Source organism: Virgibacillus oceani (assembly GCF_041521345.1).
Classification (GTDB): Bacteria; Bacillota; Bacilli; order Bacillales; family Amphibacillaceae; genus Virgibacillus_N; species Virgibacillus_N oceani_A.
This window is the reverse complement of sequence record NZ_JBGOHB010000018.1, coordinates 1-57,671: the sequence shown is the minus strand read 5'-3', so window position 1 is coordinate 57,671 and position 57,671 is coordinate 1. Positions and strand designations below refer to the sequence as shown.

Below are 57,671 nucleotides of genomic sequence, written 5' to 3'. Positions count from 1 at the left end.
TCATTGAAAAAGATGGGAAAGACGCTGCCAATAAAGCACAGGATGAAGCAGAGAAAGCCGGTAAAATCATTGTGAAAGATGCCATTGCTGATATTTTCCTGCAGCAGATTTTAACCCGTCCGAAAGAATTTGATGTAGTTGCAACAATGAACTTAAATGGAGATTATGTTTCCGATGCCCTTGCAGCACAGGTTGGCGGAATCGGAATTGCACCTGGGGCGAATATTAACTATGATTCCGGACATGCGATTTTTGAAGCAACCCATGGAACTGCACCAAAATATGCAGGAATGGACAAAGTAAACCCATCTTCTGTTATTCTTTCCGGTGTCCTGATGCTTGAGCATCTAGGCTGGAGAGAAGCTGCGGACTTAATCACGAAATCTATGGATAAAACCATTGCATCAAAAGTGGTTACTTATGACTTTGCCCGTCTAATGGATGGTGCAACAGAAGTAAAATGTTCCGAGTTTGGATCAGAATTAATTAAAAACATGGATTAATACGTATTAGGAGGGTCGCCAAATGGCGATAAAGCGAAACAAAATTTCGGTAATCGGTTCAGGTTTTACCGGATCTACAACGGCACTGATGCTTGCGCAAAAAGAGCTGGGAGACATAGTCCTTGTAGACATTCCGGATAGGGAAGATCCAACAAAAGGAAAAGCTTTGGACATGATGGAAGCAAGCCCCGTAGAGGGTTTTGATGCAAATATTACCGGCACGGCTAATTACGAGGACACTAAAGGATCCGATTTGGTGATTATTACAGCCGGTATTGCCAGAAAGCCCGGAATGAGCCGGGATGACCTCGTCAATACCAATGCTAACATCATGAAATCAGTGACAAAGGATATTGTCAGGTATTCACCTGATACGTACATTATTGTACTGACCAATCCGGTTGATGCCATGACTTATTCCGTATTTAAAGAATCGGGTTTGCCAAAAGAGCGTGTCATCGGACAATCCGGCGTATTGGACACTGCCCGTTTTCGTACTTTTGTTGCACAAGAACTGAATCTATCTGTAAAAGATATTACCGGTTTTGTTCTCGGCGGCCATGGAGATGATATGGTACCATTGATCCGTTATTCCTATGCAGGCGGAATACCGCTGGAAAAATTAATGAGTAAGGACAGACTGGATGCCATTGTCGAACGTACCCGAAAAGGCGGCGGAGAAATTGTCGGATTGCTTGGTAACGGCAGTGCTTATTATGCACCGGCCGCATCCCTCGTGATAATGGCCGAATCAATTTTGAAAGATCAGCGTAGGGTTATTCCTTCTATCGCCTATTTAGAAGGGGAGTACGGTTATTCGGATATTTATCTCGGCGTCCCAACTATTCTTGGCGGCGAAGGAATTGAAGAAATCATCGAGCTTGATCTAACTGATCATGAAAAAGACGAACTCGATAAATCTGCTCAATCCGTAAAAGACGTTTTGAATATATTAAAATAATGAACTGCAGTCAGCACAAGGTTCTTCCTGTGCTGACTGCTGATAAATGGGGCTGTTTTGTAAAAAATGGCCTCTTTTTTAATGTAGAAGTTTAAACTATAGCGACTACCCAAATTATTTGTTATAATAGTAAACGCTTACATACGTGGAGGTGAGATTATGATTGGGAAAAAGAGAAAGCTTGGAAAGGAAATTCAGGATTTAAACATAGGAGACAAATATACTTCAGCCATAATAATTGAAGACAGGGATTTACTTTTGTATCTAGGATTGACAAATGATGCAAACCCATTATATATTCAGCATGATTATGCATCACAGACGCCTTACGAAAAACCTATTGTGCCGTCTGTAATGTTATTCGGCATTATTTCATCCATGATATCCATGCATTTGCCAGGACCAGGAAGTCATATTACCCAACATGAAATGACGTTCCCAAAACCTGTATTTCATCAATCCGAAGTAAAATTCACCATTGAAATTATTAATATTGATGAAAAGAATCATCAAATTGCAGTTGCTGTTCACGGGTTTGATATTGAAGGAGACAGCATCGTTCACGGGAAACTTCATGTTTGTCCGGCATACAAGCCGAATTCATTAAACGCCGCATCATTGGAAAACTTTTTTTAATAATTATACTGGTTTGTGAAAGAAAAAGAGGCTGGGACATAATAAAATAATCCATTTTAAATACAATTAATGAACTGATCTAGCGGAGGAAATACACGTAGATTCTTCAAAATCGCATGCCATTTTCTCACGAAGATGTAACGCTGTAGAAGCTTTACTTGTCCTGTGGGAAGTAGGAGATGGGTGAGGCCCACAGGCTTTAATAATGAAGGCCGACTAAAACCGTCCTTTGCGTGCAACGTCGCCATACCCCTCGTCGGGGCAAGAAGGCTCACCACTCTCCCACGGCAAAGAAGACACCGAGAAAACGGCAAAAGGAGTTTGATCGGATGTCGCACTTTTACCCGGAGGCGTGAAAGCGAAGATTATTTCCAGAGGGCTTATTCGCAAAACTTTAATAAAGTTCGGGTTTTCTTTTGGTTAAAATACTTTTGTCTTATTCTCTTCATTTGTTATAGTGTAAATTTTTCTTTACACTCGCTTATGTTCACATATTGTTTCATTCATTGTAGAATAGAAGGTAGTATATACTGTGTTTTAGAGCATGGAATGGAATGGGGTAAACAGATGTCTCAACATATTTTGATTGTAGATGATGAAAAATCTATTGTTACATTATTAAAGTACAATCTGGAAAATGCAAATTATATAACGGAAGTAGCATATGATGGCGAGGAAGCGGTTGAAAAAGCAATGGCACAAAACTATGATTTAATTATTCTTGATTTGATGCTGCCAAAATTGGATGGGCTGGAGGTATGTAAAGAATTAAGGAATAATAAAATTGATACAGCCATTTTAATGTTAACCGCCAAGGATGATGAATTAGATAAAATACTTGGACTTGAGCTTGGTGCAGATGATTATTTGACAAAGCCGTTCAGCCCCAAAGAAGTGGTTGCCCGGGTAAAAGCCATTCTCAGAAGAACAAATAAACAGGTGCCAGGAAATTTCTCATCAATAAAAGTTGGGGAATTGGTTATCTTCCCAGAACGTTATGAAGCAGAAATGCACGAAGAAGTCATCACTTTTACGAGAAAAGAATTTGAGCTGCTGTATTATCTTGCAAAACATAAGGGGAAAGTGATATCAAGAGATCAATTGCTGAGTAGCGTATGGGATTATGATTTTGTGGGGGATACACGGATTGTCGATGTGCATGTATCCCATGTCAGAGAAAAAATTGAACCAAATACGAAAAAGCCCGTTTATATTAAGACGGTGCGAGGTTTAGGCTATAAGTTAGAGGAGCCGACATTATGAAGACATTATTTAAGAAACCTGTATTTTTTTATGTTGTTTTAATTTTTATTTTACTTTCTGTTGCCGGACTTGTGTTGAGTCGGGCAGTGGATAATTATTTCATCCTTATTGCGGTTCTGTTAACGATCTTTATTATATTTCTAATTGTATTAATCCATTTGTATGACAAATATATTATACCGATTCAAAAGGCCACAAATACTGTGGATGAAATTGTAAAAGGGAATTACCGAGCCAGATTTCATCATCCGAAAGATGATAGCGTGGGAAACCTGAGCAATAGAATAAATGACCTTGGCCGAAGCCTTGGAGAGCTTTCCATTCAGGAACAGATGTACTCGGAACAATTATCTACCATTATTGATAACACGGAGAGTGGTCTCGTACTTGTGGACGCGAAAGGGTATATTCATTTCGTCAACCGCAAATTTATAATGATGTTCGGAAATACGCCGAAAGCATACAAAGGTTATTTGTATTATGATGTGCTGGATAGTGAAATCATTCATGAAACGATTCAAAATACGTTCCTGTACGAAAAAAACGTAAAGGATTCTTTTTCCCATTACCGTGGATTGGACCGAGTGTATATTGAAGTAGTAGGGGCGCCAATCTTTAACGAACGAAATATGTTAAAAGGCGCAGTTATTATGCTCTATGATATTACTGAAATGAAAAAAATAGAACTGATGAGAAAAGATTTTGTAGCGAATGTATCTCATGAACTGAAAACACCAATCACTTCGATCAAAGGGTTCGCTGAAACTATGCTGGATGACCCGAAGAACATTGGTGAACCGAATCATGAATTTCTCGAGATCATTTATAAAGAGAGTGACCGTATCCAGTTTTTAGTTGAAGATTTATTAAGACTATCCCGTTTGGAAAGGGAAGATTTTCGACTGGTTAAAACAGACATAGATATTAATAGCGTGACAGATGAAGTGAAACCGATTATACAGCAAAAAGCAAATGAAAAACGAATAGATTTTCATGTGGAAATTGGGGATGCAATCAGACTTTATGCCGACAGAGAACAAGTAAAACAGGTGATGATCAATCTGTTGGATAATGCAATAAATTACACGGCAGAAGAGGGGAGAATTGACCTGCGTGTAAATGAAACAGAGGAATATGTCAACATAGAAGTAGAAGATACTGGGATTGGAATAGAGCATGAAGCGATCCCGCGCATTTTCGAGCGATTTTATCGCGTGGATCAAGCCCGAAGCAGAAACACGGGTGGTACAGGGCTTGGCCTTGCGATTGTAAAGCATGTGGTGGAATTGCATGAAGGAAAAATAGATATTGTAAGTGAACCGAATAAAGGGACAACAATGGAAGTGCAGCTGCCAAAGAATCTTAAAGCTAAGCAATAGTTCTATGAATCCCGTTAAAAACCGATGAGGAATATATTTCTCATCGGTTTTTTCAAGTGATTCTATTTGATACATGATGGATGTGTATTGTGTGCTGTCATGTATTAGAGAAGCACTCTCTGGTATGTGATTAAAACTTTTTTCTTTAGCCGAGTAACAGAGTCCAGATGTTATTCCAGAAAAGTCGTGCTCCCTCATGTAAAGAAGTTTCACTTTGTCCATATACAATGATAAAATAAATATAAATGTCATTTAACGGAGGAAATTACATATGACGAATAAATTAGTTTTAATCGATGGAAACAGTATTATTTACCGCGCATTCTTTGCATTGCCGCTCTTAAATAATGATAAAGGCGTTTATACGAACGCAGTTTACGGGTTTACAACAATGTTACTCAGGATACTGGAAGAGGAAAAACCAACACATATGCTTGTCGCATTTGATGCAGGCAAAACAACATTCCGTCATGAAACGTATAAAGAATACAAAGGTGGAAGGCAAAAAACCCCTCCTGAATTATCCGAACAATTTCCTATTTTAAAAGAAGTGCTTGATGCCTTTCAAATCAAACATTATGATCTGGAAAACTTTGAAGCGGATGATATTATCGGGACCCTTTCAAAAAATGCAGAAGATAATAATTGGAATGTTACTGTGATATCTGGGGATAAAGATTTACTGCAACTTGTTTCTGACACTGTAACGGTCCATGTAACCAAAAAAGGCATCAGTGATGTGGAACGCTATACGCCTGAATACTTAAAGGGAAAAATGGAGATCAGCCAGGATCAAATTATCGATTTAAAGGCGCTTATGGGGGATTCCTCCGACAATATTCCAGGAGTCCCAGGAGTAGGGGAGAAAACAGCAATAAAGCTTTTAAAACAATTTGAAACATTGGATGCATTGTATAACAATCTGGATGATGTCAGCGGCAAGAAATTGAAGGAAAAACTTACTGACCATAAAAATGAGGCATTTATGAGCAAGGAATTAGTAACGATAAATAGGGAATCACCAGTAAAGGTGTCCATTGATGATGCCTCCTTTGAAGGGTATGAACAAAACAAGGTAAGTACCATTTTCAGGGATCTTGGCTTTCAGTCTTTGCTGAGTCGAATCGATTACGATTCTTCCAGTGAAGAGGCAGAAGCAGCTAACATGGAAGAAATAGATTTTAAGCTGGCAGATGAAGTAACCGATGAAATGTTTTCCGATAATAGCGCCCTTGTCGTTGAAATGCTTGATGAAAACTATCATCAGGCTAAAATAGATGGAATTGGCGTGGTTAATGATGCAAATGCGTTTTTCATCCCAACGGAAATCGCATTAAAATCAGTGCCATTTAAAGCATGGCTTGAAGATGAAACGCAAAAGAAAAGCATTTTTGATGCAAAACGTACTGTAGTTGCATTAAAAAGAAATGGCATCGATGTCAAAGGGATTACTTTTGATATGCTGTTGAGCTCCTATTTGTTGAATCCAGCCGAGAACAACCATGATATTCCCGCGATAAGCAATCGTATGGGGAAAACGGATGTACGGTTTGATGAAGAAGTATATGGACGCGGTGCGAAAATGCAGCTGCCGGAAGCGGAAATTTTAGCCGAGCATGTTGTACGAAAAGCAAGTGCATTATATGAACTACAGTCAAAAATGGAAGAACAGTTAAAGAATAATGAGCAATATGAATTATTAAAAGAACTGGAAATGCCACTCGCATTAATTTTGGGCGTGATGGAGCATACAGGTGTCCTTGTTGACAGGGAAAAGCTGGAGGAAATGGGAATAGATTTGAAACAGCGTCTGACAGATTTGGAAAAAGGCGTTCACGATCTCGCTGGTGAGACGTTTAATTTAAATTCACCGAAACAATTAGGCCCTATCTTATTTGAAAAGCTTGGTCTTCCGGTGATTAAGAAAACAAAAACAGGATATTCTACAGCAGCTGATGTCCTGGAACAACTAAAGAATGAGCATGAAATTATTCCTAAGCTGCTCTTATATCGTCAGCTGGGCAAACTACAATCAACCTATATTGAAGGGTTATTAAAGGTTGTGGATGGAAACACGAATAAAATTCATACCCGATTTAATCAGGCACTGACCCAAACTGGAAGATTAAGCTCGGTTGAACCTAACTTGCAAAACATACCTATTCGCATTGAAGAAGGACGGAAAATCAGACAGGCATTCGTCCCGTCGGAAAAAGACTGGATCATGTTTGCTGCCGATTATTCCCAAATAGAATTAAGGGTACTTGCCCATATTGCCAATGACGATAAGTTAGTCGAGGCATTTAAAGAAAATATGGATATTCACACAAAAACAGCAATGGATGTTTTTCATGTTAAAAAGGAAGAAGTAACAAGCAATATGCGCAGGCAGGCAAAGGCTGTTAACTTTGGTATCGTGTATGGTATCAGTGATTTTGGGTTATCTCAGAACCTGGGTATAACAAGGAAGGAAGCAAAGCAGTTTATCGACCGATATTTTGAAAGCTATCCCGGTGTAAAGATCTATATGGATGAGATCGTCCAGCAAGCCAAACAGAAAGGCTTTGTCAGTACACTGATGAAAAGAAGGAGATACCTCCCTGAAATCACGAGCCGCAACTTTAATATGCGAAGCTTCGCGGAGAGAACGGCGATGAATACACCGATACAGGGAAGTGCCGCAGATATTATTAAAAAAGCAATGATTGATCTGTATGAAAAATTAAAAGAGGAAAAGCTTCAAACTCGGCTTTTATTACAGGTTCATGATGAACTGATTATGGAGGCACCAAAAGATGAATTGGATCGGCTCATCGAAATTGTGCCGGAAATGATGGAACAGACAGTGGAGCTGAATGTCCCGTTAAAAGTGGATTATTCTTACGGGAAAAGCTGGTTTGATGCGAAGTAAGGGAGTTTGAGGGGAATGCCGGAATTACCGGAAGTAGAGACAATTAAAGAGACACTTAAGCTATTAACTGTAAATAAAACAATTAATGAAGTAAATGTATATTGGCCAAATATTATCAAACAGCCGGATGATGTGGGACATTTTAAATTTCTTTTGAAAGGACAGACTATACGGGATATCACCCGGAAAGGAAAATTTCTATTATTCCAGCTGGATGATTATATACTTGTTTCCCATTTGCGGATGGAAGGGAAATACAGTGTGCATAAATCAAGTGAACCGGTGAAAAAGCATACCCATGTCATTTTCAAATGTACGGGTGGAGAAGAGCTCCGATATAATGATGTCCGTAAATTTGGCACGATGCATGTATTTCCAAAGGGAGAGGAATTTTTGAATAAACCATTAAGCACATTAGGTCCCGATCCCTTTGATGAAGCTTTTACGCTGGATTATTTTTCAAATAAATTAAAGCACACAGACCGGGTAATAAAGTTGGTTTTACTCGATCAAACTGTGGTTGCCGGACTCGGTAATATTTATGTGGACGAAACGCTATTTAAAGCCGGTGTTCATCCGTTAAAACGAGCAAGGAAACTAACTCAAAAAGAGGCTAAAGCAATCAGGAAACATGCCATCGAGACATTGCATGAGGCAGTGAAGCAAGGCGGTACAACGATACGTTCCTATGTAAACTCACAAGGGGATATGGGCATGTTTCAGCAGGAATTATTTGTCTATGGACAGGAAAATAACGGCTGTAAAGTTTGCGGGCAGTCTATCGTGAAATTGAAAGTAGGCGGCCGAGGAACCCATGTGTGCAACAAATGTCAGAAGTTAAAAGAGGTGAGAAAGTGACACTTGTTATTGGATTAACCGGCAGTATTGCCAGCGGAAAAAGTACGGTATCCCTTATGTTTGATGAATTTAGTATACCTGTCATTGATGCAGACAAGCTCTCAAGAGAAGTAGTGGAGCCGAGTGAGAAGGCTTATAAAGAAATTGTTGCAGCGTTCGGAGAACAAATTTTACAAGAGGATCAGACATTGGATCGTGACAAGATTGGGCAAATTGTGTTTGCTGATGAAGAAAAAAGAAGGACATTAAATCAGATTGTACATCCTGCTGTAAGGGAAAAAATGCTAAGCAAACGGGATGCTTATGTGAAAAACGGAGAAAAATGCGTGGTGCTTGATATCCCTTTGTTATTTGAAAGCAAGTTAACCCATTTTGTGGATAAGACAGTTGTCGTGTATGTTGATGAATCCGTCCAATTAAAGCGTTTAACGGAGAGAAACGGTTACACTGAAAAAGAAGCAATGCAGCGCATCAGATCTCAGATCACTGTAAAAGAAAAAGCAGACATGGCTGATGAAGTGATTGATAATAATGGCAGTAAATTTGAGTCTTTTCAGCAACTGGAATCTATTTTAAAAAATTGGGAGATTATATAAGGAAGAGATAGGGAAATCCGTTAGTATAGACGGATTTTTTTATGGGTAATATTAACAGTCTACATTTTCGAAAAAATAATTTCTATTCAGAAAATAAAAAATAAACAACTCCGGAAAATACAATGCACATTTTTCATTAAATATGTTATACTAATTACAGAAAAAGCGAAAATGAGTGTAACATATATGGGAGGATTTGCGATGAATAAGACCCGGATTGCTATTAATGGTTTTGGCCGTATCGGACGAATGGTATTTCGTCAGGCTGTGATGGATGATCAATTTGATGTAGTAGCTGTGAATGCAAGCTATCCTGCTGAAACACTGGCTCATTTAATTAAGTATGACAGTGTCCATGGCCGCTTCCAGGGAGAAGTAAAAGCAGCAGAAGATGGTTTGGAAATTAATAGTAATATGGTGAATATCGTTAATTCCAGGGAGCCGGAAAAACTGCCTTGGAAAGAGCTTGATATAGATGTAGTTATAGAAGCAACCGGCAAATTTAAGACGAAGGAAAGTGCCGGACTTCACTTAGAGGCAGGCGCGAAAAAAGTAGTCATTACTGCACCGGGAAAACAAGTGGATAATACCATTGTTATGGGTGTAAATGAAGAGACGTATAGTCCAGATCAAGATGATGTTATTTCCAATGCATCCTGTACTACCAACTGCCTGGCACCTGTCGTAAAAGTACTGGATGATCATTTTTCCATTGAAAATGGTTTAATGACAACAGTGCATTCTTTTACAAATGATCAAAAGAATTTGGACAATCCGCATAAGGATCTTCGCAGGGGAAGAGGATTAACACAGTCCATTATTCCAACGTCTACTGGTGCGGCGAAAGCACTCGGAGAAGTAATGCCTCATCTAAATGGCAAGCTTCATGGCATGGCGCTTCGCGTGCCAACACCGAATGTTTCATTGGTTGACTTAGTTGTGGATGTAGAAGAGACGGTTACACCGGAAAAAATTAATGAGGTCTTCAAGCAAGTATCCAAAAATGAATTAAAAGGCATTGTTGACTATAGTGATGAACCGCTTGTATCTGTTGATTACACGACAAGCGAATACTCAGCAGTCATCGATGGACTCTCAACCATGGTAATGGAAGAGAATAAAGTCAAGGTGCTGGCATGGTATGATAATGAATGGGGATATTCAAAACGCGTACTTGATTTAACTAAATATGTCGGCAGCTATATCCATCAGAGGCATGCTAAAATTTCATAACTTTTTGCCGCCATTAAGGAAAGGCACACCATTAACTGGTGTGCCTTTCTGCTTTGTGCAAAAGTAAAAAGGCTACCATATTCACTTGTGAGCGCTATTACGGTATGTCATTATGTAACTTGCGGTGAATGATATACAATAAGTACATAAAAAGCATAGTTGACAAGAAATAAATTGTAAAATAATAGATTTTATTTTAGACATAGAGGATTCCACGGAATCGTGGTAAAATGAATAAAAGAGAATTTAAACAGGGTGCTGAAGACATGTCTTTTCGTCAATTTTTGCATAAATATTTCAGTAACCATCAGGAGACAATGGATAAACATTGGGATCCGGTGCTGAAAACACGATATTTTAAAATAACAAAGGAAGAAGGATTTGATCTCCTCAAAAAAATGGTGGAGAACGAACCGGAATTTGAGATGAATGCCATATCCATAGAACATGGAGAAATGAGCTTCTATTTAATAAAGGGAAAGAGCATTTTTATTGTAGCTACTGTGATTATGATCAGGCCTTATCACACTGCTATTGATTTTGCCGCGACATCAGAGAGCGTGTTTCCGTTTGATTTCGGGTACAGCAGAAGATTGATCAGCCAATTGTATGACCGGCTGAATAAAGAAATGACTCCAGTAAAATAAGATCCAAAAATTATAGGGGTGGACCAAGTGAGATGTTCAAATTGCCATTATAAAAGTACAAAGGTGCTAGATTCCCGGCCAATAGAAGAAGGACAGGCTATTCGGAGAAGAAGGGAATGCGAACAATGCGGTTTTCGCTTCACAACGTTTGAACGAGTGGAGGAAGTACCTTTAATTGTTGTGAAAAAAGATGGTACAAGACAGGAGTTCAGCAGGGAAAAACTGATTCGCGGTTTAATCAGAGCCTGTGAAAAAAGACCTGTTCCACTGGAAAAAATTGAAGAAATAGCCTTAAGTACAGAAAAAGAATTGCGTAACAAAGGAAATGCGGAAGTGGACAGCAATGAAGTCGGCAAGCTTGTCATGGACAGGCTTTCAGAAGTAGATGAAGTTGCTTACGTACGGTTTGCCTCTGTTTACCGTCAGTTTAAGGATATCAGTGTCTTTCTTGATGAACTGAAGGATCTAATCAAAACGGATAGAAATGAATCATAAAGCGCGGACAAAAAGGGGTTAGAGAAGGATGAATAAGATCGGAAAAATTTTACCTGTTGATGGATATTATGTTTTGATAAAAGCTGATTTGCCATTGGATTTCACAAAATCTTTAACCCATTTATATCAGCCATTAATTGGAAGCAAGTCTGTTACATTATATCAAACAATGCTGCATGAAATAGATTTGCAGCATGAACAGCATGCGCAGACACATCATACTTTAATGAATTATTTAAATTTGCCTTTGGATGAAATTTACCGTACTAGAGTAAAGCTTGAAGGGATCGGATTATTAAAAGTTTTTGAAAAGAATTCAGAAGGAAAGAGAATATTTATTTATGAACTGCAGCCTCCATTTGGAACGAAAGCTTTTTTTACAGATCCGATGCTGACGCAGCTTTTATATCACCATATTGGGGAGGCCAAGTTTTCGAGGTTAAAGCAATATTTTTCAGTGGAAGCACTTTATAGTCCAGGAAGAGAGATCACGGTTTCTTTCCATGACGTATTTGACACTGTTCAGCCGATGGTACTTACTGAAACGCTTACCGAAAATGTGCAGGGAATAGAAGAAGAAATTCAGGTTGATTTTTCCTGGCTGGAGCAAATGCTGAAGCAACGGATGATTCCGGCTCATCATGTACTGACGAAAGAAAACCGGAAATTGATCGCACAAATGATGGAACTGTATGAACTGGAAATGTTTGAAATTGAAAAGTCGCTGCAATGGGCGTTAACAGATGAAAACGTGTTACATACAGAAGAATTTAAAATTGCCTGTCATGATTTATTTAAAACAAAAAATAATGGAAAATCCATTAAATTAACAGATAAACAAACAACAGTACAAAAGCCGGTGGAAAAGCCTGTAACAAAAGAAGAGCAATTAATTCATGAACTGGAAACTATGTCACCGAAGCAGTTGCTTGAAGATTATTCCAAAGGAAATCAGGCGTCAGAACAGGATATGAGAATGATCAGGGAAGTGATGGTGTCACAAGGACTGCCATCACCGGTGATGAATGTCCTTATACATTACGTCCTGCTGCAGTCTAACATGAGATTGTCAAAAGCATATTTGGAAAAAATAGCTAGCCATTGGTCCAGAGCAAATTTAACAACAGCAAAGGAAGCCATGCGCTTTGCCAAAGCAGAAAAAGATAGATTCCAAAATAAACCTATACCTAAGAAAAATAACTATTATAAAAAACCGGCCTCAAAAGAGGTTGTTCCAGATTGGTTTAAAGAACGAAAGCAGAAACAAAAACCAGTTGAAGCCGAAAAGCATGCCAGCAATGTTAATAACGAACAAAAAGAAATTGAAGCATTGCTGCGCAGGTATTCCGGTGGAAATCAAAACTAATCATTTTAAGGGATGATTTTAATGAAGCCAGTACAATCAACATTAAAAAAATGGATGAGGAATAACGAAAATTTCCAGGAAAACTATATAAATATCAAGCAGGAAGTATTACAGGATTTGGAAATAAAAGAGTTATTATCTTTACATCCTGAATTAACAGAAGCTGAGATTGAAAAAAATCTGATAAAATTACATGAATATAAAACTCAATCCAAACAGTGCAGTGCTTGTAAGTCTTACGGCTCATGCATTAATATGATTCAAGGATACTCTCCCATTCTTGAAGTAGATAATGGGGAAATTCATTTATCCTATGAAAAATGCCATAACAGGATTGATGAAGAAAATAAACGCAAGCAGCAGAAACTCGTGCAAAGCTTATATATGCCAAAAGAAATACTCGAGGCGAACCTTTCAGACATTGACAGCAGAGATCCGAAAAGAAATGAAGCCATCAAAGAATTGATTCACTTTGTAGAACAGAGTAAAGCTGGACTCCCTGGCAAGGGAATATACTTCTACGGTCCTTTTGGAGTGGGGAAAACATATTTTCTCGGTGCTTTGGCAAATAAATTGAAAGCGTTGAATGTATCTTCCTCGCTTATTTATATGCCGGAGTTTGTCAGGGAAATGAAATCTTCTTTAAAAGATGACTCCATCAATGAAAAAATAGACTTTTTTAAACAGGCCGATGTGCTGATGCTGGATGATATTGGTGCGGAAATGCAGTCTTCCTGGTTCAGGGATGAAATACTCGGGTCGGTTTTACAGTACCGGATGATGGAGAGGCTGCCAGTTTTCTTTACGTCCAATTATAGCCTGGAGCAGCTGGAGGATCACCTAGCTTCCACTAGAAGCGGAGTTGAAACAGTGAAGGCAGGCCGGATTACCGAGAGAATCAGGCAGGTTAGCAGGGAAGTTAGGTTGTTTGGAGATAACCGGAGAGGTTGAAAATCTTTATGTGTTTAAAACCGTTTTAATAAGGAACCGCTTGTTAAGTAATAACAAGCGGTTCCTATTTTTATTCATGTCCATTCTAGTTATATTAGTTTTTACTAGTTTCTTTTATTATTCATTTTTACGCACCCTCGTCCATATAATGTAACAGTTTGGTGTTGGGCGAGGGTGATGTTTATTGCTGAAAATTTTTTTTGAATCGGATAAAGAAGTCATTCGTTTTTGTGAACAGATTTTTCGTTATTATAAAGAATTTGAATTAAACTGGAAAACGGATGAAGAATGGGGGAATCAAATACAGTTGGAGGAGATGATGCCAAAAAAGGAATTTTTGGAAGTTATTTCAACATCGATGGTCGATGTATTTCTGACATTCCGTTTAGGAAAAAAGATTGATGATATTATAGGAAAATATTATTACTACACCGATCCTATTGAGAAGGAGCGCATTCAGGAGTTGACCCAATGGATTTTTGCCGGGGAAGATGAAGACAGCCTGAAAATACGCAAGAATAAAGATCCAAGTCAATTTCTGCAAACATTATTTATCTCTCACATAAAAAACGCAGACATTGTACATTTTGATTCGATCGTAAAATTTTCCTTGAATCCGTTTAGAGATCAGCTTATACATTATGTCGGTCTCGCTATTGATGAGTTTAAGCGGGAAGAAGATCATCAGGAATTTGTAAATATGCTCAGGAATTATATTGCAAAAAAAGAGTCCACTGTCCCACTTATTCATATTTTACAGAGAGACCCTTTTTTATTTTTTAATGAGCATGGAAGGAAGATTTCAAATAAGGAGCTGAGGGAGCGGATGCAGCGTGAGGCGCTGTACATCTTTGGTCTTGATGAAAATGAGTTAAATTTGGCTCCGCTAATTGCGATGGCACCGGAGAAAATAAAGATTTATGGGAACGATCCTTCAGAACCAAAAACAATGACCGTCATTAATATTTTTCAAGAAAAGGTTATATTTGAACATGACAGGCATTTTCCATTTCCTTATAAAAAAATGAGTAATCAGAAATAATACTTGATTTTCACCACATCTGGAGCTATAATACACATTATATATTATTAAGAAAATTGGATGACCAAAAGGTAATGACAAGGCCAAGATTAATTGTGTTTATACTTAACAGAGAAGGAAGCCAAGGCTGGAAGCTTCCCTGTATATTCAATTAATTACCACCTTGGAACCCTGCTGGGGAATGTAATGAAACAGCAGCGCTTCGTCTTGCGTTAAAGATCATGAAGCCGCAAAATATGCGGGAAATAGGGTGGAACCACGACGTCTCAAGCGCTCGTCCCTTTGCTTTAAAGCAGAGGGATGGGCGTTTTATTTTTATTGGTATTATAGCTAATAGTAATGAGGAGTGAAGATCATGACAGAAGAAATTACAATTATTTTTCCTGATGGAGCGGAAAAGAAATTTCCACAAGGTACCACCGGTGAAGAAGTTGCAGCAAGCATATCACCAGGTTTGAAAAAACAAGCACTGGCCATCAAATTGGACGGGGAAGCAATTGATTTGAGACGGGAATTAAAGTCTGGCGGCAAGCTGGAAATTATCACTTATAAAAATGAAGAGGGCATTGACATCATGCGCCACTCGACAGCCCATCTGATGGCACAGGCAATTAAACGGATATACCAAAATGTGAAATTTGGTGTAGGACCAGTAATTGAAGAAGGTTTCTATTATGATATGGATATGGAACATAAAATTACACCGGAAGACTTGCCAGAAATAGAAAAAGAAATGAACAAAATTGTAGATGAGGCACTGGAAATCAATCGTCTTGAAGTAAGTCGGGAAAAGGCGAAAGAGATGTTTAGTGATGATCACCTGAAACAGGAATTGATTGATGCAATCCCTGAAGATGAACAAGTTACTATATATGAACAAGGTGAATTCTATGACCTTTGCCGAGGAATTCATGTTCCATCTACAAATAAAATTAAAAAGTTCAAACTGCTAAGCATTTCTGGTGCTTACTGGCGTGGAGACAGTGATAATCAGCAACTGCAGCGTATTTATGGAACAGCCTTTGAAAAGCAGGGACAGCTTGATGAACATTTACGTATTCTGGAAGAAAGAAAGGAACGGGATCACCGCAAGTTGGGTAAAGAGTTAGATATTTTCACGGTTTCTCAGGAAGTAGGACAGGGATTGCCGTTATGGCTGCCAAAAGGAGCAACAATTCGCCGTCAGGTAGAACGATATATTGTAGATATTGAAGAGCGGCTAGGCTATGACCATGTCTATACACCTGTTTTGGCCAATGTGGACCTTTACAAAACAAGCGGTCACTGGGATCATTATCAGGATGATATGTTCCCTACGATGGAAATGGACAATGAGGAACTCGTGCTGCGTCCGATGAATTGCCCGCATCATATGATGGTATTTAAAAATCAACTGTGGAGTTATCGAAATCTGCCGGTACGCATAGCCGAGCTCGGCACGATGCACCGTTATGAAATGTCCGGAGCTCTGGCCGGGCTGCAGCGTGTGAGAGCCATGACATTAAATGATGCTCATATTTTTGCCCGTCCGGATCAGTTGAAAGAGGAATTCATCCGGGTTGTAGAGCTTGTCCAGCGGGTATATAAAGACTTTGGGATAGATGATTATTATTTCCGGTTGTCTTATCGTGATCCAGAGGATAAGGAAAAATATATTGACAATGATGAGATGTGGGAAAAAGCGGAAGGTATGCTGAAGGAAACAATGGAAGATATGAACTTGGATTATGTAGAAGCAGTGGGAGAAGCGGCTTTTTATGGGCCAAAATTGGATGTTCAGGTAAAAACAGCATTAGGTAAAGATGAGACACTTTCAACTGTACAGCTCGATTATCAGCTGCCGGAACGTTTTGATTTAACGTATATTGGGGAAGATGGAAAAGGACATCGCCCAGTTGTTATCCACCGTGGTGTTGTGTCTACTATGGAACGTTTTGTAGCATTTCTGATTGAAGAGTATAAAGGTGCATTTCCGACCTGGCTTGCCCCTGTTCAAGTAAAAGTCATTCCTGTTTCACCAAAAGTGCATCTTGACTACGCGAAAAAAGTGGAAGAACTGCTGCGCTTTGCAGGTGTCCGTGTGTCGGTAGATGAACGGGACGAAAAAATCGGCTATAAAATCCGGGAGGCGCAGACACAAAAGATTCCATATGCCCTCGTTCTTGGTGATAGAGAAATGGAAGAGGAAGCCGTAAATGTGCGCCGCTATGGAAAGAAAGAGACAGAGACATTAGGTTATAATGATTTTGAAGCTTTGATTAAAAAGGATATCGTGGAAAAGACACTTTTAAAATAGTAAGTTGTTAAAATTTTTATTTGACAAATTTTAAAATACATGCTAAGCTATATTAGTTAATAAAACTGAATGATCTTATGACAAGTAGAAGCACCCGCTTCTCACCTGATCAACGCTTAAGAAGCAGTTGGCTGGTTACTCATCTTTGATATTTTTACTATGGAGATATGTGGGTGCATTCGTGTGCCCGCTTTTTTAATGGATAAATCCACTTGTCAGGATCAGGCTCAAAAATATTATGGAGGTGGCTTGACTATTAGCAAAGATATGAATGTCAACGAAAAGATTCGTGCGAGAGAGGTACGTCTCATTGACTCTACAGGGGATCAGCTTGGCGTAAAATCAAAACAGGAGGCACTGGAAATTGCCAGTAAGCGTGAGTTGGACTTAGTGCTGGTGGCACCGAATGCAAAACCGCCTGTTTGCCGGATTATGGATTACGGGAAATTTCGATTTGAACAGCAGAAAAAAGAAAAAGAAGCCCGTAAAAAACAAAAAGTGATCAATGTAAAAGAGGTTCGTTTTACTCCTGGCATTGGCGATCATGACTTTGAAACAAAGCTGAAAAATGCAAGGAAGTTCCTTTCCAAAGGGGATAAAGTGAAAGCTGCGGTTCGGTTCCGCGGACGTGCAATTACCCACAAGGATCTCGGCAGAGAAGTACTGGATCGATTTGCTGAGGAAGTAAAAGATATTGCAACGGTGGAATCAAAACCAAAAATGGAAGGTCGTAATATGTTTATGATGATCGCTCCATCCAAAGATAAAGATAAATAATTAACCGGCAACAATCAAGTTAACAAGGAGGAAATCAACATGCCTAAAATGAAAACCCATAAAGGTTCTCAAAAACGCTTTAAAAAAACAGGAACCGGAAAGCTGAAACGTTCTCATGCGTACACAAGCCATATGTTTGCGAATAAATCACAAAAGCAAAAACGCAAACTGCGTAAAAGTGCAATTGTATCTTCCGGTGATTTCAAACGTATTAAAACAATGATGCCTTATAAATAAAATGAACCGAAAAAAATAGATTTAGCTTTTTGGAAAAAGCAAAGGCGAAAGTGCTCGGTTAGCAAAATACGGAATGCGCAAAATGCTCATCCCACAGTAAAGTTTGGCTATCGCTGGGCGCTGGAACCGGTTGTGGCTATTTCGAAATAGCCACAACTATATAATTTTATAATCTGGTAAGTATGTATTAGGAGGGAATTATTATGGCACGTGTAAAAGGTGGAACAGTAACGCGTAAACGTCGTAAACGCGTCCTCAAACTGGCTAAAGGTTATTATGGTTCGAAGAGAGCGTTATTTAAACAAGCAAAACAGCAGGTAATGAAATCAGGTCAATATGCATACCGTGACCGCAGACAGAAAAAACGTGATTTCCGTAAATTATGGATTACACGTATCAATGCAGCAGCGCGTCTGAATGACCTGTCATACAGCCGTTTAATGCATGGTTTGAAAGTAGCAGGAATTGAAGTAAACCGCAAAATGCTTTCCGATCTTGCAATTAATGATGAAAAAGCCTTTGCTCAACTGGCAGATAAAGCAAAAGACGCTCTAAAATAAGAGATAATATAAGAGGTCAAATCCTGGATAGTGATTGAAAGGATTTGGCCTTTTTTATGAAGGAAAAGGCTTGAAAGAAATGAACTAAGAATGGCTACTTCTGCTATATATAAGCTGTAAATAGAGTCGCAATGTTCATGAGATATTTCCCAAGATCTAAAAAGTGACTGAAGAAATGGTCTCGAGTCCCAAATCATGCATAGAATAAATCAGAAGTGCATCGAGAAGTAGTCTCAATTCTCAATTCATACGTAAAGTGATCAAAAAGTTATTGAGGAGCAGTCTCAAAGACAGAAAATCAATAAAAATGTGCATATAAAAACTTTCCAATATGAGTGTGCAAAACAGACCAAACTCATAAATAGGAGGACAGATCAATGAACGATATTTCTATGCTCCTTTTCTACATAATCGGGGTAAACTTACTTTCCTTTATTCTAATGGGAGTGGATAAAAGGAAGGCAGAAAGAAGAAAATACCGCATCCCTGAGCGTACATTTTGGATGCTTGCGATTTTAGGAGGCGCAATCGGCGTAATTTTCGGTATGAAGACGTACCGCCATAAAACAAAGCATGCCTCATTTAAATTTGGTATGCCACTCGTACTCATCATAAATCTTATCCTTGCTGGTTACTTGTTTATTTCTATGTCATAATAGCTCGTCTATTGTCATATACATGTACTGTAATGCAAATTATGAGTGGAAGCATAAAGGAGGCGTGGAATGGAGCATGTTGGTGATTACCTGATAGCTGTGATCGGTACAGGCGGTTTGCTGGCACCGCTCTTATTTATTATCTTTCATCTGATAAGGCCGTTATTCTTTGTTCCGGTTGTGTTTATATGCATATCGGGCGGAATTTTGTTCGGCCCTGTAGCAGGAACGTTTTACTCTCTGATTGGTATCACATTATCAAGCATTTTTTTCTATTTTATTATCCGATGGATGCCAAAGTCGTTCGACAAATTCATAAACCTGAAACAAAAAATTGTAGGGAAAAATACAGCATTTACCACTCCGCAAATTGCCGTTCTCCGACTTATTCCATTTATCCATTTTCATCTTCTCTCCATATGCTTAATAGAAATTACATCAGGTTTTAAGGATTATACGAGAATGTCTTTATTATCCAACGTTCCTTTAGCATTTGTCTACACATCTGTCGGTGGCTGGATATCCAATCTGACACCAATCTATATCATTGCATTCCTGCTATTCCTGCTGCCAGTTATATTCGTACTCAGAAGAAAAGAAATGTATATCAAATGGAACGAATTTTTCCAGGTAAGTACGTAAAACCAGCTCACCTGTAAAATTGCAGGTGAGCATTTAGCTACTCTATACTTGTAATTAGCAGCTGATTAATTGGATGCTTCCATTCAATTTTTGCATGAGGATAGCGCTTTAGAATTTCACTTTCCATAAAATATAAATCATCTCGGGTAAATCCCTTCAATTCAAGGTGGTCTCTTACTGATACATGTATGTCCACTACTTCAAAAGCAGTTTCCGTAGTCCCCAGGTATTTCTCACCGTCAAATAGACAACCCTTATAAACAAACTGCACATTTTTTTTACTGTTCTCAGGCTCATCCAAAAAGAAAAATTCATTCGTTTTTTTTGCTAACTGCAGGCGCCTTTCCGGTTTCCGCAAATATTGAATCCATGTATAAATAAGGAGGACTATAGCAATAAGAATAAGGAGCCGAAACAAAATAACAATCATAGCGGACATGTCTCCCTTTATGTTCAAAATTGATGTCTCAGTTTTTTCTTCCCCAAATGAAACACTTTAACAACAAGTTTTTTTTACACTAACATTGCATACGAAAATATTCGGGTAAAGGTTTCACAAAATTATCGTGATGTGTGATACAATCGATAAAAAGAAGAGGGGGAAGGATGTTTTGGATTGGTCATCATTATATGCTATGCAGCGCGAATTGGACAACTATATTGAATCAAATAATGATTTACATAACAAAGATGTTTTCGAGCAAAAATATTTGGCATTGCTTGTCGAGCTAGGTGAACTGGCGAATGAAACGAGATGCTTTAAATTTTGGAGTGCAAAACCGCCAAGTGAAAAACACACCATATTAGAGGAATATGTGGACGGAATTCATTTTCTGCTGTCACTCGGAAATGAAATTGGTCACCAGTATAAAGGTACACCGCACCCGGCCGGTGAAATATCGATGACAAAACAGTTTAATCAAGTATTTGAAAGATGCACCCTGTTTCATCAGCATCCAGGTGAAACAGCGTATGAAAACATGATGGAAAACTACTTGCAATTGGGTGAACTATTAGGTTTTTCGGAGACGGATATAAAAAATGCATATTATGAAAAAAATGAAGTGAACTATGATCGCCAAAATCAAGGCTACTAAGGACAGAAATGTTTTGTAGTTTAGAAAAAGATCGTTATACTAAAAAGGGTAGATAAAAGAGGAGGTTTTTTCGTATATGGCAAAAATGGATGATACATTAACGATGCTCAAGGATTTAACAGACGCAAAAGGCATCTCAGGACACGAAAAAGAAGCAAGAGATGTAATGGAAAAATATCTTGCACCATATGCAGACGAGGTATATACAGATAATCTTGGCAGCTTAATAGGGAAAAAAGTTGGGAACGAAAAGGGCCCGAAAATTATGGTAGCAGGACATCTGGATGAAATTGGTTTTATGGTTACAAGGGTTGATGACAAAGGCTTTGTATATTTTCAAACGATCGGCGGCTGGTGGAATCAGGTAATGCTTGCCCAGCGAGTTACCATCATGGGTAGTGATGGGGATGTTACCGGAGTAATCGGTTCCAAACCACCCCATATTCTATCGGCGGAAGCACGCAAAAAGCCGGTGGAAATAAAAGATATGTTTATTGATATCGGTGCTTCCAGCAAAGAAGAAGCACTTGAATTTGGTGTGAAACCAGGTGATTCGATTGTACCGTATTTTGAATTCAGCCAGTTGAAAAATGAAAAGATGCTCTTAGCAAAAGCGTGGGATAACCGGATTGGCTGTGCAATAGCGATTGAAGTGTTAAAACAACTAAAAGATGAAGATCATCCGAACGTCGTGTACGGTGTCGGAACGATTCAAGAGGAAGTCGGTCTGCGCGGTGCCCGTACTTCTGCAAATAAAATTGAGCCTGATATCGGTTTTGGCGTGGACGTTGGCATCGCAGGAGATACACCGGGTATTTCAGACCAGGACGCAGACAGCAAACTTGGAAAAGGCCCACAGCTTGTGCTGTATGATGCATCCATGATCTCCCATAAAGGAGTACGTGACTTTATTGTCAATACAGCTGATGAAAATGATATTCCATATCAGTATACATCTATGGCTGGTGGCGGAACGGATTCCGGAGCCATTCATCTGAGTGCAAACGGTGTTCCATCACTATCTATCACGGTTGCAACAAGATATATTCATTCCCATGCAGCGATTTTACATCGTGACGACTTTGAAAATGCGGTTAAATTAATTGTAGAAGCGATTAAAAAAATGGATAGTGAGACTGTAAAAGAAATTAAATTGGCGTAATACTAAATACAAATAAAATATGATGATTCATACCTGGTGGGCTGCCAGGTATTTTTTTATGAAAAAATAGAGGCATTATTATAACACTTGACTACATCGTACATTTTGTTTAAAATGTATTATACAAATTAAAATAATTAAACAGAGGAGGGAAGCATATTGTCCAACCAGCTGGATAAATTGAAAGAAAATCAGGATATTCTTGTTTCTGCGATCGCTCAATCAATGGTTGCTTATGGAGTCTCCCCATCTGTCGGAAGAATTTACGGCGTTCTTTACTTTTCAGATGAACCACTGACGTTGGATGAGATAAAAGATCAAGTGGCCATGAGTAAGGCAAGTGTGAGCAATGGTGTCCGGGAATTAATGGATACGGAAATGGTTACAAAGGTATGGAAAAAAGGGCAGAGGAAAGATCATTTTATTGCTGAAAAGGATTTCCTTAACAATTTCCTTAACTTTTTCGTAAAGATGATCCGCATGGAGCGCGGTATCATTTCAAAAGCAATAGATCAAACAGAAGGTTCCATCAAGGATATTGCTGACAACCCCAGAGAGCCAGAGACTGGAGAGCTTGCCAAAAGGGATATGGAATTAATTTCAAGTACAAAAAACTACTTGGATTGGTTAATGCGACTGGCAAATCATTTTGAGTCCAGGGAAGTTTTCGAACAAATTCCCGAAAAGAAAAAAGATTAAGGTACAGAAGGAGAAATCAGCATGAATAACAGCAATACAGCGCTTCTGCTCATAGATTTGCAGAAGGAATCAAATTTCAGTTTACAAAATATGGATCAAGTTACTGCAAATACGAAGGAAATCTTATTAACAGCAAGGGAAAAGGGATTACCGGTTATATATACAAGGCAGGTTAACCGTGAAGATGGCATTGGCCTTTCTATTGGAGAACCTTTAAATGAAGATGGCACGCCATATTTCTATAATACCGGTACAGAGCAGTTTGATGTTATAGACGAAATAAAACCAAATGAAAAAGATATTATAATCGATAAGTACCGTTGGAGTGCTTTTCATGATACTAATATGGATTTATTATTGAGGAATATGGGGGTAAAGCATCTGCTTGTTGGCGGGGTCGTTACCGATGGCTGTGTATTAACTACTGTTTATGATGCATATTTTAGGGATTATCATGTTCATCTCATAGAGGATATGATCACTGCTACAAATGAAGGTGCACATATTTCAGCAGTCTTAACGATGATTAATTGGATCTATAATTTAAAGGTATATAACACAACAAATATGATTAAAAAATTAAAAGGGGAAAACCATAGCTTTTTTCAGGCGGATGGAACGGATGCTATGCAATTTACCCCGGAAACAATGAGAGATCACATGAAAAAAATTCACCAAGAAATAGAGGGAGAGTCAAAATAAATGAAAAGGTTATTCATCATGATGTTAACAGCTTTGTTTGTTATAGGAGCTTGCGGAACAGATAGTGAGGAAGCAGAACAGGATCAAAATGAAGAAGGGACCGAAGCGGAAAAAGGTGAAATTGTATTTGGCCAAACTTCTTGGACAAGTACTGAAGCACCGACAGAAATTGCCAAGCAAATACTAGAAGAAGCAGGTTATGAAGTAGAAATTGTACTTTTGGATCAGCCGGTAATATGGGAAGGGCTTGCTACTGAGGAAATTGATTTCTTCATGGATGCATGGCTGCCATATACTGAAGCTGCCCTTTGGGAAGAATATGAAGATACGCTGCAGCAAGTAGCTGTATCCTATGAAGAGGTGCCTCTTGGGTTTGTCGTTCCGGAGTACGTGGAAGAGGAAACCATAGATGATCTTGCTGGAAATGCTGAAAAATTCGATGGTGAAGTAGTGACCATTGATGATGGAGCAGGTATTGTGGAAATAGCTAAGCAAGTATTTGCAGATGATAATTATGATCTGGAAGGCTATGAATTAGTGCCTACAAGTGAAGCAGCTATGCTGGCAGTATTGGAAGAAAAGATATCCTCTGAGGAGCCTTTTATTATTACCGGGTGGCGTCCGCATTCCATGTTTACACGTCATGACCTGAAATTCCTTGAGGATACACAGGAGCATTACCAATACGACAATGTTTATGTGCTTTCCTATAAAGGAATAGAAGAGAAACATCCTGAAGCATATGATATTCTATCTCAATGGAGCATAGATGTTAATGACTTGGAAGAAATGATGTTCGAATATGAACAAAATGGTGTAGAATTTGAAGATAGCGCCGAAGCATGGATAGAAGATAACAGGAGCATCGTTGAAGAATGGTTAAATAACTAAGAAACAAACCTCATTCCATCTGTTTGGAATGAGGTTACTTTTATGCCAAATAATCATCCATCACTTTTCGCACATAATTCTGTGTTTCCTTAAAAGGAGGAATCCCCTGATACTTATCAACATTACCAGGTCCTGCATTATAGGCGGCAAGAGCCAGCTCCATATTTCCGTTATAACGCTTGAGCATTTGACTTAAATATTTTGTTCCGCCATGTACGTTTTGCTGTGGATCAAAGGCATTCGCGACTCCCAACCCTCTGGCAGTTGCCGGCATTAATTGCATCAATCCTTCAGCACCCGCACTACTTCTGGCATTCAAATTATAATTTGACTCTGTTTTAATTACAGCGTGAATCAGGTTCTCATCGATGCCGTACTCATTCGCTGCTTCCTGAATATATGTATTAAAAGACGCAGGTGCTGCAGCTTGCGTTATGGAATCATTGGCTGCATTTGGTATTCCCGGTATGGCCATTGGGTTTCCTTGAGCTGGTAATGATGATTGCATTGTTTGAGCCTGATTAATTTTTTGCTGCAATAGTTGTTGGAATGACGAATCTCCCATGGAAGCCTGACCGGAATACAATTTGTCATTTCCAGTAAGAACAGACATTGCCTGATGTTGTATAAGTTGCTGTAAATCTCTTATTTCCATATCGTTCCTCTCCTCTAAATTTATCGCAGTGTAACTGGCTGTAAGACTTCCACTACAAGAATGAAGGAATCAAGAAAATTCTAAATGGGAGATCCAACAGCCAGTAACGGCCCGATTGGTTCAACTAACATTCAGTGGGGGATGGGAACGCAGACTAAAATCGCCACGTCCTGGGGCTACGGTACAGTGGGTTCCTCGCCCCACCGAAAAACATTGTGGTGACGTCTGCATGACCTACGTCCTGTAGGCCTAAACCCCCACTGAATGATGTTTCACTTTATTTTACAATAGAATCTGCCGGAATCAAAGTTTTCAGGAAAAAGAGATGATTTTCTTTCCGGAACTTTGTAAAATTTCTTCATAGAAAGGATCTTCTCCGATACATATTACCCTATCACAAAGCGAGATGATCTCATCCATATCATGGGAGGTGTAAACAATTGCTCTTCCACGTTGATTAGCTTGATCTTTTAAATAACTTCCTATTTCCTTTCTTGATTTCAAGTCAATTCCGACGGTTGGCTCGTCTAGCAATAACAGCTCTGGGTCATGGATAAGGCTGATTGCCAAATTTAATTTCCGTTTCATCCCTCCGGACAATTTTTTTACCGGTTCTTTCCACTTTTCCAGCTTCATATCAAGGCAAAGCTGCCTTAATTCTTGATTTGTTTTTCTTTTCCAAGATAATTTCTCGAAAAATAGCATATTTTCTTCTACCGTGAATTCCTCCCAGATCGCAATATCCTGAGGAACATAGCCAATTTGTTTCCGCAGTAATTTATAATGCTTATTATAATCTAATGCTTTTAAAGTAAGGTTCCCATCGGTTGGTACCTGAAGTGTAGCCAATATATTTAATAATGTGGACTTTCCAGCACCGTTTTCGCCAACAAGCCCAATAATTTCTCCCTTTTCCACACGTAAACTAATGGCTTCCAAAATAGTTTTTTTACCATATTCTTTTGACAACGCGTTAACTTCAAGCATATGCTTTCTCCTTTCTGATGAACCAAAGACCGATGAAAAGAAGGAAAATCAGCAACCATATCAGGCTCGCTTCTCCGTTCAAAAATGCCCTGAACGGATTTAAAATTTCCAGCAAGGATATTCTATTCGTTAGTCCTTCTGTTGGTAATACAGCGCCGCTTATAATAGCTATTAATAATGTAAGTGCAAATGAAACAGTATAAAACATAGAAACACTTCTAAACAGCATCGTGAACAAAAAGACGCCGGTGTTAAGCATGAATCGATAGCTAATCAATACGAAAAGAAAAAACCAGCTAAGTTCTCCTCCTAAGAATATATGAAAGGTGAAAACGGTAAGGAAATCAAATATGAGAAATAACAGTGTATAGATCAAAGCATTTAGCATTAAATAAAGTTTAAAGGAAATCCGGAAGAAAATGAATCTCGGATAAAGATTATTTCTTCGTTCTTTTATTAACCAGTCGAATAACAGCAGTGCGGCCAGTATGCTGAACACAGTCCATAGTCCCCACGCATCTAACAGGATCATATTTCCATCTGAAGAATCAGGTACAGCACCCTGAAAGGAAAAAGCGGTTTGCAGCAAATTTTCCTCTGCTTCTACCTCCTTGCTTTTGGCAACCACTTCTTCCCATGACCATAGGTTTGCAATGTCATAGGCTTCGCTTAAATCTAAAACAGTATATGCAGCCTTTGACCTGCCTGTATCCTGCTGGACATAAGAGATAATCATTTCTGAGACGGGGGTATAGGCAAAGGACAAGTCCGACTGATAGGTCATGAGTAAACGATTCCTTGTCCCACGTTCTACTTGATCCTGATACCCATCCCGGATGACAAATACACTATCGAGTTCATGCATTTCCAAGGAACGCAGTGCCTCTTTTTCCGTCATTTCCTCTACACGTATGAAATCTGTCTGCATGATAGACTCTACCAGCTCATTTGCCAGCATGGAGTCTTCTTCCATCACGACTCCAACGGGAATTTCACTATCTTCCTGAACGTTACTTGTTATATACATAACACTGATCGTCGCAACCATCGGAAACAGGAGCCAGAATAACAAGGTTAGCACTTGTTTTCTCCAGTGTAAGAGACGCATTTTTAATATAGAGATCATGATTGTATCCGCTCCTTTCCGATGGATATTCCAAGTAAAAGGAACAAACCGATTCCACTCATCAACAGCAGGGGGTTAAAGTCAGCATAAAAGCGCTGGTGAACGATAATTTCCTGCAGCCAGAAAAAAGTTTCTGCGGAAAAGATGTAATCAAGGAAATTCTGGAGACTTAGTGGAAAATAAATCGTCGGAACCAGCGCCCCACTAAACAGTAATACGGCAGTCGTAAATAAAGCTTGAAATAAAAGCCGTAATTTTTGAGAAGTAATCAGCACTTCAATAATAGATAAAGAAGTAAGGAACAAAAGACTGTACAAAATGGTAATCCCAGCCACTCTGCTGAAATTGGCTCCTGTAAGGTCCCACTCCAATAATATATAAAATAACAAAAACAGCCCGCCGGCAAAAAGAATAGCGACTGCCAGCGTGACAAATACCCTTGCCAGGATCTGCTGTATTTCCATCACACCATACAGCTTCATCCGATTCTTCATTTTCACCGTATCTTCTCTGCTCAGGAAAGTGTAGATAGTGATAAGCCAGATGGTTAAAATGATAAACCAGCCTGACATACTGAAATAATTCAGCGGTTGTGAAGTCGCCACGTTTTCAATTTCTCTTTCTGTTAATATTCTATCTTTCCCAATCGTATAAAACACAAATTCTTGAAACTGTTCAAACAATAGATCATTTCTAGCTTCACCGCCCATGTCCATTTCGCCGGCATAGTGATTAATAGTAAGTATGTTTGCCTGGGAAGCACGGATATGTCTGGCAACACTTTCAATCAATTCATTAATAATGTAACTTTGGATCGGCTGATGGGGATTTCCAATGATCGGCATTTCCACCGAATTTCCCTGATATAAATTATTTGTAAATGCTTCCGGCAGGGTAATATAGGAACTGATACCATCTTCCTCAATAGCTGATTCTGCTTCCAATTCTGTCATGCTATGTATTTGTATATATTCTCCCAGCTGTGATGCTTCTTCCATTAACTGTACTACTAATTGCGTTTCTTTCGTATTGTCCAAGTCAACAAGACCAATATGTAATGTTTCCTGATCATCTTGAATAAAAAAAGTAATAATAATGGCAACGACAAGTCCAACTATAACAATGGGAAAAAGCAAAAGAAGAGGAAGTGATAGCCACTTCCTCTGGAGCTGCTTAACATTATTTGAAATGAATAATTGAAGCTTTTGGACGAACTGCATTCGACCACTTCCTATCTCTCAGTAAAATTAAAACCCGACGCTGCCGCCTTCCGACATGATTCCCATTAGCCACTGCTGGAACTGTGGTGTTACTTCCATTTCAAAATAGTTCATAAGCTCGTCGGCATTCATGCTTCCTACATCTCTCACATTTTCTTCATCAGGTATTTCCACACCATCAATAGTTTGTGAGTCTATCGTCATGAAAAACCCAAACATGTCCGGGTCGACATCGGTTCCATCCACGGAAATTTCATGTTCTGAGTTCATTTGGTCATTGTCATAGGTTGCTGAACCACTCCAGATGAGACTGCCGTTACTGAAGTCATCATCAAAAGAAAAAGTACGTTCAAAATCTCGTGTTCCATCTACAAGCGTTTCTGATCCATTATAGCTTAATTGTACTACATTCGGAATAGTTAGTGTAATTGTGTCTTCTATTCTCTCATCCTCTGATGATAGATCTCCGGAAATATTCATGCTGCCTTCATCTGAAGGATCAGAAAAGCTGAGCTCATAATCGAATGATTGGCTGGAGGTATCCAATAGCTGTTCACCCGCCACATTGAATGTAACCAGGTCATCCTCGGAGGAGCCTATGGAAACTTCAAAGTCACGCTTTGCAACCAGGTCATTATGAACCCAAAGGGTAGATGTCAGTCCTTCAGGTATATACAAATTTTCAACAGCTTCCTCTGCATCTTCCAGTCCTTCTTCAAATTCGCTGATCATCCTGTCAATTTCCTGATCCATCATTGGATCAGTGGCAACTAATGGATTAAATTGTTCACGCATTAATTCTTTTAATCTCTCATCTTCCTGCATTTTGGCAATAACTAGATTAATAAGCTCTTTCATTTCTTCTTCCGTAAGATGCAATGTTATTTTCTCTGTATCAAGGGATTCCCCCATAATCTGTGTAGCTTCATCCTCACTGGTAAACGCGCTTTCAGGTAATTCTTCAAAGATCATTTCCAGATATTCTTCCTGAAAATGTTCCAGATCCTCTTCAGTGAGGAAACCGCTAGTACCATCAAATACAGAGTCCAGGCCCAGTGTCTCTTCCCCTGTAAAAGTAGCAGGATCAAATTCATGCAATAGAGGACCAAAATCTTCATCCATCAATTGCAAGATTTCTTCTAAAAAAGGCAAACCAAGTAATACCCGTTCAGAAGTTAAGTGAAAATTAATCCCGTCAACCTCTATTCCTCCAATATTTGCAAGTAATTCAGCTGACAACTCCTCATTTTCCATATCCGTTGCACTAGTTATCGTGAGACTGGAGTTGTTAATAATTTGTGACGGATCCATTCCCATTGTTCCAGAACCGCCAAATGGGTCATTGTATTCTGCTGCTAATTCAATGGTTGATTCTGTCACATTTTCTTGTGTATGTTTCAGCCAGTTCATTTCCGGTTCATAACGATCCTCGACTGTTTCTACCATAAAATCAATGGTATCCCTTTCAGCCAGAAAGTATTTTTCCTTCTCTCCAAGATTCAGCATCATCATTGCTGCTGCACCTCCGCCAATCACAACTACTGCTGCTACAATAATTGCAATTAAGCCTTTTGGTGCACCTTTTTTTGTTTCTTCTGCCATAATAATTTTCCCCTCTCTTTGGCAACTAAGGCTTCCGTCGCAAAAGCTCACTGTATAAGCATCTGTAAGTATCCTTTTAGCGACAAGCCAAGTTTTCTAATCCCCATTTACAATTATATGTATTTGTCATGAGAAATTATATAACATTAAAGCACCATTATAATTTATATCACTTTAAAAAAAGGCAGTCAAATAATGTCAGTTATTATTCTTGTGAATTAAAATGGGAACTTGAATAAATAAATAATACTTTTCACCTATATTATTGATTTATTATGTTGTTTGGTTGATATTATTTAACGATTAATAGGTCAAAAGTATCATTTTATAAAAACAAATAATATCTCTTTCCTGTTTATAGATGTAACCGATTCTTGGTGTGAAATCGGAAAAAAATGGGACAAAACAATACAAATCCAAGGAAGATCCGAACTTTCGTTCACACCACCGCTCCGGCTACATACTTCGCTTTCACCACGGGCACAAGTACGACATCTCTTCAAACTCCCTTTGGTCGTTTTCAGCGTCTTCTTTTTCGCGGGTGGCTGGTGAGCCTCCGCGCGCCACCCTAGCTTATGGGGTCTCACCGAGGCCATTCCTCACGCAAATCTTTACGGTGGGCCATATGTTGCCGGAGCTAATGTGTAAAACTTTCGGATTCTGGATCGTAATTCTAGTTTTGTCCCAGCTTCCTATTTTCCATGTCTTAACCGAGATTAAAATACCATGCTATTCAGTTGTCTCTTGCTGAACTCCCTGTTCCAAAGCTTCTATCATACCTTGCTTATTCTGTTCATCAGATTGATTCCATATTAATTCAAAGAGTACACCAAGTCCGGGCAGCATTTTTTCTTCCCCGGCCTGCACTGCATCTACAATTGTTGCCTCCAATTGTTCCTGATCATTGGAAGCAATGTTGGATAAAATCGCTTTTCGTAAATTTAAATCCATTATTTTCACCCCTTTAATTCTTCTGCAGAATTAGATATTAACTATCTTTTCTGCCATGTTAGTAATAGTTTGACCCGCGTACAGAAAAATATGTATGATAATAGAACAATCGGTAAATGAGGATGAACAAGATGATCACATCGGTAAGAAATGAAAAAGTAAAAGCGTGGAAAAAATTACATAAACGGAAGGATCGAATGAAAACAAATACTTTTCTCATTGAAGGCTTCCATTTGCTGGAGGAGGCCATGAACAGCAACTGGGTTATCCGGGAAGTTATAGTCCAACATGATGTAATACTTCCAGACCGGATTAACCAGTTACCGACCGCTGAAGTGAGTGAACATGTTTTTAACGGGATATCACAGACTAAAACACCACAGGGAATTGCAGCTGTTGTGGAGATGAAAGAAACGCAGGCGATGGAAGGTAAATTTGTATTGCTTATTGATGCTGTACAAGATCCAGGGAACTTGGGAACCATCATCCGAACAGCTGATGCCTTTGGTGTGGCAGGAGTAATTTTAGGAATGGATACGGTAGATGTTTATAATGAAAAAGTAATTCGTGCAACACAGGGATCCCTTTTTCATATACCAATCCGCCAAAATGATCTTAAAGAGGAAATAACCAAATTGCAGCATAATGATGTTAAAGTATGGGCAACAGCGCTTAAGGGGGCGATGCAATTTAATAACCTTGAAGTCCCTGAAAAGACAGCATTGCTTATTGGCAATGAAGGAGCCGGTGTGAAAGAAGAACTGCTTGAAGCTGCTGATGAAATTGTAAATATTCCTATCTCCGGGAAGGCGGAATCACTCAATGTGAGTGTTGCCACAGGTATATTAATGTATTATATAAAGGGATAAAAAGTTGCAACCTTTCTTTAAATTATCTATAATATAAGTTACATATTAATCGCGTTGAAAGAGATGGATAATGTGATAATAATGAAGGAAGGGAAGAAATGCCCTGGACTGCAAGCATTTCTATTCATTATCATTATCCTTTCACTCTGGAGCTGACACGCAGGACCTTGTTTATCAAGTAAAGGTGTTCCGGAAAGAATTTTCCGTTATCAAAAAAAGCTGGTCACAGGATAAGTATATCTGTGTCAATTAGGGTGGTACCGCGAAATAATAGCCTCGTCCCTTGTCTGGGATAGAGGCTTTTTTGTAGTTACATGTAAAATTTCAAGGAGGCATGAAAATATGAAGGAGCAGCTGCAAACGATTCAGAAAGAAGCATTGGCAGAAATAAACAATGCTGAAGAAATGAAAGAACTGCAAGGTATTAAAGTAACTTATCTTGGCAAGAAAGGGTCGCTGACTCAAGTGTTACGTGGAATGGGAAAGATTTCCAAGGAAGAAAGACCTGTGATAGGTGAGCTGGCTAACCAGGTAAGAGAGGAGATTACAAAGAGATTAGATGAAAAAATGTCATACCTGGAACGATTGGAAATGGAAAAACAGCTGGAAGATGAAACGATTGATGTCACATTGCCGGGAAGGCCGATCAAGGTAGGCGGTTCACATTTACTCACCCAAATTAAAGAGGAAATCGAGGATCTTTTTATCGGAATGGGATACGAAGTGAGAGAGGGACCTGAGGTGGAAACAGATTACTTCAATTTTGAAGCATTAAACCTGCCAAAAGGCCACCCCGCCCGGGATATGCAGGACACATTTTATATTACGGAAGAACTGTTGCTACGCACGCATACCTCTCCGGTTCAGGCAAGAACCATGCTTGAATACGGGGGAAATAAACCAGTGAAAATGATATGCCCTGGTAAAGTTTACAGAAGGGATACGGATGATGCGACACATTCCCATCAGTTCACACAAATCGAAGGACTTTACGTTGATAAAAATGTTCGTATGAGTGATTTAAAAGGGACACTGAATACCTTTGCCAAGAAAATGTTCGGAGAAGATCGTGAGATTCGTTTGCGTCCAAGTTATTTCCCGTTTACTGAGCCTTCCGTGGAAATGGATATTTCTTGTAAAGTTTGTCAAGGTGAAGGGTGCTCTGTATGTAAAGGTACCGGATGGATTGAAATATTAGGTGCCGGAATGGTTCATCCAAGGGTATTGTCGATGGCAGGTTATGATCCCGATAAATATACCGGCTTCGCGTTTGGAATGGGGCCGGATCGAATCGCTATGCTGAAATATGGTGTAGATGACATTCGCCATTTCTATAAAAATGATATTCGGTTTTTAAAACAGTTTCACGGAGCGTAAGGAGGTAAAAAAATCATGTTAGTATCACTGAACTGGTTAAAAAATTATGTTGATATTGGAGATATTAGCCCGGAAGAATTAGCTGAAAAAATCACAAAATCTGGGATTGAAGTAGATGGCATTGAATATATTGCAGAGGAAAGTAAAGGTGTGGTAACAGGGTATGTGGAATCCTGTGAACAACATCCTAATGCTGATAAATTAAGCCTTTGCCAGGTCGATGTCGGGGATGAGAAATTGCAAATTATTTGCGGTGCTCCGAACGTTGCCCGGGGTCAGAAAGTTGCGGTAGCCAAACCTGGTGCAGTGCTGCCGGGGAATTTTAAAATTAAAAAAGTAAAGCTGCGTGGTGTAGAGTCCAATGGAATGATTTGCTCCATGCAGGAACTGGGAATAGATGAAAAATATGTGCCAAAAGATGTAGAGGATGGCATCTATGTTTTTCCTGATGAAGTGAAGATAGGGGAAAGCGTAGAACCGTTATTAAATTTGAATGATGCGGTGTTAGAATTTGACTTAACACCAAACCGTGCAGACGCACTATCTATGCTTGGTGTTGCTTATGAAGTAGCTGCGATTCTCGATAAGCCCATTCATCTGCCTGATGAAGAAGTGAATACATTAAATGAGGATGCAAATGATCATATAGCAGTGGAGGTAGAGACACCGGATTTAAATCCTTATTACGCGGCATTCCTTATTAAGGATCTGGAAATCAAACCATCTCCTTCCTGGATGAGTAATTACTTAAGGGCTGCAGGAATCCGGCCAATTAATAATGTTGTGGATATTACGAATTATGTACTTCTGGAATATGGGCAGCCGCTCCATGCATTTGATTATGACCTTTTGAATGCTGATAAAATTGTTGTCCGCCGAGCTGCTGACGGGGAAAAAATCATTACATTGGATGAGCAGGAAAGAGTGCTGACAGATGAAAACCTCGTTATTACAAATGGCAAAAAACCTGTCGCTTTGGCCGGCGTAATGGGCGGCTTTGATACAGAGGTAAACGAAAAAACGACTAACGTACTGCTGGAGGCTGCTTCTTTTTCTCCTGCAACTGTAAGAAAAACAGTTAAACAAACAGGGCTTAGAAGTGAGTCAAGTACCAGGTTTGAAAAAGGAATTGATCCAAACCGTATTAAAAAAGCCGGACGCCGTGCCTGCCAACTACTTCATAAGTATGCGAATGGAAAAGTGTATGCAAATGCAGCGGAATTTGATGTATTGGACGCTACTGAAAATGTTGTGAAAATGAATACGGCAGAAATCAACAAACGGCTTGGAACGGAAATTTCTGCAGAAGACATCGTTCACATTTTAAATAAACTGCGGTTTAACTTTGACCGGGATGGGGATCATTTTAACGTTTATGCACCCACAAGAAGACAGGATATCTCTATTTCTGAAGATATGCTGGAAGAAATAGCCCGTATTTACGGTTATGATCATTTGCCATTCACATTACCTGCAGGGGCTTCACAGGCAGGGGCATTGACCGGGGACCAATTGCTAAGGCGGAATGTAAATAATTATTTACAAGGTGCCGGACTGATGGAGACGATCACTTATTCACTGACAGATGAGGGAAAAATAAATCATTTGATTAGCCCTGAAATGAATGAAGAAAAACTAACACCTGTACAGCTGGCAAAGCCAATGAGTGAGGATCATAAATATTTAAGGCTAAGTCTTCTGCCGGAATTGTTAACGACTGTTTCTTATAACCAGGCAAGAAACCAGTATGACATTGCCTATTACGAGCTTGGCAGTATTTTTATATCTGATGAAGAGACGCTGACTCGTCAACCGGAAGAGCGTTTGCGGCTCTCCGGTGTTCTGAGCGGTCAATGGCTTGAGCATCCTTGGCAGCAGGAAAAAAAAGAAGTTGACTTCTATGTTGTGAAAGGATTAATGGAAGGTTTGTTTGATTACCTGGATATACAAGTTAATTTTAAGCAGAAGAAAATGAATGACATGCACCCGGGAAGAAGTGCGACACTCGAGATAAACAATCAAATGGTTGGTTTTATCGGACAGCTGCATCCTTTATTGCAAAAGAAAATGGATCTTAAAGCAACGTATCTGTTTGATGTGAATTTTGAAGAAGTCCTGAAAGCATATGATCGTGTGCCCGGATATACACAAATACCGAAGTATCCTTCCATTTCAAGAGATGTTGCATTCACCCTGGATGAAGAATTATTGGCAGGGGATGTGAAAGCAACTATTGAAGAAATTGGTGCACCACTTGTTAAACAAGTGCAGGTCTTTGATGTATATGAAGGAGAAAATATTCAAAATGGTAAAAAGTCGATTGCTTATAATCTTTTGTACCAGCATCCCGAGAAAACCTTAAAGGATGAAGAAGTAGAAGCTTCATTTAATAAAATAATTGAGGCAGTAAAGGAAAAATATAATGCACATGTCCGTTCTTAATGAGTAAACTAAGAGACTGGGACAGAGCCTGAGGAAACATTGAAAGATGAATGATTTACTATGGAAGTTCCGGAAATATACGTAGACTCTTGGAGCGACCGAGCATAGGTCGTAATATATAGTGGGTGGGATTCCCACCGAGAAAGAACGAGCCATTTACTGGTAGCGAGTCTTGGAGGGCAGGTGGTAACACATTGCTTAAGCGTAGACAGCTAGGTAATAGGCTGTAAACCAAGCGGTTTAGGGGATTGAGCTTCGAAATTCGTAAAATAGGAAGGGCGATGCTCTCAAGAGCGCAGAAGACAATATTGGTACTCGCGCAAATGGCAAGAGAGTAACAGCTTCCTCGGAGTCGGTGACCTCGGCACGTTACACATCGATATATTACGGCAACTCGGGAGATCCTGTAGGTCTCTCTCCTTAATATCAGGGAGGATAATGACAAACAAGTTATGATATAGACAGAGGAACGCCTCAGGGCGGTATCATCATTATAAATCATCCTAAATTTATAGTTGGAACTTATCATTAACACTGGTTATAAATAATATTCCTTTATCATAATCTTTTTAGTAGGATGTATGTGGGGGTTTTATTTATGCGGTATAAGGATATGAGCGGGAAAGAGATTGTTAATGTAAATAAAGGGTCAAGGCTTGGTATATTAGGACAAACTGATCTGGAAATCAATGAGAAAACCGGAAAAATTGATTCATTTGTTATTCCGAATTATAAGTGGTTCGGATTAAAAAAAGAGGGTGAAGAAACCAAAATCCACTGGGAGTCCATACGAAAAATAGGAGAAGATATGATCATCATCGATGCAGATGAATTCGAATAATGGAAAAGGCTGGTGTCCACTGGATACCAGCCTTTTTATATGGTTTTTTTCAACTCCTTATCACTAACCGCCTACAAACACATAAGCTATAAAGAAATGACAAAAGGAAGTGTAAGTTTGGAGGGTGTTTAACAATAATGAGTCAATTAATTGCTGTCATAGGAGGGGACGCACGATATCTTGAACTAATAAGGCAGCTGAAATCACTACCGGAGGCAACTATTATTCTCGTTGGGTTTGAGAGGTTAGAACAAGGGTTTACTGGACTTAAACAAATGGATTTTCATGAATTAAACCCAGCTGAAATAGATGCTGTAATATTGCCAATCACCGGCACAGATTCAGAAGGCAATGTAGAAACAGTGTTTTCGGATCAATCAATAAAAATTGAAAAAAAATGGTTTCAGAAATTAAAAGAAACAGCATTTATATTTACGGGAAATACCAGTGATTATTTAACTGAGGCAGCGAATGAAGCAAATGTGGAGTTAATTCCGTTATTAAACAGGGATGATGTTGCTATATATAATTCCATCCCTACTGCAGAAGGAACAATTATGATGGCAATTGAACATACAGATTACACCATTCATGGATCACGTGTTATTGTTACCGGATTTGGAAGAGTCGGAAATACGGTAGCAAATAAGTTTTCCGCACTGGGAGCCAAAGTATCCGTCAGTGCAAGCAGCATTAAAGACTTGGCTAGAATTACAGAAATGGGTTTAACCGCTATCCCTTTAGATGAACTCCATCGTTCCACAAATAATTGTGATTTACTAATTAATACGATTCCCGACAAAATCATTACCAAAGAGGAAATAAAGCATTTAGCCCCGCACGCATTAATATTTGATCTTGCCTCCAAACCGGGCGGAACAGATTTTGATTATGCAGAAAAACGGGGGATAAAAGCTATTCTGGCAAAAAGTTTACCAGGCATTGTGGCTCCTAAAACAGCAGGAAAGATACTTGCTGATGTAATAAAACAGTTTTTACGTAATTAAAATCGTTTATTTAAAAATAGGAAGGAGTTTTAAACGATGAGTTTAGAAGGTAAAAGGATCGGATTTGGCATCACTGCTTCCCACTGTACGTACGAGGACGTTTTTCCGCAGCTGGAAAAACTGATGGATCAAAAAGCGGTAGTAGTACCTGTTGTAACGTATACAGTACAAAATACGGACACGAAATTTGGAAAAGCAGCGGATCATATTAAAAAAATTGAAACCATTACAGGGAAAAAAGTAATCGATAATATGCCTGATGCCGAGCCGCTGGGACCGGAATCCCCATTGGATTGCATGGTAATAGCACCATTAACTGGAAACACGATGAGTAAATTTGCCAATGCCCAGACAGATAGCCCGGTACTCATGGCAGCAAAAGCAACAATGAGAAATGGTCAGCCTGTTGTTCTGGGTATTTCCACAAATGATGCATTGGGACTTAATGGCGTAAATTTAATGCGGCTTATGGCAACCAAATTGATTTATTTCATCCCTTACGGTCAGGATAATCCATATAAAAAGCCGAACTCACTCGTTGCAAATATGGACTTATTAAGCGATACGGTAGAAGAAGCACTTCATTATAACCAACTTCAGCCTGTAATCATTCCGCATATGCAATAGAAATGTGTTAGAATAGAATATTATAGGAATAACCATGAATTTTTAAATGAAGGTGGGAGCAGGAAAATGGCACAAAAAACACTATACAATGTAGCAGTGTTAGGAGCAACAGGTGCAGTTGGGGAAAACATATTAAAATTGCTGGAAGAAAAAGGTTTTCCGATAAATGAATTAAAATTATTATCTTCCAAAAGATCGGCTGGAAAAAAGATAAATTTTAAAAATAAAGAAATAACGGTCGAAGAAGCTGCAGCAGACAGTTTTGCAGGAGTAGATATAGCATTATTTTCAGCAGGTGGTTCTATTTCCAAAGAATTCGCACCTGAAGCAGTCAAGCAAGGAGCAGTAGTAGTAGACAATACCAGTGCATTCCGAATGGCTGATGATGTACCGCTTGTGGTACCTGAGGTAAATAAGGAAGATATAAAAAACCATCAGGGGATTATTTCCAATCCGAATTGTTCTACGATTCAAATGGTAGCGGCTTTAAAACCTTTACAAGATACATTCGGTTTAAACAGAGTAATTGTATCCACATACCAAGCAGTGTCCGGTGCCGGTGCACAGGCTAATAAGGAATTGGAAGAACAGAGCAGGGATTCGCTGGATAATAAAGAATTAAAAGCTGAACTGCTCCCTGTAAAAGGAGATAAAAAACATTATCCTATCGCGTTCAATGCGCTGCCGCAAATTGATGTATTTCAGGAAAATGGATATACTTTTGAAGAAATGAAAATGATCAATGAAACGAAAAAAATTATGCATGCACCGGATTTAGCCGTTGCAGCCACTTGTGTTCGTCTCCCAATTTTCACTTCGCATGCGGAAAGTGTGTATGTTGAAATTGATAGGGATGACGTAACTGTTGAGGATGTATGGAGGGAGCTGGAAAATGCACAAGGGATTACCCTGCAGGATGACCCGGCAACACAAACCTACCCTACGCCTTTGAGTGCTGAATCAAAAGAGGATGTATTTGTCGGCAGGGTCAGAAAGGATCCGGACCATGACAAAGGCTTTCATTTATGGGTAGTTTCAGATAACTTGATGAAAGGCGCAGCATTGAATACAGTTCAAATAGCACAAGCATTAATAGAAAATAAATGGTTGTCGTAATAGAGGTGGAAATATGCAAATTGTAGTTCAAAAATTCGGCGGAACTTCTGTAAAATCCGATGAAAATAGAGACTATGTAATTAAACACATTAAAGAAGCGTTGGTGAATAACTATAAGCTTGTAGTTGTTGTTTCGGCTTTAGGCAGAAAACCGGATCCATATGCAACAGATACATTGCTGGATCTCGTCAATTTTCCAGGCAATAAAAGTACTGACAGGGAGCTTGATATGCTCCTTTCCTGTGGGGAAGTAATATCATCTGTAGTCTTGTCCAATGAATTAAAGCATCATCATATTGACTCCATTGCATTAACAGGTGCACAGGCAGGGTTTATTACTACAGATGATTTCACCCGGGCAAAAATAAAAGAAGTGAAGCCAAGGCGAATTTTGCAGGAGCTGGAAGACCATGATGTCGTTGTAGTAGCAGGCTTCCAGGGCCAAGCAGAGACAGGGGATATTACAACCATTGGACGCGGCGGCAGTGATACAACTGCCGCAGCTTTAGGAGCAGCTCTTGAAGCTGAGCAGATTGAGATATTTACCGATGTTAACGGGATTATGACGGCAGATCCCCGTGTTGTTGAAAAGGCAAGACCGCTGGATGTTGTGACATATACAGAAATTTGCAATTTAGCATACCAGGGAGCAAAAGTAATTCATCCCCGGGCCGTTGAAATTGCAATGCAGGCTAAAATACCAATGAAGATCAGATCAACTTATGCAGAAAATGGGGGAACTCTGGTTACTTCTTCAAGGGATCAGCAAATGGGAAAAGATATTTCCGAAAGGCTCATCACCGGTATTGCCCACATTTCATCTGTTACACAAATAAAAGTGCAGACAAAGGAAGAAGTATACCGTTTTCAGTCTGAAGTTTTTAAAGGGATGGCAGAATCTGGAATTTCCGTTGATTTCATAAATATTTCACCAACGGGGGTAGTCTACACTGTGCCTGATGCGTTAACCGAGAAAGCAGTTCGTATTTTGGAGACATTGGGCTTCCAGCCGGAAATTACAAAAAACTGTGCAAAGGTATCTGCTGTTGGGGCAGGTATGACAGGAATGCCAGGGGTTGCCTCCCGGATTGTTCAGGCTTTAACCGAGCAAGAAATACAAATTTTACAGTCTGCTGACAGTCATACAACCATTTGGGTGCTAGTACAGGATGCGGATTTAAAAAAGGCGGTAAATGCTTTACATGAAGTTTTTGGTTTGGGTGAACGTTTGCTCACGTCCCAAATAAAATAACCATTCTTTCATTAAGTAAGATGAATTCTGTGTTGTTTCCCGAGTGTGCTGCAACAACTTTGTAAATCCGGCCCGGTCTTTTACCGGGTTGAGATAATGACATCTATGAAAGTTCACTCCAATTGAAAGAAGGCTGGTTAAAATGAACTTTGGTCGCATGTTAACAGCGATGGTGACTCCATTCAAACAAAATGGAGAGGTTGATTATGAACAAACGACTATTTTAATCGAACATTTACTTCAAAATTTTTCAGATGGGCTGGTGATTGCCGGAACAACCGGAGAATCGCCTACATTAACTTTTGAGGAAAAAATGAATTTGTTTAAGCATGTTGTAAAAGTCGTGGATAAAAGAGTACCGGTGATTGCAGGCACAGGGAGCAACAATACAAATGCATCCATCAGACTGACGGAAGAGGCAGAAATCTGCGGCGTGGATGCTATCATGCTCGTAACACCATACTATAATAAACCTAGTCAAGAGGGAATGTATGAACATTTTAAGGAGATTGCTAATAAAACATCCTTACCGGTAATGCTATATAATATTCCTGGGCGTTCTGCTGTTAAAATGAATGCAGACACAATTATACAGTTAAGTGAGATTGATAATATCGTTTCAGTCAAAGAAGCTACAGGCGATTTAGATCAGGCTGCGGTGATCATTGAGAATACGAAAGATGATTTCAGTGTTTACAGCGGAGAGGATAGTCTGACATTACCAATGATGTCACTTGGTGCTGACGGTGCTGTATCGGTTGCATCACATATTATTGGCAACGAAATGCACCAAATGGCTGAGCTCTTTTATAACGGGGAAATAGATAAAGCCGGTTCATTGCACCGCAAATTACTGCCTGTAATGAATGAACTATTTTCCTCACCATCTCCTGCACCTGTGAAAACCGCATTGAAAATAAAAGGACTCGATTCAGGCATTGTCCGCCTTCCGTTAACTCCTCTTTCCGTACAAGAACAAAAAAAATTGGAATATGTTATTCATAAAAGTATCGGCTAAAGTTATAGCCGGTATTTTTTATGGGATAAAAAATTTGGCAGCAGCGAATCAACAGGCAATGTTATTTAACGCAACCCAACTTCCCCAAACCTAATTCCTGGCTGGTATTTTCTTCATTTGACCTTTTTATTTTTTCAGTGCATGGTAATTCTCATTTGCGTACATATTAAGTAGTAGTTAATTGATAAAGGGGTGTTCGTAATTGAGTAAAGATGAAGAGAAAAAAGGAACACAGCCACAGGAGGAAGGACAGGGAAATCAATCTGGCATCGTGCAAAAAATTCAGCAGCTCGGACAATCAAATGTAGCCCAGGCACCTGATACCAACGTCCATGTATTAACGGTCATTGGGCAGATAGAAGGACATGTGCAGCTCCCTCCCCAAAATAAAACAACAAAATATGAACATTTGCTGCCGCAGCTTATTGCTATTGAACAAAACCCTAAAATTGAAGGGTTGGTTATTTTGTTAAACACAGTAGGAGGAGATGTGGAGGCGGGACTCGCTTTATCGGAAATGATTGCTTCCATGTCAAAGCCTACTGTTTCTATCGTCTTAGGCGGAGGACATTCTATAGGTGTTCCTATTGCCGTAGCGGCTGATCATTCCTATATTGTCCCTACCGCTACAATGACCATTCATCCGGTCCGTTTAACAGGTTTAGTCATAGGGGTACCGCAAACATTTGAATATCTTGATAAAATGCAGGAAAGAGTCATTGATTTTGTAGTAAATCATTCCAATATTAAAGAAGAAAAATTTAAAGATTTAATGTTTGCAAAAGGTAATCTAACAAGAGACATAGGAACCAACGTAGTCGGGACAAAAGCGGTTGAATATGGTTTAATCGATGGAATCGGCGGCGTGAAAGAAGCAATGGAAAAGGTAAATGAGATGATTGATGAAAATAAGAAAATAGATGAGCAGGTGATTCAATGATTTTATATACGCCTTTATCACCGGATGATATTTTTCCTCCAGCAAAATCGTCCTACAGTAACCGACACTTTATTTCCTATGAAGGAAGATCGGTTTATGCAGAACAAGTAGAGGATGGATCCTATCAGCTCTTACAGCTAATGTCCACTGACCCCCAAGATTTTCTGAATGAGAAATTTACACCGGGCTCCATTTTATCATAGAATTTTCTACCGCAGAAATACAGTTCGTTTCTCCAATTGCAAGTTCCCTATTTATTTCTCTAGAAGATAGGGACTACGCTAAATGCTCGTCAGCAAAAATGAAGGGGATTATTTTCCCTAGTAGCCGCCCCCCGGCAAAGAAGCCAGGCGGAAACGACTTGTACCCGGAGGTAGAAACGAGATATATTCGGGTTGTAGTAGGAATAGCAATCAACTATCTGAAAGCAGCCTTTTCTTTTGATAATTATGGTATAATATAATATATAACCCTTGCCATTTTCCTGGTGGGGGTTTAGTCTTTAAATAGATACATTCCTGTATGATTTGGGGTGGAACAATGGCTAAAAAGAGAAAGAAACGCAGCAAAAAATTAAAAAAACAATTAAAATTTGAATTGCTAGGGTTACTTTTTATTTTCCTGGCGATATTTGGAAGTGGTGCCAGTGCTATTAGTGATGGCGTTATTCCCGGGGGACTGGAGCACATTTTTCGGTTCTTTTTGGGTATTTGGTATTTTGTTGCTTCTGTTATATTGCTAATAACAGGAATTATTTTTATGATGAAAAGAAGGATGCCTGATTTTTCAAGCAGAAAAATGACAGGTTTTTTAATCTTTTTTATTGGTCTTATACTGATTACTCATATTCAAACTTATGAGAGATTAGTAGTTACTGAAAATATCTCCATCATTGCAACCACATGGGATCAGTTTTTCGATTATTTAAGTGGACAGACCTCTGCGGCAGTACTTGGAGGCGGTATGATTGGGGCACTCTTATTCACTTTTTCCTATTATTTATTTTCCCTTGTTGGTGCAAAAATAGCAGCAGTGTTTTCTATGATAATTGGCATTATGTTTATGACTGAAGTTTCGATAGGTGAATTATTAAAAAAATCTTATACAAAAATTTCCAGTGCGGTAAATAATATCAATGAAAAATGGAGAAATTATAGAATGGAGAAAAAAGAGCGAAAAATGGAAAATGCTCCTCCGCTCGAAGTCGATAAAAATGGGATTGATAAAAAAGAGGAGCCTTTAATACATGCTTTTACAGATACAACATATACAGCAGAAGAGCTGCAGCCAGAAAAGGAAAATATGGAAGTGTTAAAAACTGATGAAGAAGTAGATGAGCAGCTGGAAGATGACGTGATAAGCGATATTACGGTATCTGAAACAGAAAACCGGGATTATATGCTCCCGGCAATGGATTTACTGGTAGAACCGGCACACAATGCCCAACACCAAGAAAAATCACAAATTCAAGGAACAGTAAAAAAGCTGGAAAGTACATTCCAAAGTTTTGGTGTAAGAGCAAGAGTTACAAAGGTAAACGTTGGTCCTGCTGTAACAAAATATGAGATTTATCCGGAAGCTGGAGTAAAGGTAAGTAAAATTGTCAGTCTTCATGACGATCTGGCACTTGCGCTTGCTGCAAAAGATATACGAATTGAGGCACCGATTCCGGGGAAATCTGCTGTGGGAATTGAAGTCCCTAACCAGGAAATTGCCATGGTTTCACTAAGGGAAGTAGTGGATAATACCTTTAATAATCAAACTTCCAAACTATTATTCGCCTTGGGCAGAGATATTTCCGGGGATGCAGTTGTTTCTGAATTAAGTAAAATGCCGCATTTATTAATAGCCGGTGCAACAGGGAGCGGTAAAAGTGTTTGTGTAAATGGAATCATTACAACGATTTTAATGCGTGCAAAACCACATGAAGTAAAAATGATGATGATTGACCCGAAAAAAGTAGAATTAAATGTTTATAATGGTATACCGCATCTTCTTGCGCCTGTTGTTACCGATCCTAAAAAAGCTTCAAGGGCTTTAAAAAAAGTGGTGGCAGAAATGGAAAGAAGATATGAATTATTCTCTGATTCTGGTACCCGGAATATAGAAGGCTACAATGAGTATATTCGGAAATATAATCAAACATCGGAAGAGCAGCAGCCGAACCTGCCGTATATTATTGTACTGGTGGACGAATTGGCTGATTTGATGATGGTTGCTTCCAGCGATGTGGAGGATGCAATTACAAGACTCGCACAAATGGCGAGAGCAGCCGGGATCCATTTGATCATAGCAACACAAAGGCCGTCTGTGGACGTAATCACCGGTGTAATTAAAGCAAATATTCCTTCCAGAATAGCATTTAGTGTCTCTTCCCAAACCGATTCGAGAACTATTTTAGATTCTGGCGGTGCTGAAAAACTGCTGGGACGTGGGGATATGCTGTTTCTTCCTGTAGGTGCATCAAAACCAACTCGTGTCCAAGGTGCCTTTTTATCCGACGAAGAAGTAGAGAGGGTTGTTGATCATTGTATTGATCAGCAAAAGGCCTCATATCAGGAAGAAATGATTCCTGAAGACACCAATGAAGTAGTAGAAGAAGTAGACGATGAACTGTACGATGATGCAGTCCAGCTCATTGTAGAAATGCAAAGTGCAAGTGTATCCATGCTCCAACGAAGATTTAGAGTTGGTTATACAAGAGCTGCGAGATTAATAGATGCAATGGAAGACAGAGGGATTGTTGGGCCTTATGAAGGAAGTAAGCCAAGAACTGTATTAGTAACTCAGAACCAGGAAGAAAAAACATCATAGCCAATTAAAACAGGTAAGCCGGCGAATGGCCAAGCTTACCTGTTTTAATTGGCGAGGTTATGAACAACCCTCAATCAAAGATTTATTTTTTATAAATTTTTATAGAACTATATCATTATTTATCTAATAATGGTATATTTATTTCGAAGGAAAGTTATACGTCAGAGGTCAGACCTTTAAATAGTTTATATTTACATAATAAGGAGAGCTCCTATGTCAATCCGGCCCGATTCACGTCATTTGTATTTACAGGTTATTGATCAACTGAAACAGGATATAAAAGTTGGAATGTATAAGGAGCGGGAAAAGCTGCCATCGGAATATGAATTATCTAAGCTGCTGGGAGTATCCCGTGCTACATTGAGAGAAGCACTAAGGGTATTGGAAGAAGAAAATATTTTATTCAGAAAACAAGGTGTAGGTACGTTCGTTAATCCAAAACCGATATTTTCCTCCGGCATTGAACAACTAAATAGTGTCACTGAGATGATAGAGAATTCGGGAAAAAGAGCGGGTACGCAACATATAACAGCAGAAGTAACAATTTTATCTGATGAGGACAAGGAGCAATTTGCTGATGAAAACTTACAATCCGTTTTGAAGATTGAAAGGGTTCGCACAGCTGATAATAAACCAGTCGTTTTGTGTATAGATAAACTCCCTCAAGGGCTATTGCCGCTAGAGCGTATAGAAAGGGAAGAATCTTTATTTAAAATGATGGAAAAACATGCTAGCATTCATGTTTCCTATGCGTTGACTCGGATTGAACCTGTAAGCTATCAACAGAGAATTTTTAATATTTTAAACTGCGACCACAGTCAATCATTACTCTTATTAAAGCAATTGCACTATACAGATGAAGATGAGCCTGTTCTTTACTCGGCAAATTACTTTCGTTCTGATATTTTCCGTTTTGAAGTAGTAAGGAAAAGAATGTAGCATTTACTGTTAATACCATTTAGGGGGGGTGAGTAGTAGGAAGAGAAAGGGAAATACTACTGGTTGTTGTTTCAACTGTATTTTAATTAAATTACTAAATGGGGGTTTTAGTGTGAAAAATCGTAAGTTTATTTTATTGTTTGCAATTTTATTCAGTCTTGGAATGCTTTTGGCTGCTTGTGGCAACGGTGGAGATGCTGAAGAAGGTGCCGGTTCAGATGACAATGGCACAAGTGAAGAAGGAGCTTCCGGAGATTATTCTGTAGCAATGGTTACTGATGAAGGTGGCGTGGATGATAAATCATTTAACCAATCTGCATGGGAAGGAATCCAGGCATGGGGAGAAGAACATGGTCTTGAAAGAGGCGAAGGCGGATTTGATTATGCCCAGTCTACTGATGAATCAGACTACCTGCCTAATATGAACCGTCTGGTGCGTAACGACTATGATCTGGTTTTTGGGATCGGATTTTTACTTGCTGATGCTATAACAGATATTGCTGAACAAAATCCTGATTTGGATTTTGCCCTTGTTGATGAAGTGGTAGACGTGCCAAATGTTGCAAGTATCACTTTTGCTGAACATGAAGGGTCTTTTCTTGCAGGAGTAGCTGCTGCAATGAAAACAGAAACGAATGAATTAGGCTTTGTCGGCGGCGTTGATTCCGATTTAATTAATAAATTTGAAGTAGGTTTTGTTGCTGGTGCGCTCTCGGTAAATCCGGACATTAATGTGGATATTCAGTATGTTGGTGACTTCAGCTCTGCAGATGATGGAAAGTTAATTGCTACCCGTATGTACAATGATGGGGCGGATATTATTTACCATGCAGCCGGTGCGGCGGGTAACGGTGTGTTTGCACAAGCGAAGGACTTAAAACAAAATGATCCGGATCGTGACGTCTGGGCAATCGGCGTGGACCGCGACCAACATGAAGAAGGTCAAATTGGCGATCATAATGTGACATTTACTTCCATGGTAAAACGAGTAGATATTTCAGTACAGGAAGTAAGCAATATGGGACTGAACGGTGAGTTTCCGGGCGGAGAAGTTCTTGAATTCGGACTGGAAGATGAAGGGGTTTCTCTTGCTGATACAAACGAAGAAGCAATCACAGAGGAAATTGTTGATACGACCAATGACTGGAGAGAAAGAATTATTAATGGCGAGCTAGAAGTACCGGAAACACGTGAAGAATTAGAGGGTTTTGTTGATTCCTTGTAAGTAATAATGAGGCTGTCCAAGAAAAAAGGGTCGAAAACAGCAATCATTTAATTGGCTTTCCAATAAATGATTGCTGCAAGGCAGAATAACCCATTTATGAGACAGCCTCATTACTTTAATGAGTCAGCAGAAAAAATCATTGAATGAAAAGATTTCTACCCGGCTCTTTTCATTGAGGATTTTCACATGGAAAAATACTTATTGATCTACTTGTGGGTAAAGGAGTGACTATACCATGGATTACGTTATCGAGATGCTGAATATACGTAAGGAATTTCCAGGGATTGTTGCAAATGATAACATAACATTACAGTTACAAAAAGGGGAAATACATGCCTTACTCGGAGAAAATGGAGCTGGGAAATCAACGTTAATGAACGTCCTTTTTGGTTTATATCAACCTGAAAAAGGAGAAATTCGCGTAAACGGGGAACTAGTAAAAATAACGGATCCCAATGTTGCCAATAATTTGGGAATAGGTATGGTTCACCAGCATTTTATGTTAGTAGAGCCTTTTACTGTAACGCAAAATATTATCCTGGGCAACGAGCCAACGGCAAAAGGCCGAATTAATATAAATAAAGCGGAAAAAGAAGTACAGGAGCTATCTGACAGATACGGTCTCCGGGTTGATGCCAAGGCGAAAATAAGTGATATCTCTGTAGGAATGCAGCAGCGAGTTGAAATACTGAAAACGCTTTACCGCGGGGCAGATGTTCTTATTTTTGATGAACCGACTGCTGTACTCACGCCACAGGAAATTACAGAGTTAATGGAAATAATGGATTCATTAATTGCAGAGGGAAAATCTATTATTTTGATCACACATAAACTAAAGGAAATAATGCAGGCATGTGACCGTTGTACAGTAATACGAAAAGGTAAAGGTATTGGTACAGTTAATGTTGCCGATACCACAGTAACAGAACTGGCATCTTTAATGGTCGGAAGAGAGGTTAGCTTTAAAATAGAAAAAGAAGCTGCTTCACCTCAGGAAACAGTACTGAATATAGAAAATCTGATTGTCAAAGATACACGAAAAGTGGATATGGTAAAAGGGCTTGATTTGGATATCCGAGCTGGGGAGATTGTAGGTATAGCCGGTATTGATGGAAACGGCCAAACAGAATTGATTGAAGCCATAGCCGGTTTAAGGAAAGCAGATTCCGGTAAAATCAGACTGAATGATAAAGACATCTCAAATTTATCGCCAAGAAAAGTAACAGAAAGCGGGATTGGACATATTCCGCAAGACAGGCATAAGTTCGGACTGGTTTTGGACTTTCCAATAGGAGAAAATATAGTACTTCAAACCTATTATCAAAAGCCGTATTCCAAAAATAAAGTGTTAAATTATAAGGAAATCTACAAAAAAGCGGAAAATCTGATTCAGGAATATGATGTGCGTACGCCAAGTGTATACACAAAAGCAAGAGCATTATCCGGAGGAAACCAGCAAAAGGCAATTGTAGCCAGAGAGATTGACCGATCCCCTGATTTATTAATTGCTGCTCAGCCCACCAGAGGGCTGGATGTTGGCGCGATTGAATTTATTCATAATAAAATAATTGAAGAAAGAGACCGGGGAAAGGCTATATTACTGGTTTCCTTTGAGCTGGATGAAATTTTGGATGTCAGTGACCGGATTGCAGTCATATTCGATGGGAAAATTGTTGCAGAGAGAAAACCGGAAGAGACAAACGAACAGGAACTTGGCTTATTAATGGCTGGAAGCCAGAAAGAAAAGGCTGGTGGGGAATAATGACTTCAAATAAAACATTTAATATACTTGTCCCGCTCATTTCTGTCTTTATTGGACTATTATCAGGCGCCATTATTATGCTTGTTTTTGGATATAATCCGATTCAGGGGTATGCTGCTTTATGGGAAGGTGCTTTTGGTGACGCTTATTTCATCGGAGAGACAGTTCGCCAGGTAACCCCGTATATTTTAACTGGTTTGGCTGTTGGTTTTGCTTTCCGGAGCGGATTATTCAATATCGGGGCAGAAGGACAGGTTATTGTCGGCTGGCTTTCTGCAGTATGGATTGGTACTACTGTAGATGCACCGATGTTTATTCATCTTCCTCTTGCTATTCTTGTAGCAGCTTTGGCAGGGGCAATTTGGGGATTTATTCCTGGTATTTTAAAAGCACGGCTTGGCGTTCATGAAGTTATTGTAACTATTATGCTTAATTATATTGCCCTGTACAGTTCTAATGCAATTATTAGAAATATACTATCAGATAGTGAAAACAGTACAGAAAGAGTAGCAGAAACTGCTTCATTATCTTCAGATTGGCTACAAGGGTTAACCTATTTTTCCCGCATGCATTATGGAATTTTAATCGCCTTGTTTGCGGCTGTTATTATGTGGTTTATTATTGAACGTACTACCATTGGATATGAATTAAAATCAGTTGGTTTTAACAACCATGCTTCAAAATATGCAGGAATGAGTGTTAAACGAAATATTGTCTTATCTATGGTTGTTGCTGGTGCATTTGCCGGGTTAGCCGGTTCCATGGAGGGGCTTGGAACATTTGGAAACATGACGGTGAGCGGTGGTTTTACGAATTTAGGATTTGATGGCATTGCAGTTGCGTTGTTAGGTGCGAACACTGCTCTAGGTATTGTACTTGCAGCTATTTTATTCGGTGCTTTAAAAGTAGGGGCTCTGAACATGCCTACAGAAGCAGGCGTGCCGAATGAATTAGTAGATATTATTATTGCATTGATCATTTTCTTTGTTGCTTCCAGCTATATTATTCGCTGGGTGATACTTCGCTTTAAAAAGGAGGAGAAATAAATGGGATTCATTGACTTATTACAATCAATTATTCCCCCTGCCCTTTTCTTTTCGGCACCTTTAATATTTACTGCTTTAGGCGGAGTATTCAGTGAACGGTCTGGTGTTGTTAATATAGGTTTGGAAGGACTCATGGTGATGGGGGCGTTTGTTGGCGTAGTATTCAATCTAACATTTGCAGATGTATTTGGTGCCTGGACACCTTGGATCTCTATTATTGTGGCCATGCTTATAGGCGCTTTGTTTTCCGTTATCCATGCTATTGCTGCTGTCAGCTTTCGTGCTGATCAGGTGGTCAGCGGAGTTGCCATTAACTTTCTAGCCTTGGGATTGGGGATATTCCTTACCAAACAATGGTATGATAAGGGACAGACAGACATGGTGTCTCAGCCATTCTATACAAGAGATATACCAGTTCTTTCTGACATCCCGATCATTGGAGATATATTTTTCTCCAGCATGTATTTAACTTCCTATTTAGCTATAATTTTAGCTTTTATTTCCTGGTATGTGTTATATAAAACACCGTTTGGACTGCGTTTAAGGGCGGTTGGGGAACACCCGATGGCTGCTGATACAAATGGGATCAATGTATACAAGATGCGCTATATTGCCGTTATACTGTCCGGCGCATTAGGTGGTCTGGGCGGTTCTGTGTTTGCGTTGACGATTGCACTCAATTTTTCCCAAGCAACAATCGTAGGTCAAGGATTTATGGCTTTAGCCGCTGTCATTTTCGGAAAATGGCATCCATTAGGTGCCATGGGTGCTGCTTTATTTTTTGGTTTTGCGCAGAGTTTAAGTGTCATCGGCGGGGGGATACCTCTTCTTGCAGATGTGCCGCAAGTATTCTTATTGGTTGCACCATATGTTCTTACCATTCTTGCACTGGCAGGGTTTATCGGAAGGGCAGAAGCACCAAGAGCAAATGGACAGCCATATATTAAAGGAAGCAGATAAAACAAAGACAGAAACGCACGTTTAGCGACGTACGGACTGCACTGAATAATCACCCCATGATAAAAGTTTGGGCGCTAAATGCTCGTCCCACCGTAAGAATTTGGGACTGCGAGATATTCTCGTCCCACCACAAAACTCGCTACCATTAGGTGTTGGGCCTGATGTAAAAACCGACTTGCCGGAAAATATTAGCAAGTCGGTTTTTTTTCATCTATAATGTATTACATATACTAAATAAATATGTACAAAATAAAGAGGAAATATGCTAATAGTGGGAGGATGTTTATGACGTCGATAAAAGAGCGTGTAAGTAAGCAGGATGGATATCAGCTCCATTTCATAAAGAGCAATAAATTTAAAACAAATTCAATTACGGTGAAATTAAAAGCCCCGTTAAACAGAAATACGATTACTCAGAGAGCACTGCTTCCTTATGTTTTAAATCAAGGTACGAATAACTATCCGAGCAAACAGGAGTTACAGCTGAAGCTTGACGATTTATATGGTTCTGTTATGGGTTTTTCCGGTGGCAAGAAGGGTGAGAATCATATCATTACGATTAGGATAGAACTGGCAAATAAAAAATTTATCCCCGAGAACGTGGACATAATGAGTGAAGGCATCGGCCTGGTGCATGACATTCTTTACAATCCTTATACGAAAGATAACCGTTTTGATAAATCTATTTTTAATAGGGAAAAAGATACACTCAGGCAGAAAATAAATGCACAAAAAGATGATAAAATGAGCTATGCCAATATGAGACTTATCGATGAAATGTGCAAAGGGGAGAAATATCAGCTTCATGTTCATGGCTATGAAGAGGATTTAAAGGATTTAACGAATGATGAATTGTATTCCTATTATGAGACTATGTTACAGTCTGATCAGATGAATATATACGTGCATGGCGATTTTGATGAAGAAGAGGTAACCAATCAGTTTAACGCGGTTTTCCAGCGAAGAGATAATCCTGTCGCGAAGGAAGAAAAGTTAGAAAAAATCCAAGAGATAAAACAGAAGGAAATTATAGAGAAAGATAAAATCCAGCAAGCTAAGCTCCATATCGGATACCGGACAAACACAACGTATCGTGACAAGGAATATTTTGCATTGCAGGTATTTAATGGAATATTTGGCGGTTTTCCAAGCTCTAAATTGTTTATCAATGTCAGGGAGAAGAATAGTCTTGCCTACTATGCTGCTTCGCGTCTGGAGAGTCAAAAAGGATTACTGCTCGTCTTCAGCGGAATAGCTGATGAAGATTTTGAAAAAGCAAGAGATATTATTAGGTTACAAATGGAAGCAATGAAAGATGGCGATTTTACAGCGGATAATTTAAGAGAAACAAAAGAGTTAATTGTAAATCAGCTGCTGGAAACAATGGATCATCCGCAAGGTATTATTGAGCTCTTATACCAGCAGGTTTTAGCAGGCGTAACACGAAGCCCCGAGGAATTAATTGAAAACATTAAACAAGTTACAAAACAGGATGTTATCAATGCAAGTAAAAAAATTGATGAGGACACACTCTATTTGCTCACGCAGGAAGGGCGAGGCACAAATGCATAAACAAACATACAATGATATTGACGAAACAGTCTATACCCAAAAAATGGATAACGGCCTGACGGTTGTTTTGCTTCCAAGAAAAGAAATGTCAAAAACATACGGATTATTTACGACAAACTACGGTTCCATCGATCAATCCTTTGTCCCGATTGAAAAAGAAGAAGCAATCACCGTACCGGAAGGAATCGCACATTTTTTGGAGCATAAATTATTTGAAAAAGAAGACAGGGACGTGTTTGCAGATTTTGGAAAGCAGGGGGCTTCACCGAATGCTTATACTTCTTTTACCAAAACTGCTTACTTATTTTCTGCAACCAATAATATTGAAAAGAATGTAGAGACATTGATTGATTTTGTACAGGATCCTTATTTTTCCGAGGAGTCTGTAGAAAAGGAAAAGGGAATTATAGCCCAGGAGATTAAAATGTATGATGATCAGCCTGATTGGCAGTCTTTTATGGGAACCATAAAAGCAATGTTTCAGCATCACCCCGTGCATATCGATATAGCGGGGACAGTAGAATCTATTCAATCGATCACTAAAGATGACTTGTATACCTGTTATCACACTTTTTATCATCCGGAGAATATGACACTGTTTATTACGGGGAATTTTAATGAAGAGAATATGATGACTTTAATTGAAGAAAATCAAAAAGCAAAAGACTTCAAAAAAATGGATGATATCACCCGTGAGTTTCCTGATGAACCTGATGAAGTAGCGAAAAAAGAGAATAAAATTACGATGCCAGTTTCCATTCCAAAATGTACAATAGGGATTAAGGATTCGGTAACCCCATTGAAAGGGGCTGCATATTTAAAAAAAGAGTTGCTTCAAGGCATGGTTTTGGATCACTATTTCTCCAAGGGCGGTTCATTCTATCAGCAGCTATATAAAGAAAAGCTTATTGATGCAAGCTTCTATTTTGAATCAAATCTGGAGGAGAATTTTGGTTACACGCTGATCGGAACAAATACAAATGAACCCGAACAATTTGCTGAAAAAACCAAGCAATTATTATTGTCAACGCAAAATGAATCATTTACAGAAGCAGAATTCTCGCGAATGAAGAAGAAGAAAATTGGCCGGCTGTTGCGTTCCATGAATTCACTTGAATTTATTGCCAGCAAATATACCCACTATCAAATGCTTGATATTGACTTTTTTGAAATCATCCCTGCAGTAGAAGCGCTAACTTTAGATGATGCAAATGATTTTTTACAAAACTGGATTCAGGAAGATCGTCTGTCAGTATGTACGATAACTGCTGAGTGAGGAGAATATCATGGGGCACAATGTACTTATTATAGGTGCAAGCGGTGATATTGGAATTGCTATTGCAAAACAGCTCGCTAATGGAGGCTATACATTGCTCTTGCATTATAATACAAGCAGGGAAAAGATTGACCAATTTAGGGAGAGTATGGATGAGTCGTATGTTTTAGGTGTATTGCAGGCGGATTTATGTGAAGAATCCGCTGTAAAAAAGTTTTTAACGGAACTTGTTTTCCCTGTGGATAGTATTATTTTTGCAAGTGGATCGGCACATTTTGGGGTCTTCCAAGATACGGCTGAGTCAACCATGGACAATATGATTAATTTACATGTAAAGGCACCGTGGATGATCACCAAATATTTATTGCCGCAAATGGTCAAGAAGCAATCTGGGGCGGTCATTTTTATTACCTCAATATGGGGGGAGCAGGGCGCAAGCAATGAAGTTATTTATTCCTCTGTTAAGGGTGCTCAAAACAGCTTTGTTAAAGCATTAGCTAAAGAAGTAGCTCCCTCCGGTATTTCAGTAAATGCAGTAAGTCCGGGTTTCATCGAAACAAAAATGAATGGACATCTGCCGGATACGGAAAAGGATGAACTTATTTCTGGAATACCTGTAAACCGTGCTGGCAGACCAGATGAAGTAGCACATGTCGTCTCCTTTTTACTCGATGATAAATCAAGTTATATTCAAGGTGAAATTATCAACATGGCTGGCGGATGGTAGTTTATGCAGAAAGCCTTCCTAAGAAGAAAAGAGTATTGCTTTTCCTCCATGTGCATAAAAAAAAGGGGAATTCAAATACTATACATGTAAAACTTTTGAAGGAGGCATGGTGTATGTCAGTACTTGATAATTTTGAATCATGGAAAGGGTTCTTGTCTAATAAGCTGCAGGAAGCACAGCAGCAGGGAATGAGTCAGCAAACGATAGAAAGTGTTGCTGAAGAAGTAGGTGACTATCTCGCACAGAGTGTTGATCCGAAAAACAGTGAGGAAACCGTGCTGCGAGATTTATGGAGTGCTGCTTCCGAAAATGAACAGCAGGCAATTGCAAATACAATGATTAAACTTGTGCAAAACCAGGGTAACATGAATCAATAAATGAAAAAGAAGCTGCCTTACTCCGAAGCAGCTTCTTTTTCATTTATTTCCCGATAACTTTAATGTTCCGCTTTTCATAGAAGTGAAAATCATTTATTATAGACTTATATTGAATTATTAGAGATGTTTGGTTACCATTAATAAAGTATGTGAAAAGGGAGAATATATATGGATCGAACAGAATGGTACCTGGAATATGAAATAAAGAAAAACCGGCCTGGACTATTAGGAGATATATCTTCTTTACTAGGGATGTTATCCATCAACATTGTTACCATTAATGGTATTGAAAAATCAAGAAGAGTAATGCTGATACTTTCCAAATTTGATGATAATATAACAAGACTGGAATCGATTTTAGCAACCATGGATACGATCGAAGTTAGAAAAATTCGCAAACCGAAACTCCGTGACAGACTGGCTGTAAGGCACGGCAGATACATACATATGGATGTAGATGACCGAAAACTGGTACGATTTGTTAGAGATGAATTAGGATTATTGGTAGATTTCATGGCTGAATTATACAAACGCCAAGGACATAAATTAATTGGAATACGCGGCATGCCACGGGTTGGGAAGACTGAATCAGTTGTTGCTGCAAGTGTTTCTGCAAATAAAAGATGGCTGTTTGTTTCAAGTACATTACTTAAGCAAACCGTACGCAGTCAGTTGGTTGAAGGGGAATATAATGAGGATACTATCTATATTATAGATGGAGTTGTTTCTAAAAGCCGGGCAAACGAAAAGCATTGGCAATTAATCAGAGAGGTTATGCAGCTCCCATCCATAAAAGTAGTAGAGCACCCGGATATTTTTGTTCAGCAAACGGAATATGATATGGAGGATTTCGATTATATTATTGAACTGCGCAGTCATGAGGATGAAGAAATCACTTATGAGCATGTTGAGAGACAACAGTTCGATCCAAATCAAGGGTTTTCAATGTTTGATTTTTAAACATATACGCGTGAGTGCACTGAAGGATGCCGCACAGCGATACATCACAAGCGAAATGTTCATTTTTCGTCGAATAAAGGTGCACATCTAGCTTGCACTCCAAAGTATAAAGGTTTCCAGGAAACCAAACTGCGCTTTCGTAAGAATGCTTTAACGATAAAACAAGTTTTCTGAAAATGGATGGTGTTTGTTATGGAAATAGGAGCAAGGCTGAAAGAGGCCAGAGAAGAAAAAAATATTTCCCTGGATACTCTGCAGGAAACGACGAAAATTCAAAAGCGATATCTGGTAGCAATTGAAGAGGGCAACTTGCAAATTCTGCCTGGAAAATTTTATGCCAGAGCATTCATCAAGGAATACGCCAATGCGGTGGACCTTGATCCAAATGAACTCCTTGAAGAATATAAAGAAGAAGTTCCCAAAACCGAAGAAGAACCAGAAGTACAGTATAGTCGAATTCAACGAAACAGGAAAGAAAGCAATTCGGAAAAAAATAATTCATTCCTATCCATTTTGCCAACGATTATTGTAGTACTCTTGGTTATCGGGATTTTCTTTGCTGCTTGGTATTTTATTCAACTGACAATGTCGGATGGCGAAACAGATTCCCAGAATGAGCAAAATGATAATGAAATTACAATTATAAATGATCCGGAAGAAGATGCAGAGGATAATGGGGATGCCGACCAGGAAGATACCGAGGATACCGAGGATACAGAAGATACGAATGAAGAGGAAAATGAAGAAGCAAATGAAGGAGCGTCAGAAGCTGAACTGACTATAGTCGAGGAAGAGGGGACAAACTCCACCTTTGATCTAAATGATGCCGGAGATGAAGTTACGCTTACACTTGAATCAAGCGGTAATACATGGCTGGATATAGAAAACGATGCTGAAGATTCACTGTTCAGCGGTATGTTCTCTGAAGATGATTCTCCAGTTGAATTAGATGTTACCGATGAGGAAAGTGTATACTTTAATATAGGAAATGCAGCTGATTTATCAATTTCCTTTAATGACATAGAATTGGAATATCCAATAGACCCAGTTCAGAATGTGGTACAGCGTATATGGGTCAATATTAATAATTAAACTGAATAATTTATCGCAGTGTAACTGGCTGGCCGACAAAGCCACGTCCTGGGACTACGGGACAGTAGTTCCTCGTCCCATCATAAAGAATTGTGGCGTTGTCGGCACTAGCACGTCCTGTGCGTCGTAAGATTCCCAATACAAGAATGAAGGAATCATGAAAATTCTAAGTGGGAGATCTAACAGCCGGTAACGGCACGATTGGTTCAACTAACATTTGTATGAAAACACTTATGAAAATTGCTCTAAAAAGACAACAGGAAAGCAGCTCTCTCAAATTTGATTTTTTGAGAAAATAAAATTGATACTTCACATGTAATTTAGAATCTAA

The 57,671-nt window shown here is 39.1% G+C and carries 55 protein-coding genes and 1 other annotated feature (1 of these 56 running past the window's edge); of the genes, 48 read left to right on the top strand and 7 right to left on the bottom strand.

Annotated features, from left to right (window positions below; translation table 11 throughout):
* From icd to ACDX78_RS13960, 20 genes are all read left to right on the top strand, one after another.
* On the top strand, positions 1-503 hold the 3' portion of the coding sequence (gene icd, locus ACDX78_RS14055; RefSeq protein ID WP_486028781.1) for an NADP-dependent isocitrate dehydrogenase. The gene continues 769 nt to the left of window position 1, outside the view; 503 of the gene's 1,272 nt are visible here — the last part of the coding sequence; its start codon lies beyond the left edge, outside the window; the stop codon is at positions 501-503.
* Positions 504-525: 22 nt separating this feature from the next.
* Positions 526-1,464, top strand: a complete 939-nt coding sequence (gene mdh, locus ACDX78_RS14050; RefSeq protein WP_486028780.1) for a malate dehydrogenase — start codon at positions 526-528, stop codon at positions 1,462-1,464.
* 159 nt (positions 1,465-1,623) lie between these two features.
* A complete protein-coding gene (locus ACDX78_RS14045) occupies positions 1,624-2,100 on the top strand; it encodes a MaoC/PaaZ C-terminal domain-containing protein (RefSeq protein WP_486028779.1) in 477 nt (158 codons plus the stop codon).
* Positions 2,101-2,667: 567 nt separating this feature from the next.
* Positions 2,668-3,363: a response regulator transcription factor gene (locus ACDX78_RS14040; RefSeq protein WP_486028778.1), complete on the top strand. Its 696-nt coding sequence runs from the start codon at positions 2,668-2,670 to the stop codon at positions 3,361-3,363.
* Positions 3,360-4,742 carry a two-component system histidine kinase PnpS gene (pnpS, locus tag ACDX78_RS14035; protein WP_486028777.1) on the top strand — a complete coding sequence of 461 codons (1,383 nt, stop codon included), beginning with the start codon at positions 3,360-3,362 and terminating at the stop codon, positions 4,740-4,742. The genes ACDX78_RS14040 and pnpS overlap by 4 nt, the downstream gene beginning before the upstream one ends.
* A gap of 271 nt (positions 4,743-5,013) precedes the next feature.
* On the top strand, positions 5,014-7,653 hold the full coding sequence (gene polA, locus ACDX78_RS14030; RefSeq protein WP_486028776.1) for a DNA polymerase I: 2,640 nt from the start codon (positions 5,014-5,016) through the stop codon (positions 7,651-7,653).
* Between the two features lie 15 nt (positions 7,654-7,668).
* Positions 7,669-8,511 carry a DNA-formamidopyrimidine glycosylase gene (mutM, locus tag ACDX78_RS14025; protein ID WP_486028775.1) on the top strand — a complete coding sequence of 281 codons (843 nt, stop codon included), beginning with the start codon at positions 7,669-7,671 and terminating at the stop codon, positions 8,509-8,511.
* Positions 8,508-9,107 (top strand): dephospho-CoA kinase, encoded by a 600-nt coding sequence (coaE, locus tag ACDX78_RS14020; protein WP_486028774.1) that lies wholly within the window; start codon positions 8,508-8,510, stop codon positions 9,105-9,107. The genes mutM and coaE overlap by 4 nt, the downstream gene beginning before the upstream one ends.
* Before the next feature lie 201 nt (positions 9,108-9,308).
* Positions 9,309-10,340: a glyceraldehyde-3-phosphate dehydrogenase gene (locus tag ACDX78_RS14015; RefSeq protein WP_486028773.1), complete on the top strand. Its 1,032-nt coding sequence runs from the start codon at positions 9,309-9,311 to the stop codon at positions 10,338-10,340.
* Positions 10,341-10,570: 230 nt separating this feature from the next.
* Positions 10,571-10,987 (top strand): cytosolic protein, encoded by a 417-nt coding sequence (locus tag ACDX78_RS14010; RefSeq protein ID WP_486028772.1) that lies wholly within the window; start codon positions 10,571-10,573, stop codon positions 10,985-10,987.
* A gap of 27 nt (positions 10,988-11,014) precedes the next feature.
* The gene (gene nrdR / locus ACDX78_RS14005) at positions 11,015-11,482 is read left to right on the top strand and encodes a transcriptional regulator NrdR (protein WP_486028771.1); all 468 of its coding nucleotides are present in this window, start codon (positions 11,015-11,017) and stop codon (positions 11,480-11,482) included.
* Positions 11,483-11,510: 28 nt separating this feature from the next.
* Positions 11,511-12,848 (top strand): replication initiation and membrane attachment family protein, encoded by a 1,338-nt coding sequence (locus ACDX78_RS14000; RefSeq protein ID WP_486028770.1) that lies wholly within the window; start codon positions 11,511-11,513, stop codon positions 12,846-12,848.
* 21 nt (positions 12,849-12,869) lie between these two features.
* Entirely contained in the window at positions 12,870-13,799 is a 930-nt protein-coding gene (gene dnaI / locus ACDX78_RS13995) for a primosomal protein DnaI (protein WP_486028769.1), read from the top strand.
* Between the two features lie 184 nt (positions 13,800-13,983).
* Positions 13,984-14,841, top strand: coding sequence for a putative sporulation protein YtxC (gene ytxC, locus ACDX78_RS13990; protein ID WP_486028768.1), 858 nt, complete (start codon positions 13,984-13,986; stop codon positions 14,839-14,841).
* A gap of 355 nt (positions 14,842-15,196) precedes the next feature.
* Positions 15,197-17,137: a threonine--tRNA ligase gene (gene thrS / locus ACDX78_RS13985; RefSeq protein ID WP_486028767.1), complete on the top strand. Its 1,941-nt coding sequence runs from the start codon at positions 15,197-15,199 to the stop codon at positions 17,135-17,137.
* 76 nt (positions 17,138-17,213) lie between these two features.
* Positions 17,214-17,342: a sequence feature (ribosomal protein L20 leader region), on the top strand.
* Positions 17,343-17,404: 62 nt separating this feature from the next.
* Complete coding sequence (infC, locus tag ACDX78_RS13980; protein ID WP_486028814.1) at positions 17,405-17,914, top strand: translation initiation factor IF-3; 510 nt, start codon at positions 17,405-17,407, stop codon at positions 17,912-17,914.
* Between the two features lie 39 nt (positions 17,915-17,953).
* Positions 17,954-18,151, top strand: coding sequence for a 50S ribosomal protein L35 (gene rpmI, locus ACDX78_RS13975; RefSeq protein WP_461183065.1), 198 nt, complete (start codon positions 17,954-17,956; stop codon positions 18,149-18,151).
* A 203-nt stretch (positions 18,152-18,354) separates the two neighbouring features.
* Positions 18,355-18,711, top strand: a complete 357-nt coding sequence (gene rplT, locus ACDX78_RS13970; protein WP_486028766.1) for a 50S ribosomal protein L20 — start codon at positions 18,355-18,357, stop codon at positions 18,709-18,711.
* A 377-nt stretch (positions 18,712-19,088) separates the two neighbouring features.
* The gene (locus tag ACDX78_RS13965; RefSeq protein WP_486028765.1) at positions 19,089-19,367 is read left to right on the top strand and encodes a DUF1294 domain-containing protein; all 279 of its coding nucleotides are present in this window, start codon (positions 19,089-19,091) and stop codon (positions 19,365-19,367) included.
* A gap of 69 nt (positions 19,368-19,436) precedes the next feature.
* A complete protein-coding gene (locus ACDX78_RS13960; protein ID WP_486028764.1) occupies positions 19,437-20,009 on the top strand; it encodes a TVP38/TMEM64 family protein in 573 nt (190 codons plus the stop codon).
* Between the two features lie 37 nt (positions 20,010-20,046).
* Here the strand turns inward: ACDX78_RS13960 and ACDX78_RS13955 are convergent, their stop codons facing one another.
* A complete protein-coding gene (locus tag ACDX78_RS13955) occupies positions 20,047-20,439 on the bottom strand; it encodes a sigma-w pathway protein ysdB (RefSeq protein WP_486028763.1) in 393 nt (130 codons plus the stop codon).
* A 181-nt stretch (positions 20,440-20,620) separates the two neighbouring features.
* On the opposite strand from ACDX78_RS13955, the gene ACDX78_RS13950 reads away from it, so the two are divergent.
* From ACDX78_RS13950 to ACDX78_RS13930, 5 genes are all read left to right on the top strand, one after another.
* Positions 20,621-21,106, top strand: coding sequence for a dUTP diphosphatase (locus ACDX78_RS13950; RefSeq protein WP_486028762.1), 486 nt, complete (start codon positions 20,621-20,623; stop codon positions 21,104-21,106).
* A gap of 76 nt (positions 21,107-21,182) precedes the next feature.
* Complete coding sequence (locus ACDX78_RS13945) at positions 21,183-22,268, top strand: M42 family metallopeptidase (RefSeq protein WP_486028761.1); 1,086 nt, start codon at positions 21,183-21,185, stop codon at positions 22,266-22,268.
* 159 nt (positions 22,269-22,427) lie between these two features.
* A complete protein-coding gene (locus tag ACDX78_RS13940) occupies positions 22,428-22,967 on the top strand; it encodes a GbsR/MarR family transcriptional regulator (RefSeq protein ID WP_486028760.1) in 540 nt (179 codons plus the stop codon).
* Positions 22,968-22,988: 21 nt separating this feature from the next.
* A complete protein-coding gene (locus tag ACDX78_RS13935) occupies positions 22,989-23,669 on the top strand; it encodes a cysteine hydrolase family protein (RefSeq protein ID WP_486028759.1) in 681 nt (226 codons plus the stop codon).
* Complete coding sequence (locus tag ACDX78_RS13930) at positions 23,670-24,560, top strand: glycine betaine ABC transporter substrate-binding protein (RefSeq protein WP_486028758.1); 891 nt, start codon at positions 23,670-23,672, stop codon at positions 24,558-24,560.
* Positions 24,561-24,600: 40 nt separating this feature from the next.
* Here ACDX78_RS13930 and ACDX78_RS13925 read toward each other — a convergent pair whose 3' ends face one another.
* The 6 genes from ACDX78_RS13925 to sspI all read right to left on the bottom strand — a co-directional run bounded on the left by ACDX78_RS13925 (position 24,601) and on the right by sspI (position 31,101).
* A complete protein-coding gene (locus ACDX78_RS13925; protein ID WP_486028757.1) occupies positions 24,601-25,215 on the bottom strand; it encodes a lytic transglycosylase domain-containing protein in 615 nt (204 codons plus the stop codon).
* A gap of 312 nt (positions 25,216-25,527) precedes the next feature.
* The gene (locus tag ACDX78_RS13920; protein WP_486028756.1) at positions 25,528-26,202 is read right to left on the bottom strand and encodes an ABC transporter ATP-binding protein; all 675 of its coding nucleotides are present in this window, start codon (positions 26,200-26,202) and stop codon (positions 25,528-25,530) included.
* On the bottom strand, positions 26,195-27,328 hold the full coding sequence (locus ACDX78_RS13915) for an ABC transporter permease (protein ID WP_486028755.1): 1,134 nt from the start codon (positions 27,326-27,328) through the stop codon (positions 26,195-26,197). Before ACDX78_RS13915 ends, ACDX78_RS13920 begins: the two co-directional genes overlap by 8 nt.
* Positions 27,325-28,548: an ABC transporter permease gene (locus ACDX78_RS13910; protein WP_486028754.1), complete on the bottom strand. Its 1,224-nt coding sequence runs from the start codon at positions 28,546-28,548 to the stop codon at positions 27,325-27,327. The genes ACDX78_RS13915 and ACDX78_RS13910 overlap by 4 nt, the downstream gene beginning before the upstream one ends.
* Positions 28,549-28,575: 27 nt before the next feature.
* Positions 28,576-30,150 (bottom strand): hypothetical protein, encoded by a 1,575-nt coding sequence (locus tag ACDX78_RS13905; RefSeq protein WP_486028753.1) that lies wholly within the window; start codon positions 30,148-30,150, stop codon positions 28,576-28,578.
* A 729-nt stretch (positions 30,151-30,879) separates the two neighbouring features.
* Positions 30,880-31,101, bottom strand: a complete 222-nt coding sequence (gene sspI / locus ACDX78_RS13900) for a small acid-soluble spore protein SspI (RefSeq protein ID WP_486028752.1) — start codon at positions 31,099-31,101, stop codon at positions 30,880-30,882.
* A 131-nt stretch (positions 31,102-31,232) separates the two neighbouring features.
* Here sspI and ACDX78_RS13895 point away from each other — a divergent pair, with 131 nt between their 5' ends.
* From ACDX78_RS13895 to ACDX78_RS13785, 23 genes are all read left to right on the top strand, one after another.
* Positions 31,233-31,970, top strand: a complete 738-nt coding sequence (locus ACDX78_RS13895) for a TrmH family RNA methyltransferase (RefSeq protein ID WP_486028751.1) — start codon at positions 31,233-31,235, stop codon at positions 31,968-31,970.
* 342 nt (positions 31,971-32,312) lie between these two features.
* The gene (pheS, locus tag ACDX78_RS13890; protein WP_486028750.1) at positions 32,313-33,347 is read left to right on the top strand and encodes a phenylalanine--tRNA ligase subunit alpha; all 1,035 of its coding nucleotides are present in this window, start codon (positions 32,313-32,315) and stop codon (positions 33,345-33,347) included.
* Between the two features lie 15 nt (positions 33,348-33,362).
* Positions 33,363-35,789: a phenylalanine--tRNA ligase subunit beta gene (gene pheT, locus ACDX78_RS13885; protein WP_486028749.1), complete on the top strand. Its 2,427-nt coding sequence runs from the start codon at positions 33,363-33,365 to the stop codon at positions 35,787-35,789.
* Positions 35,790-36,387: 598 nt separating this feature from the next.
* A complete protein-coding gene (locus ACDX78_RS13880; protein ID WP_486028748.1) occupies positions 36,388-36,630 on the top strand; it encodes a YlmC/YmxH family sporulation protein in 243 nt (80 codons plus the stop codon).
* Between the two features lie 137 nt (positions 36,631-36,767).
* Positions 36,768-37,637 (top strand): dipicolinic acid synthetase subunit A, encoded by an 870-nt coding sequence (dpaA, locus tag ACDX78_RS13875; RefSeq protein WP_486028747.1) that lies wholly within the window; start codon positions 36,768-36,770, stop codon positions 37,635-37,637.
* 36 nt (positions 37,638-37,673) lie between these two features.
* Positions 37,674-38,264 (top strand): dipicolinate synthase subunit B, encoded by a 591-nt coding sequence (gene dpaB / locus ACDX78_RS13870; protein ID WP_486028746.1) that lies wholly within the window; start codon positions 37,674-37,676, stop codon positions 38,262-38,264.
* A gap of 66 nt (positions 38,265-38,330) precedes the next feature.
* Positions 38,331-39,380 carry an aspartate-semialdehyde dehydrogenase gene (asd, locus tag ACDX78_RS13865; RefSeq protein ID WP_486028745.1) on the top strand — a complete coding sequence of 350 codons (1,050 nt, stop codon included), beginning with the start codon at positions 38,331-38,333 and terminating at the stop codon, positions 39,378-39,380.
* A 13-nt stretch (positions 39,381-39,393) separates the two neighbouring features.
* Positions 39,394-40,632 carry an aspartate kinase gene (gene dapG / locus ACDX78_RS13860; protein WP_486028744.1) on the top strand — a complete coding sequence of 413 codons (1,239 nt, stop codon included), beginning with the start codon at positions 39,394-39,396 and terminating at the stop codon, positions 40,630-40,632.
* A 142-nt stretch (positions 40,633-40,774) separates the two neighbouring features.
* Positions 40,775-41,650, top strand: coding sequence for a 4-hydroxy-tetrahydrodipicolinate synthase (gene dapA, locus ACDX78_RS13855; RefSeq protein ID WP_486028743.1), 876 nt, complete (start codon positions 40,775-40,777; stop codon positions 41,648-41,650).
* Positions 41,651-41,852: 202 nt separating this feature from the next.
* Complete coding sequence (locus ACDX78_RS13850) at positions 41,853-42,590, top strand: ClpP family protease (RefSeq protein ID WP_486028742.1); 738 nt, start codon at positions 41,853-41,855, stop codon at positions 42,588-42,590.
* Positions 42,587-42,793, top strand: a complete 207-nt coding sequence (locus ACDX78_RS13845) for a YlzJ-like family protein (protein WP_486028741.1) — start codon at positions 42,587-42,589, stop codon at positions 42,791-42,793. The genes ACDX78_RS13850 and ACDX78_RS13845 overlap by 4 nt, the downstream gene beginning before the upstream one ends.
* A 337-nt stretch (positions 42,794-43,130) precedes the next feature.
* Entirely contained in the window at positions 43,131-45,404 is a 2,274-nt protein-coding gene (locus tag ACDX78_RS13840) for an FtsK/SpoIIIE family DNA translocase (protein WP_486028740.1), read from the top strand.
* A gap of 213 nt (positions 45,405-45,617) precedes the next feature.
* Entirely contained in the window at positions 45,618-46,343 is a 726-nt protein-coding gene (locus tag ACDX78_RS13835) for a GntR family transcriptional regulator (RefSeq protein WP_486028739.1), read from the top strand.
* A gap of 112 nt (positions 46,344-46,455) precedes the next feature.
* A complete protein-coding gene (locus ACDX78_RS13830; protein WP_486028738.1) occupies positions 46,456-47,568 on the top strand; it encodes a BMP family lipoprotein in 1,113 nt (370 codons plus the stop codon).
* Between the two features lie 235 nt (positions 47,569-47,803).
* Positions 47,804-49,330 (top strand): ABC transporter ATP-binding protein, encoded by a 1,527-nt coding sequence (locus ACDX78_RS13825; RefSeq protein ID WP_486028737.1) that lies wholly within the window; start codon positions 47,804-47,806, stop codon positions 49,328-49,330.
* Complete coding sequence (locus ACDX78_RS13820; protein WP_486028736.1) at positions 49,330-50,376, top strand: ABC transporter permease; 1,047 nt, start codon at positions 49,330-49,332, stop codon at positions 50,374-50,376. The genes ACDX78_RS13825 and ACDX78_RS13820 overlap by 1 nt, the downstream gene beginning before the upstream one ends.
* Positions 50,377-51,336 (top strand): ABC transporter permease, encoded by a 960-nt coding sequence (locus tag ACDX78_RS13815; RefSeq protein ID WP_486028735.1) that lies wholly within the window; start codon positions 50,377-50,379, stop codon positions 51,334-51,336. It begins immediately after the preceding gene.
* A gap of 285 nt (positions 51,337-51,621) precedes the next feature.
* On the top strand, positions 51,622-52,908 hold the full coding sequence (gene yfmF, locus ACDX78_RS13810) for an EF-P 5-aminopentanol modification-associated protein YfmF (protein ID WP_486028734.1): 1,287 nt from the start codon (positions 51,622-51,624) through the stop codon (positions 52,906-52,908).
* Complete coding sequence (gene yfmH / locus ACDX78_RS13805) at positions 52,901-54,184, top strand: EF-P 5-aminopentanol modification-associated protein YfmH (protein ID WP_486028733.1); 1,284 nt, start codon at positions 52,901-52,903, stop codon at positions 54,182-54,184. Before yfmF ends, yfmH begins: the two co-directional genes overlap by 8 nt.
* Positions 54,185-54,194: 10 nt before the next feature.
* Positions 54,195-54,911 carry an elongation factor P 5-aminopentanone reductase gene (ymfI, locus tag ACDX78_RS13800; RefSeq protein ID WP_486028732.1) on the top strand — a complete coding sequence of 239 codons (717 nt, stop codon included), beginning with the start codon at positions 54,195-54,197 and terminating at the stop codon, positions 54,909-54,911.
* Between the two features lie 113 nt (positions 54,912-55,024).
* Complete coding sequence (locus tag ACDX78_RS13795) at positions 55,025-55,288, top strand: DUF3243 family protein (RefSeq protein ID WP_486028731.1); 264 nt, start codon at positions 55,025-55,027, stop codon at positions 55,286-55,288.
* 168 nt (positions 55,289-55,456) lie between these two features.
* Positions 55,457-56,248, top strand: coding sequence for a DUF3388 domain-containing protein (locus ACDX78_RS13790; protein WP_486028730.1), 792 nt, complete (start codon positions 55,457-55,459; stop codon positions 56,246-56,248).
* Positions 56,249-56,440: 192 nt separating this feature from the next.
* Positions 56,441-57,340: a RodZ domain-containing protein gene (locus ACDX78_RS13785; RefSeq protein ID WP_486028729.1), complete on the top strand. Its 900-nt coding sequence runs from the start codon at positions 56,441-56,443 to the stop codon at positions 57,338-57,340.
* Positions 57,341-57,671: the final 331 nt, after the last annotated feature.

Bases quoted from the DNA above. Each gene is read 5' to 3' on its own strand.
- mdh (WP_486028780.1), top strand. From the start codon at position 526: ATGGCGATAAAGCGAAACAAAATTTCGGTAATCGGTTCAGGTTTTACC.
- ACDX78_RS14045 (WP_486028779.1), top strand. From the start codon at position 1,624: ATGATTGGGAAAAAGAGAAAGCTTGGAAAGGAAATTCAGGATTTAAAC.
- ACDX78_RS14040 (WP_486028778.1), top strand. From the start codon at position 2,668: ATGTCTCAACATATTTTGATTGTAGATGATGAAAAATCTATTGTTACA.
- pnpS (WP_486028777.1), top strand. From the start codon at position 3,360: ATGAAGACATTATTTAAGAAACCTGTATTTTTTTATGTTGTTTTAATT.
- polA (WP_486028776.1), top strand. From the start codon at position 5,014: ATGACGAATAAATTAGTTTTAATCGATGGAAACAGTATTATTTACCGC.
- mutM (WP_486028775.1), top strand. From the start codon at position 7,669: ATGCCGGAATTACCGGAAGTAGAGACAATTAAAGAGACACTTAAGCTA.
- ACDX78_RS14015 (WP_486028773.1), top strand. From the start codon at position 9,309: ATGAATAAGACCCGGATTGCTATTAATGGTTTTGGCCGTATCGGACGA.
- ACDX78_RS14010 (WP_486028772.1), top strand. From the start codon at position 10,571: ATGAATAAAAGAGAATTTAAACAGGGTGCTGAAGACATGTCTTTTCGT.
- ACDX78_RS14000 (WP_486028770.1), top strand. From the start codon at position 11,511: ATGAATAAGATCGGAAAAATTTTACCTGTTGATGGATATTATGTTTTG.
- dnaI (WP_486028769.1), top strand. From the start codon at position 12,870: ATGAAGCCAGTACAATCAACATTAAAAAAATGGATGAGGAATAACGAA.
- thrS (WP_486028767.1), top strand. From the start codon at position 15,197: ATGACAGAAGAAATTACAATTATTTTTCCTGATGGAGCGGAAAAGAAA.
- infC (WP_486028814.1), top strand. From the start codon at position 17,405: ATGAATGTCAACGAAAAGATTCGTGCGAGAGAGGTACGTCTCATTGAC.
- rpmI (WP_461183065.1), top strand. From the start codon at position 17,954: ATGCCTAAAATGAAAACCCATAAAGGTTCTCAAAAACGCTTTAAAAAA.
- rplT (WP_486028766.1), top strand. From the start codon at position 18,355: ATGGCACGTGTAAAAGGTGGAACAGTAACGCGTAAACGTCGTAAACGC.
- ACDX78_RS13965 (WP_486028765.1), top strand. From the start codon at position 19,089: ATGAACGATATTTCTATGCTCCTTTTCTACATAATCGGGGTAAACTTA.
- ACDX78_RS13960 (WP_486028764.1), top strand. From the start codon at position 19,437: ATGGAGCATGTTGGTGATTACCTGATAGCTGTGATCGGTACAGGCGGT.
- ACDX78_RS13955 (WP_486028763.1), bottom strand. From the start codon at position 20,439: ATGATTGTTATTTTGTTTCGGCTCCTTATTCTTATTGCTATAGTCCTC.
- ACDX78_RS13945 (WP_486028761.1), top strand. From the start codon at position 21,183: ATGGCAAAAATGGATGATACATTAACGATGCTCAAGGATTTAACAGAC.
- ACDX78_RS13935 (WP_486028759.1), top strand. From the start codon at position 22,989: ATGAATAACAGCAATACAGCGCTTCTGCTCATAGATTTGCAGAAGGAA.
- ACDX78_RS13930 (WP_486028758.1), top strand. From the start codon at position 23,670: ATGAAAAGGTTATTCATCATGATGTTAACAGCTTTGTTTGTTATAGGA.
- ACDX78_RS13925 (WP_486028757.1), bottom strand. From the start codon at position 25,215: ATGGAAATAAGAGATTTACAGCAACTTATACAACATCAGGCAATGTCT.
- ACDX78_RS13920 (WP_486028756.1), bottom strand. From the start codon at position 26,202: ATGCTTGAAGTTAACGCGTTGTCAAAAGAATATGGTAAAAAAACTATT.
- ACDX78_RS13915 (WP_486028755.1), bottom strand. From the start codon at position 27,328: ATGATCTCTATATTAAAAATGCGTCTCTTACACTGGAGAAAACAAGTG.
- ACDX78_RS13910 (WP_486028754.1), bottom strand. From the start codon at position 28,548: ATGCAGTTCGTCCAAAAGCTTCAATTATTCATTTCAAATAATGTTAAG.
- ACDX78_RS13905 (WP_486028753.1), bottom strand. From the start codon at position 30,150: ATGGCAGAAGAAACAAAAAAAGGTGCACCAAAAGGCTTAATTGCAATT.
- sspI (WP_486028752.1), bottom strand. From the start codon at position 31,101: ATGGATTTAAATTTACGAAAAGCGATTTTATCCAACATTGCTTCCAAT.
- ACDX78_RS13895 (WP_486028751.1), top strand. From the start codon at position 31,233: ATGATCACATCGGTAAGAAATGAAAAAGTAAAAGCGTGGAAAAAATTA.
- pheS (WP_486028750.1), top strand. From the start codon at position 32,313: ATGAAGGAGCAGCTGCAAACGATTCAGAAAGAAGCATTGGCAGAAATA.
- pheT (WP_486028749.1), top strand. From the start codon at position 33,363: ATGTTAGTATCACTGAACTGGTTAAAAAATTATGTTGATATTGGAGAT.
- ACDX78_RS13880 (WP_486028748.1), top strand. From the start codon at position 36,388: ATGCGGTATAAGGATATGAGCGGGAAAGAGATTGTTAATGTAAATAAA.
- dpaA (WP_486028747.1), top strand. From the start codon at position 36,768: ATGAGTCAATTAATTGCTGTCATAGGAGGGGACGCACGATATCTTGAA.
- dpaB (WP_486028746.1), top strand. From the start codon at position 37,674: ATGAGTTTAGAAGGTAAAAGGATCGGATTTGGCATCACTGCTTCCCAC.
- asd (WP_486028745.1), top strand. From the start codon at position 38,331: ATGGCACAAAAAACACTATACAATGTAGCAGTGTTAGGAGCAACAGGT.
- dapG (WP_486028744.1), top strand. From the start codon at position 39,394: ATGCAAATTGTAGTTCAAAAATTCGGCGGAACTTCTGTAAAATCCGAT.
- dapA (WP_486028743.1), top strand. From the start codon at position 40,775: ATGAACTTTGGTCGCATGTTAACAGCGATGGTGACTCCATTCAAACAA.
- ACDX78_RS13845 (WP_486028741.1), top strand. From the start codon at position 42,587: ATGATTTTATATACGCCTTTATCACCGGATGATATTTTTCCTCCAGCA.
- ACDX78_RS13840 (WP_486028740.1), top strand. From the start codon at position 43,131: ATGGCTAAAAAGAGAAAGAAACGCAGCAAAAAATTAAAAAAACAATTA.
- ACDX78_RS13835 (WP_486028739.1), top strand. From the start codon at position 45,618: ATGTCAATCCGGCCCGATTCACGTCATTTGTATTTACAGGTTATTGAT.
- ACDX78_RS13825 (WP_486028737.1), top strand. From the start codon at position 47,804: ATGGATTACGTTATCGAGATGCTGAATATACGTAAGGAATTTCCAGGG.
- ACDX78_RS13820 (WP_486028736.1), top strand. From the start codon at position 49,330: ATGACTTCAAATAAAACATTTAATATACTTGTCCCGCTCATTTCTGTC.
- ACDX78_RS13815 (WP_486028735.1), top strand. From the start codon at position 50,377: ATGGGATTCATTGACTTATTACAATCAATTATTCCCCCTGCCCTTTTC.
- yfmF (WP_486028734.1), top strand. From the start codon at position 51,622: ATGACGTCGATAAAAGAGCGTGTAAGTAAGCAGGATGGATATCAGCTC.
- yfmH (WP_486028733.1), top strand. From the start codon at position 52,901: ATGCATAAACAAACATACAATGATATTGACGAAACAGTCTATACCCAA.
- ymfI (WP_486028732.1), top strand. From the start codon at position 54,195: ATGGGGCACAATGTACTTATTATAGGTGCAAGCGGTGATATTGGAATT.
- ACDX78_RS13795 (WP_486028731.1), top strand. From the start codon at position 55,025: ATGTCAGTACTTGATAATTTTGAATCATGGAAAGGGTTCTTGTCTAAT.
- ACDX78_RS13790 (WP_486028730.1), top strand. From the start codon at position 55,457: ATGGATCGAACAGAATGGTACCTGGAATATGAAATAAAGAAAAACCGG.
- ACDX78_RS13785 (WP_486028729.1), top strand. From the start codon at position 56,441: ATGGAAATAGGAGCAAGGCTGAAAGAGGCCAGAGAAGAAAAAAATATT.